Source organism: Clostridiales bacterium (assembly GCA_015243575.1).
Lineage (GTDB): Bacteria > Bacillota > Clostridia > Peptostreptococcales > Anaerovoracaceae > Anoxybacterium > Anoxybacterium hadale.
In genome coordinates, this window is the sequence record CP042469.1 from 2710147 (window position 1) to 2767817 (window position 57671).

The 57671-nt window shown below is 46.5% G+C and carries 57 protein-coding genes (1 of these 57 running past the window's edge); 6 read left to right on the forward strand and 51 right to left on the reverse strand.

Features of this window, described 5'->3' with window-relative positions:
* Positions 1–150 precede the first annotated feature (150 nt).
* Positions 151–1653 (forward strand): 4-alpha-glucanotransferase, encoded by a 1503-nt coding sequence (gene malQ, locus FRZ06_12030; GenBank protein ID QOX64009.1) that lies wholly within the window; start codon positions 151–153, stop codon positions 1651–1653.
* 7 nt (positions 1654–1660) lie between these two features.
* Here malQ and FRZ06_12035 read toward each other — a convergent pair whose 3' ends face one another.
* From FRZ06_12035 to FRZ06_12045, 3 genes are all read right to left on the reverse strand, one after another.
* Positions 1661–2122: a hypothetical protein gene (locus tag FRZ06_12035; GenBank protein ID QOX64010.1), complete on the reverse strand. Its 462-nt coding sequence runs from the start codon at positions 2120–2122 to the stop codon at positions 1661–1663.
* 168 nt (positions 2123–2290) lie between these two features.
* Complete coding sequence (locus FRZ06_12040) at positions 2291–2563, reverse strand: DUF1653 domain-containing protein (GenBank protein ID QOX65920.1); 273 nt, start codon at positions 2561–2563, stop codon at positions 2291–2293.
* A 103-nt stretch (positions 2564–2666) separates the two neighbouring features.
* Positions 2667–3533, reverse strand: coding sequence for a LysR family transcriptional regulator (locus tag FRZ06_12045; protein ID QOX64011.1), 867 nt, complete (start codon positions 3531–3533; stop codon positions 2667–2669).
* A 134-nt stretch (positions 3534–3667) separates the two neighbouring features.
* On the opposite strand from FRZ06_12045, the gene FRZ06_12050 reads away from it, so the two are divergent.
* Entirely contained in the window at positions 3668–4612 is a 945-nt protein-coding gene (locus tag FRZ06_12050; GenBank protein ID QOX64012.1) for a DMT family transporter, read from the forward strand.
* On the opposite strand, the gene FRZ06_12055 is transcribed toward FRZ06_12050, so the two are convergent.
* The 4 genes from FRZ06_12055 to serC all read right to left on the reverse strand — a co-directional run bounded on the left by FRZ06_12055 (position 4609) and on the right by serC (position 8898).
* Positions 4609–4884, reverse strand: a complete 276-nt coding sequence (locus FRZ06_12055; protein QOX64013.1) for a DUF2384 domain-containing protein — start codon at positions 4882–4884, stop codon at positions 4609–4611. The two genes, FRZ06_12050 and FRZ06_12055, sit on opposite strands and share 4 nt — an antisense overlap.
* Before the next feature lie 199 nt (positions 4885–5083).
* Positions 5084–6433, reverse strand: coding sequence for a D-alanyl-D-alanine carboxypeptidase (locus tag FRZ06_12060; protein ID QOX64014.1), 1350 nt, complete (start codon positions 6431–6433; stop codon positions 5084–5086).
* 55 nt (positions 6434–6488) lie between these two features.
* Positions 6489–7697 (reverse strand): cofactor-independent phosphoglycerate mutase, encoded by a 1209-nt coding sequence (locus FRZ06_12065; protein QOX64015.1) that lies wholly within the window; start codon positions 7695–7697, stop codon positions 6489–6491.
* Between the two features lie 106 nt (positions 7698–7803).
* Positions 7804–8898 carry a 3-phosphoserine/phosphohydroxythreonine transaminase gene (gene serC / locus FRZ06_12070; protein ID QOX64016.1) on the reverse strand — a complete coding sequence of 365 codons (1095 nt, stop codon included), beginning with the start codon at positions 8896–8898 and terminating at the stop codon, positions 7804–7806.
* A 216-nt stretch (positions 8899–9114) separates the two neighbouring features.
* On the opposite strand from serC, the gene FRZ06_12075 reads away from it, so the two are divergent.
* Positions 9115–10269, forward strand: a complete 1155-nt coding sequence (locus tag FRZ06_12075) for a 3-phosphoglycerate dehydrogenase (protein ID QOX64017.1) — start codon at positions 9115–9117, stop codon at positions 10267–10269.
* A 244-nt stretch (positions 10270–10513) separates the two neighbouring features.
* Here FRZ06_12075 and FRZ06_12080 read toward each other — a convergent pair whose 3' ends face one another.
* The 16 genes from FRZ06_12080 to FRZ06_12155 form a co-directional block, all read right to left on the reverse strand.
* Complete coding sequence (locus FRZ06_12080; GenBank protein ID QOX64018.1) at positions 10514–11173, reverse strand: V-type ATP synthase subunit D; 660 nt, start codon at positions 11171–11173, stop codon at positions 10514–10516.
* Positions 11174–11190: 17 nt separating this feature from the next.
* The gene (locus FRZ06_12085; GenBank protein QOX64019.1) at positions 11191–12570 is read right to left on the reverse strand and encodes a V-type ATP synthase subunit B; all 1380 of its coding nucleotides are present in this window, start codon (positions 12568–12570) and stop codon (positions 11191–11193) included.
* Positions 12563–14341 (reverse strand): V-type ATP synthase subunit A, encoded by a 1779-nt coding sequence (locus FRZ06_12090; protein ID QOX64020.1) that lies wholly within the window; start codon positions 14339–14341, stop codon positions 12563–12565. Before FRZ06_12090 ends, FRZ06_12085 begins: the two co-directional genes overlap by 8 nt.
* Before the next feature lie 122 nt (positions 14342–14463).
* On the reverse strand, positions 14464–14778 hold the full coding sequence (locus FRZ06_12095) for a V-type ATP synthase subunit F (GenBank protein ID QOX64021.1): 315 nt from the start codon (positions 14776–14778) through the stop codon (positions 14464–14466).
* Entirely contained in the window at positions 14771–15772 is a 1002-nt protein-coding gene (locus FRZ06_12100) for a V-type ATPase subunit (protein ID QOX64022.1), read from the reverse strand. The genes FRZ06_12095 and FRZ06_12100 overlap by 8 nt, the downstream gene beginning before the upstream one ends.
* A 25-nt stretch (positions 15773–15797) precedes the next feature.
* A complete protein-coding gene (locus tag FRZ06_12105) occupies positions 15798–16388 on the reverse strand; it encodes a hypothetical protein (GenBank protein ID QOX64023.1) in 591 nt (196 codons plus the stop codon).
* A gap of 63 nt (positions 16389–16451) precedes the next feature.
* Positions 16452–16931, reverse strand: coding sequence for a V-type ATP synthase subunit K (locus tag FRZ06_12110; protein QOX64024.1), 480 nt, complete (start codon positions 16929–16931; stop codon positions 16452–16454).
* Positions 16932–16965: 34 nt separating this feature from the next.
* Complete coding sequence (locus tag FRZ06_12115; protein QOX64025.1) at positions 16966–17445, reverse strand: V-type ATP synthase subunit K; 480 nt, start codon at positions 17443–17445, stop codon at positions 16966–16968.
* Positions 17442–19391: a V-type ATP synthase subunit I gene (locus FRZ06_12120; GenBank protein QOX64026.1), complete on the reverse strand. Its 1950-nt coding sequence runs from the start codon at positions 19389–19391 to the stop codon at positions 17442–17444. The genes FRZ06_12115 and FRZ06_12120 overlap by 4 nt, the downstream gene beginning before the upstream one ends.
* Complete coding sequence (locus FRZ06_12125) at positions 19391–19705, reverse strand: hypothetical protein (protein ID QOX64027.1); 315 nt, start codon at positions 19703–19705, stop codon at positions 19391–19393. Before FRZ06_12125 ends, FRZ06_12120 begins: the two co-directional genes overlap by 1 nt.
* Positions 19706–20564: 859 nt before the next feature.
* Positions 20565–21404 carry a YihY/virulence factor BrkB family protein gene (locus FRZ06_12130; GenBank protein QOX64028.1) on the reverse strand — a complete coding sequence of 280 codons (840 nt, stop codon included), beginning with the start codon at positions 21402–21404 and terminating at the stop codon, positions 20565–20567.
* A 92-nt stretch (positions 21405–21496) separates the two neighbouring features.
* Entirely contained in the window at positions 21497–22123 is a 627-nt protein-coding gene (locus tag FRZ06_12135) for an XTP/dITP diphosphatase (protein ID QOX64029.1), read from the reverse strand.
* Between the two features lie 9 nt (positions 22124–22132).
* Positions 22133–22858: a ribonuclease PH gene (locus FRZ06_12140; protein QOX64030.1), complete on the reverse strand. Its 726-nt coding sequence runs from the start codon at positions 22856–22858 to the stop codon at positions 22133–22135.
* A 68-nt stretch (positions 22859–22926) separates the two neighbouring features.
* On the reverse strand, positions 22927–23550 hold the full coding sequence (locus tag FRZ06_12145; GenBank protein ID QOX64031.1) for a DUF47 family protein: 624 nt from the start codon (positions 23548–23550) through the stop codon (positions 22927–22929).
* A gap of 45 nt (positions 23551–23595) precedes the next feature.
* Positions 23596–24648, reverse strand: coding sequence for an inorganic phosphate transporter (locus tag FRZ06_12150; protein QOX64032.1), 1053 nt, complete (start codon positions 24646–24648; stop codon positions 23596–23598).
* Positions 24649–24928: 280 nt separating this feature from the next.
* Positions 24929–25930: a sugar kinase gene (locus tag FRZ06_12155; protein QOX64033.1), complete on the reverse strand. Its 1002-nt coding sequence runs from the start codon at positions 25928–25930 to the stop codon at positions 24929–24931.
* Between the two features lie 289 nt (positions 25931–26219).
* On the opposite strand from FRZ06_12155, the gene rocF reads away from it, so the two are divergent.
* Together rocF and FRZ06_12165 are read left to right on the forward strand one after the other, a co-directional pair.
* The gene (gene rocF / locus FRZ06_12160) at positions 26220–27119 is read left to right on the forward strand and encodes an arginase (GenBank protein ID QOX64034.1); all 900 of its coding nucleotides are present in this window, start codon (positions 26220–26222) and stop codon (positions 27117–27119) included.
* Positions 27120–27251: 132 nt separating this feature from the next.
* On the forward strand, positions 27252–27701 hold the full coding sequence (locus FRZ06_12165) for an acyl-CoA thioesterase (GenBank protein QOX64035.1): 450 nt from the start codon (positions 27252–27254) through the stop codon (positions 27699–27701).
* A 25-nt stretch (positions 27702–27726) separates the two neighbouring features.
* On the opposite strand, the gene FRZ06_12170 is transcribed toward FRZ06_12165, so the two are convergent.
* The 10 genes from FRZ06_12170 to FRZ06_12215 all read right to left on the reverse strand — a co-directional run bounded on the left by FRZ06_12170 (position 27727) and on the right by FRZ06_12215 (position 40557).
* Entirely contained in the window at positions 27727–28560 is an 834-nt protein-coding gene (locus FRZ06_12170) for a prephenate dehydrogenase (GenBank protein QOX64036.1), read from the reverse strand.
* A 15-nt stretch (positions 28561–28575) separates the two neighbouring features.
* The gene (aroF, locus tag FRZ06_12175) at positions 28576–29589 is read right to left on the reverse strand and encodes a 3-deoxy-7-phosphoheptulonate synthase (GenBank protein QOX64037.1); all 1014 of its coding nucleotides are present in this window, start codon (positions 29587–29589) and stop codon (positions 28576–28578) included.
* A gap of 309 nt (positions 29590–29898) precedes the next feature.
* The gene (locus FRZ06_12180; GenBank protein QOX64038.1) at positions 29899–30828 is read right to left on the reverse strand and encodes a pyruvate ferredoxin oxidoreductase; all 930 of its coding nucleotides are present in this window, start codon (positions 30826–30828) and stop codon (positions 29899–29901) included.
* Positions 30829–30830: 2 nt separating this feature from the next.
* Entirely contained in the window at positions 30831–32021 is a 1191-nt protein-coding gene (porA, locus tag FRZ06_12185; GenBank protein ID QOX64039.1) for a pyruvate ferredoxin oxidoreductase, read from the reverse strand.
* Positions 32021–32326 (reverse strand): ferredoxin, encoded by a 306-nt coding sequence (locus FRZ06_12190; GenBank protein QOX64040.1) that lies wholly within the window; start codon positions 32324–32326, stop codon positions 32021–32023. Before FRZ06_12190 ends, porA begins: the two co-directional genes overlap by 1 nt.
* Entirely contained in the window at positions 32323–32901 is a 579-nt protein-coding gene (locus tag FRZ06_12195) for a pyruvate synthase (GenBank protein ID QOX64041.1), read from the reverse strand. The genes FRZ06_12190 and FRZ06_12195 overlap by 4 nt, the downstream gene beginning before the upstream one ends.
* Before the next feature lie 505 nt (positions 32902–33406).
* Positions 33407–35893: an EAL domain-containing protein gene (locus FRZ06_12200; GenBank protein QOX64042.1), complete on the reverse strand. Its 2487-nt coding sequence runs from the start codon at positions 35891–35893 to the stop codon at positions 33407–33409.
* Between the two features lie 121 nt (positions 35894–36014).
* Positions 36015–36314: a hypothetical protein gene (locus FRZ06_12205; GenBank protein QOX64043.1), complete on the reverse strand. Its 300-nt coding sequence runs from the start codon at positions 36312–36314 to the stop codon at positions 36015–36017.
* A 467-nt stretch (positions 36315–36781) separates the two neighbouring features.
* Positions 36782–39820 carry a HAMP domain-containing protein gene (locus tag FRZ06_12210; GenBank protein ID QOX64044.1) on the reverse strand — a complete coding sequence of 1013 codons (3039 nt, stop codon included), beginning with the start codon at positions 39818–39820 and terminating at the stop codon, positions 36782–36784.
* A gap of 134 nt (positions 39821–39954) precedes the next feature.
* A complete protein-coding gene (locus FRZ06_12215) occupies positions 39955–40557 on the reverse strand; it encodes a chemotaxis protein CheR (GenBank protein QOX64045.1) in 603 nt (200 codons plus the stop codon).
* 246 nt (positions 40558–40803) lie between these two features.
* On the opposite strand from FRZ06_12215, the gene FRZ06_12220 reads away from it, so the two are divergent.
* Positions 40804–42480 carry an amine oxidase gene (locus FRZ06_12220; protein ID QOX64046.1) on the forward strand — a complete coding sequence of 559 codons (1677 nt, stop codon included), beginning with the start codon at positions 40804–40806 and terminating at the stop codon, positions 42478–42480.
* Positions 42481–42565: 85 nt separating this feature from the next.
* Here the strand turns inward: FRZ06_12220 and FRZ06_12225 are convergent, their stop codons facing one another.
* From FRZ06_12225 to eat, 18 genes are all read right to left on the reverse strand, one after another.
* Positions 42566–43516 carry a cation transporter gene (locus tag FRZ06_12225; GenBank protein ID QOX64047.1) on the reverse strand — a complete coding sequence of 317 codons (951 nt, stop codon included), beginning with the start codon at positions 43514–43516 and terminating at the stop codon, positions 42566–42568.
* A gap of 74 nt (positions 43517–43590) precedes the next feature.
* On the reverse strand, positions 43591–44049 hold the full coding sequence (locus FRZ06_12230; GenBank protein ID QOX64048.1) for an ethanolamine utilization protein EutP: 459 nt from the start codon (positions 44047–44049) through the stop codon (positions 43591–43593).
* Positions 44028–44366, reverse strand: coding sequence for a BMC domain-containing protein (locus tag FRZ06_12235; GenBank protein QOX64049.1), 339 nt, complete (start codon positions 44364–44366; stop codon positions 44028–44030). Before FRZ06_12235 ends, FRZ06_12230 begins: the two co-directional genes overlap by 22 nt.
* Positions 44367–44393: 27 nt before the next feature.
* Positions 44394–44663, reverse strand: a complete 270-nt coding sequence (locus FRZ06_12240; GenBank protein QOX65921.1) for a BMC domain-containing protein — start codon at positions 44661–44663, stop codon at positions 44394–44396.
* A 110-nt stretch (positions 44664–44773) separates the two neighbouring features.
* Positions 44774–45463: a DUF861 domain-containing protein gene (locus FRZ06_12245; protein ID QOX64050.1), complete on the reverse strand. Its 690-nt coding sequence runs from the start codon at positions 45461–45463 to the stop codon at positions 44774–44776.
* Positions 45464–45497: 34 nt separating this feature from the next.
* Positions 45498–46049: a BMC domain-containing protein gene (locus tag FRZ06_12250; GenBank protein ID QOX64051.1), complete on the reverse strand. Its 552-nt coding sequence runs from the start codon at positions 46047–46049 to the stop codon at positions 45498–45500.
* Positions 46049–47383: an electron transport complex protein RnfC gene (locus FRZ06_12255; GenBank protein QOX64052.1), complete on the reverse strand. Its 1335-nt coding sequence runs from the start codon at positions 47381–47383 to the stop codon at positions 46049–46051. Before FRZ06_12255 ends, FRZ06_12250 begins: the two co-directional genes overlap by 1 nt.
* A complete protein-coding gene (locus FRZ06_12260) occupies positions 47380–47676 on the reverse strand; it encodes an ethanolamine utilization protein EutN (protein QOX64053.1) in 297 nt (98 codons plus the stop codon). The genes FRZ06_12255 and FRZ06_12260 overlap by 4 nt, the downstream gene beginning before the upstream one ends.
* Entirely contained in the window at positions 47673–48506 is an 834-nt protein-coding gene (locus FRZ06_12265) for a hypothetical protein (GenBank protein QOX64054.1), read from the reverse strand. The genes FRZ06_12260 and FRZ06_12265 overlap by 4 nt, the downstream gene beginning before the upstream one ends.
* Positions 48499–50055 carry a phosphate propanoyltransferase gene (gene pduL, locus FRZ06_12270; protein ID QOX64055.1) on the reverse strand — a complete coding sequence of 519 codons (1557 nt, stop codon included), beginning with the start codon at positions 50053–50055 and terminating at the stop codon, positions 48499–48501. The genes FRZ06_12265 and pduL overlap by 8 nt, the downstream gene beginning before the upstream one ends.
* Positions 50056–50181: 126 nt before the next feature.
* A complete protein-coding gene (locus FRZ06_12275; protein QOX64056.1) occupies positions 50182–50472 on the reverse strand; it encodes a BMC domain-containing protein in 291 nt (96 codons plus the stop codon).
* Positions 50473–50652: 180 nt separating this feature from the next.
* A complete protein-coding gene (locus FRZ06_12280) occupies positions 50653–52209 on the reverse strand; it encodes an acetaldehyde dehydrogenase (acetylating) (GenBank protein ID QOX64057.1) in 1557 nt (518 codons plus the stop codon).
* Between the two features lie 16 nt (positions 52210–52225).
* The gene (gene eutL, locus FRZ06_12285; protein ID QOX65922.1) at positions 52226–52882 is read right to left on the reverse strand and encodes an ethanolamine utilization microcompartment protein EutL; all 657 of its coding nucleotides are present in this window, start codon (positions 52880–52882) and stop codon (positions 52226–52228) included.
* Positions 52883–52982: 100 nt separating this feature from the next.
* Positions 52983–53924: an ethanolamine ammonia-lyase subunit EutC gene (gene eutC, locus FRZ06_12290; protein ID QOX64058.1), complete on the reverse strand. Its 942-nt coding sequence runs from the start codon at positions 53922–53924 to the stop codon at positions 52983–52985.
* Between the two features lie 16 nt (positions 53925–53940).
* The gene (locus FRZ06_12295; GenBank protein QOX64059.1) at positions 53941–55305 is read right to left on the reverse strand and encodes an ethanolamine ammonia-lyase subunit EutB; all 1365 of its coding nucleotides are present in this window, start codon (positions 55303–55305) and stop codon (positions 53941–53943) included.
* 15 nt (positions 55306–55320) lie between these two features.
* Complete coding sequence (locus FRZ06_12300) at positions 55321–56733, reverse strand: ethanolamine utilization protein (GenBank protein QOX64060.1); 1413 nt, start codon at positions 56731–56733, stop codon at positions 55321–55323.
* A gap of 30 nt (positions 56734–56763) precedes the next feature.
* Positions 56764–57081 carry a BMC domain-containing protein gene (locus tag FRZ06_12305; GenBank protein QOX65923.1) on the reverse strand — a complete coding sequence of 106 codons (318 nt, stop codon included), beginning with the start codon at positions 57079–57081 and terminating at the stop codon, positions 56764–56766.
* 336 nt (positions 57082–57417) lie between these two features.
* Positions 57418–57671, reverse strand: partial view of an ethanolamine permease gene (gene eat, locus FRZ06_12310; GenBank protein ID QOX64061.1) — the final stretch only. Its footprint extends 1186 nt past the window's final position; only the last 254 of its 1440 coding nucleotides appear in the window; its start codon lies off the right edge, out of view; it ends in the stop codon at positions 57418–57420.

Below are 57671 nucleotides of genomic sequence, written 5' to 3' on the forward strand. Positions count from 1 at the left end.
ACCGGAGCAACGGTTTGCACGTATGATATAATAAATACAAAACACGAAGCAAAATTTGTGATTTTGCCTGCTGAGGTATTTATTGTAGATATAGCGGCAGGTCCCTTCGGGCCTGCCGCTTTTATCAACTTCATGGAAAGGAAAAAATAAATGAAACGTGGTTCCGGAATTTTACTGCACATCAGTTCCCTGCCAGGTTCTTACGGAATCGGCACCTTCGGTAAGGAAGCCTACTCCTTCGTGGATTTTCTTAAAGAGGCAAAACAGCAGTACTGGCAAATCCTCCCGCTCTGTCCAACCAGCTTTGGGGATTCTCCATACCAGTCACCTTCGGCCTTTGCGCTGAATCCTTATTTCATCGATCCAGAACTACTCGAGGAATCCGGCCTGCTAGTAAAAGAGGATTATCAGGAATTGGATTTCGGGGAAAATCCCCATTTGGTTGACTATAATAAAATTTATGTGAATAAAGAAACACTTCTTAGAAAGGCATTTGCAAGGAGAGAGTTGATTACATCAGAAAAATTCAATTTATTCCTTCAAGCGCAGCAGTTCTGGCTTTATGATTATGCGCTCTACATGGCACTGAAGGGTCATTTTGGAGGCCAGTCCTGGGAATACTGGGATGAGGATATCAAACATAGAGATTCACAAGCATTGCTGCATTATCAAGAACTCTACAACAAGGAGATCGAGTATTTCCAATTTGTACAGTATATCGTCTATATGCAATGGAATTCGTTGAAAAGCTACGCAAACCGACAGGGAATTCAGATCATTGGCGACATCCCCATCTATGCTTCGGCAGACAGCGCAGACACCTGGAGCCATTCCTCCAGTGGAATCTTCCAATTCAACAGAGACCTGACACCAATCTGTGTCGCCGGCTGCCCTCCGGATTATTTTTCTGAGGACGGACAGTACTGGGGAAATACTCTCTATGACTGGCAAAAGAATCGTGATACAGGTTATAACTGGTGGCTCCGAAGAATTAAGAGCGCTCTCACCACTTATGATTGGGTGCGAATTGATCATTTCCGCGGCTTTGAAAGCTACTGGGAGGTTCCCTACGGTTCACCCACTGCGGCTTATGGCAGCTGGAAATCCGGACCCGGCATGGATTTTATTGATGCCATGAAGAAGACCTTTGAAACGGAATCTTCCAAAGGCTTAAACATCATTGCCGAAGATCTCGGCTATATGACGGAGCAAGTGAGAGATTTCTTAAAGCAGAGCGGCTTTCCCGGTATGAAGGTTCTTGGTTTTGCCTTTGACTCAGTGTCAGATAACGATCATCTTCCCCATAATTATTATACGAATACCATCGCATACACCGGCGCCCATGATAATGAAACTGTCTTAGGCTGGTTCGCTCAGGCCACTGCTGATCAGCGCGATTTTGCACAGAAATATCTAAAGCTGGATGAGGCTGAAGGCTATCACTGGGGCTTTATTCGGGGAGCCATGTCCTCAGTTTCCATCCTTGCAATTGCACCAATGCAAGATTATCTGGGACTGGGCTCTGAAGCAAGAATGAATACCCCCTCAACTCTAGGCGGTACCAATTGGTGCTGGCGTATGCAAACAGGAGCGAACTCAGGTGAGTTGGCTAAGAAAATTGCCGAATTGACCCATCGGTATGCCAGAGATTAAAAGTGTACTATTGATCTTCTTGATAGACCGTGATGGAAAGCCCTTGCTCCCCCATGATTTCATAGTCTAGTTCAACTACGATGTTTCTGCCGGGAAATAGCTCCCTCATACGGATCTTCCAAAAGTATTGCAGTGTTTTTCCAAACGCCTCGATGATTTCATCGACCTGGACGGAATCATCGCAGGCCAGGAGAAAAAAATCCTCCAAAGACCAGCTGTTCACATACATTTCAATCTGCTTACGATCATAATCATAAACCCGCTCCAAGTCAATGATGTTTCCGTTATAGAATTCCGCAATAAAAATGCATCCATTGACCTCAAGAATTTCGGGACAAAAGATGCTGGCCGCAGAGAGCACCTGCTCAATGCTGCATGAATTGGCTGCGTTGTTCATGAGGGATGTGCCGCGAACATTGCTGAAATACTTCATGATATCTGCATTAACAATACTATGAAATACTCTCACCAGAAACCTCCATACTAAACTGATGTGTTGAATTTCATTTCAATCTTATATAGAGTATCAATCCAACAAGTATAATAAGGCTGAAAAAAAGGATCATCACGCAGTTTCGCATTAGATCCTGTTACAGTAAATATATTAAGCAGAAATATTTTCATTCTTATAGAGCCACTATTTTTCCGATTTTTTCACTTCTCCCATCGGAGCGGTGATACGCTCTCCTGCAGTTTCTTTTAAGATCGATTCAAACCGCGGAATGCGCCTTCCTTCATGCTCTACAACTTCATTCCACATATAGGCCGGCCGTACCCAAACCCCATAATCACCGTAAAGAGCTTGATAGACGACCATTGGTTCCAGCGTTTCCGAATGCCTGCCCAAGCTTAATACCCTATATTGATTTCCCTTGAAATGACGATACAGACCCGGTTTGATATCTGGAATCTCTGCCAACTCTTGTTCCATATCTTGTTCCATATCTTGTTCCATATCTTGTTCCATATCTTGTTTCATATCTTTCATTTCCGATTTCATTGCTGATTTCACCTCACTTAATTCGGTATGAGAAATATTCCAAAAACCGCTTCGCCGCCATAGCAAGGGAATTTCGATCCCTCATAGCAATACCGATGTCACGGTAGGCTGGAATCTCCAGCTCCTTTCTCACGATCCGGTATGGACTTCTCTTTAAGATTAATTCTGGCAGGATGCTGATTCCCAGACCATTCTCCACCATGGACATAATAGCATAGTCATCCCAAGTTGTAAAATGGATCCGCGGGGATAAGTTGTGCTTTTCAAAGATTCCTGCGATTTCTGCCTTCCCTCCCTTTTGGAGCAGCATGAAAGGGTTTTTTTCCAGTTCGCCCATGGGAAGTCGATTGCAGTCGGCCATGGGATGCCCCTCAGGAAGAACCGCCAGTAACCGATCCTTTTCCAGAAAAATGGTTTCAAGTTCTGCTGCCGCAGGCAGACATAAGAACCCAAAGTCTACTCGTCCATCGAAAATCCATGTTTCGATTTCTGTATAGTCGCCCAAGAGCAATTCAAAGTCGATCATCGGATAGTCTTTCTGAAAAGCCTTGATCATGTTAGGCAGCCAATGAGTTGCTACGCTGGAAAAGGTACCGACACGAATCATTCCTGACTGTATTCCATGCAAATCCTCAATCTGCTTCTGTAAGACCCGATTTTCGTAACAGACCCTTTTCAATTGAGGAAACAGTTTAAGCCCATCAGAGGTTAGGCTTACTCCAGATCGCCCTCGCTCTAGCAGGGATACCCCCCATTCCATTTCCAGGTCTTTGATCATCCTGCTAATCCCCGATTGGGTATAGTTCAAGGCTTCAGCAGCCTTAGTCAGGCTCCCGTGCTCCAGAGTTTTTATCAACGCTTCATATTTATGCAGATTCATCTTCTTTCCTTATTTACCGATTCCCGTTTGCATTACATTTCATCATGTTTTATATGACAAACATTCTGTATTGTCATGATTTTATTTATGATACACTACTCTCGTTAATCTATCAAGGTCGAAAGGAAAAGAATATGAAGAAATCTTATATTCAATATATCGCATCACTGCTGCTGTTCGGCTCCAATGGAGTTATAGCGAGTTGCATCTTTTTGAGCAGCACGGAAATCGTGCTTACAAGAACCTTGATTGGAGGTTTGACGTTGCTGCTCTTCTTTGTCCTTTCCCGACAAAAAATAAAGCTGCCAGAGCAGAAACGAGGCATTGTATTTGTTCTGCTTTCAGGTGCAGCAATGGGTGGAAGCTGGATCTTTCTTTATAAAGCCTATACCCTGGTCGGCGTTGGGGTTGCTACGATTGTCTACTATTGCGGTCCTGTTTTTGTAATGGTTTTGTCAACCATGGTCTTCCGGGAAAAGATGACTCTTGGAAAGTTCTCCGGTTTTTTGGCTGTAGTGGCAGGAATCTATCTGTCAAACGGTCAATCACTTTTTTCTGGTGATTCTCCGTTGGGCCTCCTCTGCAGCATGATGGCTGCTGTGATGTATACCTTAATGATTCTATTCAGTAAAAAAAGTAGCTTCGCCACTTCTGCTGAGGGACACACGGGCTCCTCAGAAACCAAATGGGAATGCTCTCAACTTGGAAATACAGTCTGTCAATTGGGGGCTGCATTTCTTACCACCGCACTTTTTCTAACCCTTCATCGAGGTATTTCAGTTTCTATTGAATCAAAGAATCTTCTCCCGATTCTGATCCTGGGTGTCGTAAATACCGGTATCGGCTGCCTCCTTTACTTTTCATCCATCAGTAAGCTTCCTGTACAATCTGTAGCAATCTGCGGATATTTAGAACCACTCTCTGCACTGGTTTTCTCCGCGCTCTTCCTCGGTGAGTCCCTAAATTCCGTACAGATGATAGGGGTTTTCCTCGTTTTGGGCGGCGCTCTATTTGGAGAAATCACAGGTATATTTCAAAAGAAACAGATCGATTCTCATCACTGTCGAGCATCGAATTAATCTGGGATTCTCAGGAGCAATCCCTTCAGTGACTCCAATCCTTCCTCGGTCTTAAGCAGATCGATAGGTTTTCGATCACCCAAGGCAGGCAAGTTTGAATTGAGCCACTCTTTTGCATGATCACGAAATAAACTCACAACTACAATTTTGATATCCTCGGGGACATCTTCATCAAGTAAGTCATTCCTTCCCACATCAGCCAGTGAATGATAAACTTTTGTATAATAGCTTAAGTAACTCATCCAGTACTCCTCTTTTGATTTCTTGACCATCACATGCACCCCCAAATTATAAATAGTATACCAGATTATACCATATTGTTATTTGAATTAAAAGCAAGAATATTTGGGGTTTATATATAACTTCAGGGGATGATCCCACTGTACTTTCCTATTGATATCGCAGGAAATGATATTAATAGGAAGAAATAGGAAAAACCTTGATGATTTTCATCAAGGTTTTTATAATCAATCAATTTCTCCAGTATTCATCATAACGCCGTCTGCTATCTTGGCTCTGATACCGCATAGCTCTTTCCTGCCGCCTCATCTTACGTCTTTTGATCTGCTTTCTCTTTAGAAATACATAAGAGGCAAAGAGCAGGATTACCAGTAATATGATAGAAGAAAAAATCTTCTCTATTTTTTGAGCCGTCTCATCTGTAACACCTACAACGGAAAGGAGCCCACCCTCTGGAATATCACTTGCTGCAATCGCATCAACAGTATCCACAAGGCTGTCACCCTCATAGATTTCCACCTCTCCTACCTTCTGACCTAAGGTAACAGGAGCACGGACGGTTTCATCAAGCTTAATCTTGGTGTTAATCAACGATTCTGAGGCTTCCACCGGAAGTGTGGCATAAGCGGTTTTCGATGCCACAACCTCTACCTTTTTCACAGAACCTCTGTTGACTGGTATTTCTCCCAGTACGGTATCTGCCTGCATGGCCATTACACTCTTGTAGTTGTCAAACGCATAGTCCAGTAAAGCAATCGAATCACCAAAACGACCAGGGTCTGTCGATTTCATAACAACAGAAATCAACTCCGTATCTCCCCTAATAGCACCTGCTACGAGGCAGCCACCAGCATGGCTGGTATAGCCGGTTTTAATTCCAGTCGAACCTTCATACTTTGCTGCACGCAGGACTCCGTTTGCGCTTACCTTAGTTTTTTCATCGTAGATCAAACGGTTTGTATTATAAAGATATCTTGTATCCTGTTTGTTGGTTGCAGGTATAATGTAACGATAAGTGGTGACCAATTCTCTAAATTTCTCATTCTTCATGGCCTCCCTTGCAATCATGGCCAGATCATAAGCGGTTGAAACGTGAGCCGGGTCATGAAGACCGTTTGGATTTACGAAGTTCGTATTCTTTGCGCCCAATTCCTTGGCCTTTTGATTCATCATTTCTGCAAATGCCGGAATGGTACCCGCCATTTCTTTGCCAAGGGCAACGGCAGCATCATTTGCTGATTCCAGCAGCAATGCATAGAGTAGTTGTTCTACCGTTACCTGTTCCCCTTCAAGAAGATAGATACGGCTTCCCTCCGTATACGGTGTTTCCGCATCGATGGTTACCACTTTATTCAAATCTAGATTTTCAAGCGCCAGAAGCGCGGTGATAACTTTGGTTGTGCTGGCAGGATACCTCTGTTCGTTCATATTCTTATCATATAGCACCTGGCCTGTTTTTACGTCGATTACGATCCCCGTCTCAGCTGTGATAGCAGGCGGCTCTGAAGCTGCATAGACAGTGCTGGGCACAGCATGGATGATAACGAACGCAGTTAAAATGATTGTAATTAATTTCTTCATATTATCCCCGTGTTATAACGCATCGCAGTAATTTTTCATATTCGGACGGTTAATCTCATAAAAAGAAGAAGTCTGCCAGTTCATAACCGTTTTCAAAAAATCTTCCTCTTTCTCCTGCCGCTTCATTAAAAGCTTTGTCTGAATCCGGCTTTTCTTCCCTGTCGCTTTGATAAATCACATAGGGAACCGGCGTTGAAGAGTGAGTTCGAATAGCCAGCGGTGTCCGGTGATCCGGAACAATCAGCACTTTAAAGGTTTCCCCGGAGGAAAAAAGATATTCCAAAATTGGTTTCAGAACAAACTCGTCAATCATTTCCAGTGATTTCACTTTACCCTCTAGATCCCCTTGATGAGAACACTCATCGGGAGCTTCTACATGTAAATAGATAAAATCCTGCCCTTTTTTGAATGCATCAATCGCCGCCTCTGCCTTGCCTTTAAAATTCGTATGGATCGTTCCGGTTGCACCTTCAACATCCACACTGCTCAGTCCAGCGCAAATCGCAATGCCCTTGATCAGGTCTACCGCTGAAATTGCCGTTCCGGTAATTTGATACTTCTCCGAAAAGGATGGCAGGCTTGGTTTCCTGCCCTGACCCCATATCCAAATGGAATTGGCAGGATTGAGCCCCCGTCTTGCACGATCCAAATTGACCGGATGTTCTTTCAGCAGCTCATAACTTTTTCGCATCATCTCTGTGAGAAACTCTGAACCTTCACCCTTTGGCAAATGATTCTGAACTTTTTGCGTCAGCACATCGTGTGGCGGCGTCAAATCATAGGAAGTCGAACCATTTTTCATAATCAGTGCATGGCGGTAGCTGACTCCGGGATAAAACTGCAGAACCTCCGTCCCAAGTGCTTCATTAATATATTCAATCAGAATTTTCGCCTCTTCACTCGTAATATCTCCAGAGCTATGATCCTCAATGGTAAGTTCTTCATAGCTCCCATTTCCTGACAGGGTTACAAGATTGGTCCGGAATGCAACATCGGTTTCCGTAAGCTCAATTCCCATACTCGCTGCTTCCAGCGGTGATCTTCCTGTGTGATAGACCGCCGGGTCATATCCCATAACGGATAGGTTTGCCGCATCACTGCCTGGAGCAATTCCAGGCGGTATGGTCCTGACAAGACCGACCATGCCTTTCTGCGCCAATTGCGTTATATTTTGCATTTTTGCTGCCTGCAAGGGTGTCCGGTTGCCCAGCATGGCAATTTCCTCATCCCCCGCTCCGTCTGGCACCAAAACCAGGTATTTCATAACCGATCTCCTTATAAAATAGAAATGCTTTCTTAATCCCTGTCTCCATGATACCATAAGAAAGCATCTCATTTGTGATAAAATTGTAATTTTCGACAATTAATTCTTACTTGCTGTTCTCAGCCTCGAACTTTTTCATAAAAGCAATCAAAGTGTCTACCCCAGACATGGGCATAGCATTATAGATGCTTGCTCTCATGCCGCCGATGGAACGGTGGCCTCCCAGATTATGGAGTCCCGCTGCTTTAGCTTCCTTTGTAAATTTCTTATCCAGTGTCTCATCACCTGTAATAAAGACAACATTCATAAGAGATCTGTCTTGCACCTCAACAGGGCAGCTGTATAGTTTGCTGTTATCAATATAGTCATAAAGTTTCTTCGCTTTCTGTCTATTGATCCTTTCCAGCGCAGGAACTCCGCCCAGATTTTTGATATGCTTAAAGATCTCTCCCGCCATATAAATCCCGAAAGTTGGTGGGGTATTGTACATGGATTCATTGTTTACGTGAATTTTATAATCCAGATAAATTGGTGCATTTTTCGGAGCAAAACCGATGAGATCATCACGGATGATTACAATAACTACTCCTGCCGGCCCGATATTCTTTTGTGCTCCCGCATAGATCAGTCCGAATTTTGATACGTCAACTTCGTCAGAAAGAATGCAAGACGAAAGATCAGCAACAAGTGGAATATCTCCTGTATCGGGAATGTACGGATATCTCGTGCCATAAATTGTATTATTTAATGTTATATGCACATAGTCCGCATCCGGTGTAAATTCTTCTTTTTTCACTTCAGGGATATAGGTGAAATTGCTTTCTTCCGAGGAAGCGACGGCTTTGATTTCCCCAAATTTTTGTGCTTCTTCATATGCCTTTTTTGCCCAGGCTCCCGTTATAATATAATCGGCTTTCTTGGATTTACGAAGCAGATTGATGGGAATCATGGAAAACTGTAAGGTTGCACCGCCTTGAAGGAACATCACCTTATAATTATCAGGGATATTCATAATATCTCTGAGGTTTTTCTCAGCGGAATGAAGAATTTCTTCAAACTCTGCGGAACGATGGCTCATTTCCATAACGGACATACCGCATCCATTGTAATTTGTTAGTTGTTCTGCTGCTTGCTCCATGACCTCTAAGGGAAGCATGGAGGGTCCAGCCGAAAAGTTGTAAACTCTTTCTTTCTGACTCATTTTCATCCTCCTATACGCTCGCCTAATTTACGAAGAAAATTGTCGGCGAATCCTATGCTCAAAAAAATCAAATAATTGATTTTTAGATTTACATTGCGATAAATAATGTATAATTATATCACTTTACGTACCGTCAGTAAAGTGATATAATTCTACCTAATACTTATAGAAAAAAGCAATACTAATAAAATTTTTGAATCAGGAGAGTTGGAGAAAATGTACAAAATAGCAACCTTGAATAAGATCTCAAGTAAAGGGCTGGAACGGTTCAGTGATCGATATACCGTAAGCGACAATACGTCTGACGCACAAGGAATTCTTCTCAGAAGTCAGGATATGCATTCCATGGCACTGCCGGAGTCACTGCTTGCAATTGCAAGAGCCGGAGCAGGAGTGAATAATATTCCAGTTGACGCATGCTCAAAAAAAGGGATTGTTGTTTTTAACACCCCCGGAGCCAACGCCAACGCGGTAAAGGAACTCGTATTGACCGGAATTCTCATGTCTGCAAGAAATGTCTCCAGCGCCATTGCCTGGACAAAAACTTTGACCGAAGATATTTCCAAGACTGTTGAAAAGAACAAATCCCAGTTTGCAGGCCATGAAATCAAAGGAAAAGTCCTTGGCGTTGTCGGCCTTGGAGCCATTGGGGTTATGGTTGCCAATGCTGCCGAAAGTCTCGGAATGCATGTAATCGGCTACGATCCATATATGTCGATCCAGTCTGCACACGAATTATCCCGCACGGTAGAGGTATCCGAGTCTCTTGATCTCCTTCTTCCTAAATGTGATTATATCACAATCCATGTGCCATTCATGGAAAATACAAAGGAGCTGATCAACGAAAAGCGCTTCAGCCTCATGAAAGACGGTGTATGCCTTCTGAACTTCTCAAGAGACCAGATTGTCAGTGAAGCGGACATCCTGAACGCACTGGAAACAGGTAAAGTACGTAAATATGTTACTGACTTCCCGTCGGAGAAGTTCCTCTGTAATGACAAAGCGATCTGCATCCCTCATCTGGGCGCTTCCACAAAGGAATCCGAAGAGAACTGCGCAAGAATGGCGGTTGATCAGATGATGGACTATCTGGAAAACGGAAACATCACCAATTCCGTCAACTTTCCCAATTGCTCGCTGGGAATCAGCACTTCCATGAACCGAATTGCTGTACTCAATAAGAATGTACCTGCAATGCTCGGAAAAATTACAGGAATTCTTGCTGATATGAATATCAATATCAGCGATCTAAACAACAGAAGCAAGGGTGAGTTAGCTTATACACTCATTGATATTGACTCCGAGGTAGATGAAGTGGCTCTGAAGCAGGCGCTGAATGTCAACGGAATCATCTCCGTAAGAGTCATCTGATACGATTTTAATTAGATATCGTTTTCAAATAGATCTATGTTTTTATGTGAAAGCAGTATCAGAGACGAAATAAGAGAACTTATAACGGAGCCGCCTGTCAGCATTACAATACGCTGGCAGGCGGCTTTTTCGCCATATCTGGTGTTTCAGGCTAAATACCCAATCGGCATTTCCATTTTGCTTCAGATAACTGTTTACTCTAGATACCTGCTTGCTCCAGATACCTGTTTGCTGCTGATATCGTTTACTCCTGATACCCGTGGGCTTCTTTTAGAATCATATCCTTCACCTTCATAAGCCGGGTAATATTGCCCCGTTCATTCTCTTCCAGCTTCATGGAGATATAGCGAATCTTCTCCGTCATATTGGGAATCATCACATATTCCAGAGCACTGACACGTCGGCGGGTCTTTTCAATTTCCTCTGCCAGCAGCTGCGTAGTCTTTTCTACCTCAGCCAGCTTCAGCATATCCTGAAACACATGGGAAAGTGCTGCTACTGCAGTATCCAATTCCCCGGAGGTCATGGCAAAGCCATAGGGATAGATTTCCCCAGGATCATCACTTCGTGTTTTGAACTCATAGATCGGAACGTTAACGCTCATAATGTTGCAGTACGAAACGTCCAGTGTAACCGACTGCTTCGGGTACAGCAGCGCCTGCTCCATCATATTGGGTGACATGAGGGCCGAAGCCACTGTGAATGAAGCGTGGGCTGTCATCAGAGATTCTTCCACTCTCGTTCTCAGTTCCTTATTCAAACGGACGATATCAAGGAATTGCTTCATCAGCTCATCCCGCTTATCTTTTAGAAGTTTGTGCCCTCTGCGAGCCGTTTTCAGCCGGTTTTTTAAGCGGGTAAGCTCCATTCGCGTCATATTGGTCGTTGTTGATGAGGTAGCCATTTGTTATCGCCCCCCTGTCAATCTTTCTTCTTCGGCAAATACTTTTCAATAAGATCCGTATTGATACGTTTCAGTTCTGAGGTAGGCAGCATGGATAGAAGCTCCCATCCCAGATCCAGTGTTTCTTCTATGGATCGATTCTCATCACTGCCTTGGGCAACATAACGCCTTTCAAATTCATCCGCAAATTTGGCAAAGAGCAGGTCGGTTTCACACAGGGCTGCCTCTCCCAAAATCGTCATCAGCTCCTTCATTTCTTTTCCCGTGGCGTAGGCGGCGAAAAGCTGATTCATGGTGCCGGAATGGTCCTCTCTAGTCTTCCCTTTCCCGATCCCTTTGTCCTTCAGTCGAGAGAGAGATGGGAGCACATCCACCGGCGGACGAATCCCTTTTCGGAACAGTTCACGTGAGAGAATAATCTGCCCCTCAGTAATATATCCGGTAAGATCAGGAATCGGATGGGTCTTGTCATCCTCGGGCATGGTCAGAATCGGGATCATTGTAATGGAACCTTCATAGCCCAGCCTTCTTCCTGCTCGCTCATACATGGTCGCAAGGTCCGTATACAGGTACCCCGGATATCCTCGACGACCCGGGACCTCCTTACGAGCGGCGGAAACCTCACGAAGAGCTTCCGCATAATTGGTAATGTCAGTGAGGATGACGAGAACGTGCATCCCCTTATCAAACGCCAGATATTCTGCGGCGGTAAGCGCCATACGTGGTGTTGAAATACGCTCTACCGCAGGGTCGTTTGCCAGGTTTGTAAACAGTACAGTCCTGTCAAGAGCACCTGTGCGGCGGAATTCCTGAACGAAGAAATTTGCCTCTTCAAAGGTAATCCCTATGGCGGCGAAAACAACAGCAAAATTTGATGATGTCCCAAGAACCTTCGCCTGTCTTGCAATTTGTGCTGCCAGATCTGCATGGGGCAGCCCCGAACCGGAAAAGATCGGAAGCTTCTGTCCACGTACCAGAGTATTCAGGCCATCAATGGTGGAAATACCCGTCTGAATAAACTCAGAGGGATAATCCCTCGCTGCCGGATTCATCGGAAGCCCGTTGATGTCACGGTACTCATCCGCAAGAATCTCCGGGCCGCCATCGATGGGCACCCCCATTCCGCTGAATACCCTTCCCAGCATATCGCCTGATACACCAAGCTCTAAGCTGTGTCCGAGAAAGCGAACCTTGGACTGAGCAAGGTTGATTCCTGCCGAGCTTTCAAACAGCTGAACAACAGCCTTATCTTCATGAACCTCCAGCACCTTGCAGCGGCGAAGCTGTCCGTCTGGCAGTTCGATTTCCCCCAGCTCGTCATAGGTAACATCCTGCACCTTGCGCACCACCATCAGAGGACCGGAAATCTCATGGATTGTACGATATTCTTTAATCATTTTCCTTTCCTCCTTTTGCTGCGATCCTATCGATCTCTTGCTGCATCAATTCTTCGATTTCCCGGTATACGCGTACATAATCCCCCTCCGGAACACCCTTTGCCCTGCCGATTTTTTCACGGGCCGAAATAGCAAACAATTCCTGAAGATCAACGCATTGATCTAGTACAGCCCTTGCCAGGCTATCATACTGCAGAATCAAATGCATCAGCTTTGCCTGACGATCATAGGAGGAATAGCTATCTATGTCAACAAATGCATTCTGCTGGAGAAAGTCCTCTCGGATCATTTTTGCAGTTTCCAGTGTCAGCTGATCCTCATAGGAGAGAGAATCCTTGCCCACTAGTTGAACGATTTCATTGAGGGTCGCTTCTTCCTGCAGAATACGCAGCGCCTTTTCCCTGTTTAAGAAGTAGTCTTTCCCCAAATTTTCATCATACCATGGTTTCAGGGTATCCAAGTACAGAGAATAGGATGTCAGCCAATTTACTGCTGGGAAATGCCTTCTGTAGGCAAGACTGGCATCCAGTCCCCAGAAAACCTTGACGATTCGCATGGTACCCTGGGAAACAGGCTCTGAAATATCCCCACCAGGCGGAGATACAGCACCGATGGCGGTGAGGGAACCCTTTCGTCCCTCTCTGCCCATACAGGCAACGGTACCTGCTCTCTCATAAAATTGTGCGAGGCGTGAACTCAGGTAAGCGGGATATCCCTCTTCCCCGGGCATTTCTTCCAGTCGCCCGGACATCTCACGAAGGGCTTCCGCCCAGCGTGAGGTTGAATCTGCAATAACTGCTACCGCATATCCCATATCACGGAAATATTCCGCAATGGTGATTCCCGTATAGATGGAAGCCTCACGGGCAGCAACCGGCATATCGGAAGTATTTGCAATCATTACCGTTCGCTTCATCAATGACTCACCCGTTCTGGGATCCGTGAGTTCCGGAAATTCACGGAGTACGTCGGTCATCTCATTGCCGCGCTCTCCGCATCCGATATAGATTACTACGTCCACATCAGACCATTTCGCCAGCTGATGCTGTACCACGGTTTTTCCGGAACCGAAAGGCCCGGGAACCGCTGCTGTGCCCCCCTTGGCAATGGGAAAGAGGGTGTCGATGATCCGCTGTCCACTGGACAAAGGCTGCGTAGGCGGGAATTTTTCTTGATAAGGTCTGCCGATCCGAACCGGCCACTTTTGCATCATGGTCAACTCTTTTTCCGAACCATCAGCGGTTTTCAGCACCGCAACTGTATCGTTGACAGTAAAGAGCCCGCTTTTGATGGATATAAGCGTGCCGGAGATTCCTGGCGGGATCATAATCTTATGTAAAACGACAGGCCCTTCCTGTACGGTACCGATGACGTCTCCGCCGATCAATTGATCTCCCTCTTTGGCTGTGGCTGAAAATTCCCATTTGCTTTCCCTGCTCAGAGAGGGTACTTCAACACCTCGCGTGATCGTTGGTCCGGTGAGCTTCATAATTTCTTCTAAAGGACGTTGGATTCCGTCATATATGGTTCCGATCATTCCCGGCCCAAGTTCGACGGCAAGAGGCGCACCGGTGGTCTCCACCACGGCCCCCGGTCCCAACCCTGAGGTTTCTTCATATACCTGAATAAAAGCGCTGTCGCCGGTCATGTTCAGGATCTCACCGATGAGCCTCTGTTCTCCGACACGGACCACGTCCGCCATACTCGCATCGGCCAGTCCGGTTGCTACCACCAGAGGACCGGATACTTTAACAATTCTACCTTTGCTCATATTCCTGTTCCCTTCTTATATAACTGATTTGTCAATGCAAACAAAAGGGTTTGCGATATGTGCTGGAAGCCTATACTAAGTACTCAGGATATTCATCACTGAAACCATTTATGGCAACCAGACTAGTCTTTGAAAATGTCAACGCCCACCGCTCGTTCCACCGAACGCTTCAGGTTTTCCATACTGATGCCCAAACTCCCCTGTTTTCCAGGGATAAGAATGATTGCGGGCATGACCTCGTCCTTATATTGAGCAATATCCTGAGGAATTTGAGCAGCCAGCGTTTCAGTAATGTAAATCACTGCATACTTTTTCTTTGCCAAAGCGTGTATCTGCACTGCCGCCTGATCCTTCGTGTCTGCAAAAAATACCTCCAGACCCAATGCTTTAAAGCCAAGTACACTGTCACGATCGCCTAAAACTGCTACATTATACATAGATCTCACGCAACCTTTCACGAATGATATCCCGATTAAGTCCAGCCATGAGCCCAGTCATGATGATGCGCACTGCCGTATATTCCGTTTCTTTCGCCGCCAGATAAGAAATGACCGGCTGTTCCCCGAAAGGCACAAAACGAGCAGTGGACAGATATTGGCTGACCGCATCGTCACAGAGCTTCTCAAAGAGTGTCAGGGGACCGCCCTGAAGAGCGCGAACGCCGGAAGCAGCCGCCTCCTTTAAAAGAGACGTACTGTAAAAGTCTTCTATAGAAGCACCGGACACAACCGTTTCCACGATCCGGTTTCCATCCATATTCCCTCCTGCAAAAAGCTTGGTCCGCAGAAACTCAGCGCCCTTTCCCATTCTGACCGTTCGAACAACCGATCTCAGATTTGCTGCATCGATTAAGATTCTAACATAGCCGAAAAGGAAGATACTTTTTGCTTTTTCTGCCGCATCAAACAGATCTGCATAATAATATCGATCCAGGAGGGTATCTGCCATCTGGGGGTCTTTTGTGGCTGACAGCACTTCTCTTGCTTCTGTGATGGCATCCCGAAGGATAGAAGGCAAGCCAAAAAGTTCATTTTGCTGGACTCCTTTTTGAATCACACCAAGAGGCACCCGTCCGGAGCCGGAAAGCAGATCGGTTCCGTCAATACCTTGCACGATAGATTTCAGAAGTACTTTCACGTTATGATAATCATCTTTTATTCGAAATACGTCCAATATCTGAGGCTGATCGGGTATAAAAAAAGCAATTTCTCCAAAGGTCTTCTGACGCTCTGCCGCAAGGCTCTGTTCGAGACTTTCCATGGAGTTTGCAGAGAACTCGCCGTAACCGCATTCTTGAAGAATTCTTACAATTTCCTCGGTTCTTCCGGATTCCAGCATCATTTCCATACGCTCGCGATTCACCATGTTATTTTCGAGAGAACGTACCCGGGTTGTTAGAAACAGATATTCTGTCTCATCAAATTTCGTCATATAGCTTCCTCCTCCCTAAGCCTGGTTAGTCAAAGAGAATACCAGCAAGTTCACCTGCCATTTCGCTTCGCAGCTGGCGAATCAGACTCTCCAAGGTACAGTTGATCTCGATATCCTCATCTCTGAGTAAAAGTCCGCCTTTGATAGCTCTGAAATCCTCTGCCAAAGTAAGGTGTCCGCCGCCGGGAATCAATCCGTTGGCTTCCCGCACGACAGTCTCCCCTACTTTTAATCGGTCCTCATTTGATAATAGAACCTCCTCGTATCCGCTGCGGGATGCTTTCGCCGCAAGCCTTGCAAGCAGGAGTACATAATCCTTTTCCGGCAGTCCTTTGATACGGTCTAGAGCAGTATCAAAAGCCCGTTCAAGTAATTCCTGCTTGACGGAAAGTTCAAGTTTTCTCGTATCCAACATAGCGACTCCTTCGAGTCTTTCAATCCGTTCGGTCGCAGCTCCCTGCCCTCTGCTGAGGATTTCTCTGCTTTCCTTACGGGCAGCATCCGCATACCGGGCGGCAATCTCCTCCGCTTTTTCTCTCGCTTCACGGGTGATCTCCGCAAGCTCCTGTTCCGCATTTTGTATGATTCGTTCCGTGATCTTTTCAATTCCATTCATGGGTAATTTGCCATCCTTTCGATGGGATATTGACGCGGTATCTGCGCAAAACTGAAGTGGCGACTACAGGCTGTTGAGCATCAGGAATGATGCCAGCAAACAGAGAATGGCGTAAAACTCGACCATGATCGCCATTATAATCCCCTTCGACAGCTCCTCTGGGCGCTTGGAACATAACGCGGCACCTGCAGCAGCACATTTTCCTTGTGCGATCGCTGATAAAAGTCCTCCGATGGCCATAGGCATACAAGCTGCGAAGAACATGATTCCCCCTTGAATTTCAAGGGCGCGAAGACCTCCGCTGAAAAAGTCCAGCTTCATCAATGCAAAGAACCACGTTACCAAACCATAAAGACCTTGTGTTCCCGGCAGGATCTGAAGAATCAGTACCTGAGAAAACTTACCGGGATCTTCTGTCAACACTCCCGCACCCACTTCTCCTACACTTCCTACACCCTTTGCTGAACCTGCACAGCATAGGCCTACTGCCAGAGCTGCACCAAGCATTGCGATTGCTGTACCACCAAATCCGATTAATTCCATTGTTAAAAGCCTCCTCTTTCATCTCGTAAATATTTTAAAAATTATTCAGCATCAGGAACGTGGAAAGCAATGCCAGTATGGCATAAAACTCTACCATGATCGCCAGTATGATGCTTTTGGAAAGTTCATTGGGGCGCTTCGTCATAAGAGAAAGCCCTCCGGCTCCCAGCCTGCCCTGGACGATTCCGAAAATAAACCCTCCGATTGCTACAGGCATGCACGCTCCAAAGAACGCAACTCCTTCTCTTAGAGTAAACGAAACGAGATTTCCATCAAAAAAACCCAGCTTCATCAAAGCCAGAAACCAAACGACAAGCCCGTAAAGACCCTGCGTGCCCGGAAGGATCTGCAGGATGAGTACTCTGGAAAATTTGGACGGATCTACAGAAAGGACTCCGGCGCCGGCTCTTCCGACAGTGCCAACTCCTTTTGCAGAGCCTGAACAAGGCAATCCTACTGCAAGGGCAGCTCCGATAAAAGCTACAGCCGTTCCCATAAGCGCAAGTAAGTTCATCCCTTCACCTCCCCGTCTTCTGATACAATATCAACGTATTTCGTATGATACTTAAGTGGCTTAAACGGTCTGCCCCCGGATACGTAAAATTTGCTGAAGTACTCCAGATACTGCAGTCTGGCAGTATGTACATACGTTCCGATTACGTTAATTCCCATGTTAAAGGTATGACCGAATACAAAGATGACTAAAAAAGCAAAGATGTTGCCGGGCAGCGATCCCAGAATGTTAACCACGCTGGCAATAACCGTTGTTGCAAGCATAAGAGCCATCAAGCGGGTATAGGATAAGATATCTCCCAGCCAACTGGTGATGTTGTAGAGGCTTGCGATCCCGCCCAGCAGTTTTGCCGGAATTCCTTTCTTTGCTCTGCCCTGTGTAAGGATCAGTGCCGCAATACCTGTAAACAATACAAAAGGCGTACCTTTGATCACAAAAACGGCAATCCCCGCAAACAGAAGCCACCAGCTTCCCACGTCAAACAACGCATCCAAAGGATGGCCATCGCGGAAACACATATAGATATGGATACACATTCCGACAAATAACTGAACTGCACCCATTATGACTGATAGATAAAGAATCTTAAGAGGATCTGTAAGCGGGTCTAAAACTGGCACGTAAAGAACAAAGTCCTCAAAGCCAAGAAATTGCTCCGCTACTACGCTGACCGCATCTCCAAAGATCGATCCGCTTAAAAAACCCCAGACAGCGGCACTGGCGCCGCAGATGGTTGCAAGCTGTAAAATATTCCCCAAAACTCCTTTGGGTTTAAATTTACGGATTACAATTTGTGACAGGATGATAAGGATAATACCATATGCCACATCACCGAACATCATTCCGTAAAAAATAGTGAAAAACGGGAAGATCAGCGGATTGGGATCAATGCCTCCATAACCAGGCAAGCTGTACATTTCCGTGACCATATCCATCGATTGAATTAATTTCTTATTGCGCAGCTCCGTGGGAGGAATGTCCTCCTCTCCAGGCTCAAGAATTTCCATAGCGCATTCAAAATTATGTAATTCTGCTTCAAGCATATGTACATCCGGAGCTGGAACCCAGCCCTTGAGATATACCAATGTGCCGGTCGTTACCAGTCTGCTTCTTGCCTCTTCTATCGCAAGCTCTTGCACCATTTGATCTGAGCAAACCTGAAGATCACTTCGAAAACAGGAATAAGAAGTGATTTTCGCCTCTAGCTCTTCCTTTTTCCGGTCCAGCTCTGCGATTTCCGTATCAATCATTTTTATGTTTGATGCTGCACTTCCCTCAATGTCCTTCAACGCTGTGGGATTAAAAGAGAAGGTTCGAAGCGTTTCTGTTACGGCAGCCTCTTCTTCTTTGTGATATACAAGCAGCAAGTAGTGCTGCTCCTTGTCTGAGGATGCGTGGAAGCACGCAGCAGAAAGCCCGTTCTTTCCAATCGTCGCTTGTATTTCCTCCAGCGAAACCGCTGCTGGGCATACACCAAAAACAATCCGTGTCGACTCTGTCTCGCGAAGGCTTAGATCGACATCCAAACTGCTCCATGGCAGCAGCCCTATGCGCTGACTACCCAAACGATTTTTCTGAGAGCTGACTTGGCTGATCTGCCTGCTGCAGTCATTAATAACGGCAGCGCTTTCAAGGGTCGAAGTACGATAATCCGCATCACAAAAGGTATCCTCCCGAATTTCTTTTCTCAGGATAAAGAGACCTGATTTTTCCGGGGCATATTTCTTCAGTGTATCCAATGCAGTATTAACACCGGCAGCCTTGGATTTCGCATTGCTTACCGCTGCCCGTTCCCGCTTGACCAGAGATGACCACTCCGGATCTGCCAGTTCTGCATCCAGCTCAGTGATTTCAACACAGCCTGCTCGCTGCAGAAGCTTCATCATCTGCTCTTTGTCGCTGGCAAGGGACAACAAATGAAGTCGTTTCATTTTTACGATAGCCATTAGACACTTACGATCCTTTCTACGATCCTGGAAACGGCTTGATCCAGCCGCTGTTCCGCAGCTTGCCGAAGGCTTTCACATCTGATTTGTGCGTTGTTCATCAGTTCTGCAGCCTGTATTGCAGCCTTCTTCTCTGCATCGTTTAGCAAAGAGCGGACTTCCGTTTCCGCATCCATTTTCGCCTTCTCCAGATAAGCTTTTCCTCCTCGTTCCGCATCAATGATCAGCTTCTGGGCATTCGCCGCAGCTTCTTTCTTTCGCTGCTGATATTGCTGCTCTGTGTCTGTAATTTGTTTGATTGCTTCTAACGACATGTTCTCATCCTTTCAACACATTTGAGGAAACAAAATCCCCATCCTGAATATTCATTTTTCTGCAGATAGAGAGATTTTTATTGATAGAACATACGGTACAACAAAAATGATCCGGAAAACTGGAGGCATTATTGTATACTGTATATTTATCAATGATTATATGAATCCCTTGATGAAACAAAGTTGTTCAAAAAAGGAAACCTATCTTGAGGTTAGAATTTTAATACAGGCAGGCTTTTCTTAAACGTGCCCGATAAAGAATGTTAAGAGTTTGATTTATTTTAAGATTTCATTATAAGAGCGGGATTTTCCCGGAACACTTTCACGCGTTCGATCGGCAACTTCTTTATTTTTTCGAGTTGTTACCGAACAATCGATATGGCGAAATTATATCCTAGTTTAAAATTTCAAGCAAGCATATTTTCGAAATTTTTAGTAATCTTTAGCAAATCTTTAACGAAAATTTCGTCAATTTAACCTCTGCTTAGCCGCAACATTTTCGAAATTCCAACAATTCCCCGCAGATTTTTGCTGGTTCTATGCTCGGCCGGTGGGCAGCATAAATAAAAAGAGATAACACCGAATGCCATCTCTTTTTTTATCAATACAAAATAAAAAAGGCGACAGCAACAAATGCTATCCACCCTCTATAGCTCAATTCTCAAATAAGCAATTCTTATCCGTCCGATATTGGAACTGTATCTATCTAACAGACTTAGAACAACTCACCTCGCAGCAAAAGCTTTCGCAATTGCAACTTTGACCGAAAATCTATATTCCATTAGAGCTATTATAAACCATACTAAAGAAAATGAAAATAGGGAATTCAAAAAACAAATGAATTATTCGTTTGGTACCGTTAATTCTTCCCTGGTTTCGTTTGATCCCATACCGCATTGACCAATATCCCTATCACGAGAATATATCCAAGGATATAAAACCAGAACAGCAATGCCACAATAGCAGCTAAGCTTCCGTACAGCAAATCGTAGTTGGCAAACACGGAAGCATAATAGGAATAAATCCACGATGCAAGCAGCATTCCGCTGGATGCTACGATGCTTCCAGGCAATATCTTTCTAAACTTTATCCGCTCTGATGGCAGAACATAGTAGTTGTAGCTGATCATCAGGAAGTAAAGGGCAAGGGCAACAGGCCATCTCAGAACAAACCAAATGTTATCAAAGACAAATTGTAAATGCAGGAACTGATTCACATATGCAGTGAATACATGAATAATAATTTCACCGTAAACGAGGATCAGTAAGCCAAAGGCTAACGTGAATATTGTAATCAGAATCGTCTTTACAGCTCTCAGCCGCTCCCGGATGAAGCCTCTTCCTCCGGATGGATGGCCTGTGAAGGAATAATTTGAAATTCGCATCAGAGAATATGATGCTTTTGAAGCCGCCCACAATGCGAATACAATAAAAGCTGCACTGATTGCCCCCGACGGGTTATAAGTCAGATAATCCGACAAACTGGCTGAGATTTCCGGTGATACATATTGTGCTAATAGATCTTTAATCGCGTTCATAGATATGGAAAACACACCCAGCATTTCACCAAGGATGATGGCTGCCGGCACCAGCGACAGCAGAAAAAAGAAGGCCAATTCCGCCGCAACCCCCTGATAATACGGATCTGTGATTCTCTTTATGATCATCAATGTCATATTCAGCAGTCTTCTGCCACTCATCGCTCTATGAATCCCCTTCCCAATGTTTCATCCCCCTAGTGTTCTGTCTCGTTGATATCTGGAGCTACTGCGCCGCACAAATTTCCAGCCTGCTAGGCGGAAGTCTCTGCAGTAGCCGCAGTCAACATTCCTTTCAATTTCTGCAGGGCTTTCGCTCTATGGCTGATTTGATTTTTCTCCTCTGCGGTTAGTTCCGCAAAGGTTCTGTCATATCCGTTTGGAACAAACAATGGGTCATATCCAAAGCCATTGCTGCCCCTCGCTTTGTATATAATATGCCCTTCGCACTCTCCTCTTGCCACGATTTTCCTCCCATCGGGATAGATCATAGTGATTACAGACACAAACCTGGCAGTACGCTGATCCTCATCCACTGTTTCAAGCAGAGCGAGAAGCTTTTCATTGTTTTGTGCATCACTTGCATCTTCTCCCGCAAATCGTGCAGAGATTACACCCGGTGCTCCATCCAGTGCATCCACCATCAGCCCGGAATCGTCTGCGATTGTAATTTCACCGCAAAGCACCTGTATCTCTCTTGCTTTCTTTTCTGAATTTTCCTCAAAAGTGTCGCCGTCCTCTTCCACCTCTATATCAGGGACGCCTGCAGCATCTCTGGGAACCACATCCATTCCAAACTCTTTCGTTATCGCTTGAATCTCGTCTATTTTATGCTGATTCTTTGTTGCTGCAACAATACGCATGCAATCTACCCCTTTCATTTTTAATCTTTATCCAAGGTCGCCTAAAACCTCTTTTTGAACTGCAATTAGTTCTCTGCAGCCCTTGGCGGCAAGTTCAAGCATCTGCTGGAGCTGCTGAGGCTGAAAGGGAGAATCCTCCCCGGTACCCTGGACCTCAATATACTCGCCCTGGTCTGTCATTACCACATTCATATCCACCTTGGCATTGGAGTCTTCAGCATAAGGCAGATCCAGAACCGTTTCATCACCGACGATTCCAACGCTTACTGCGGATACAAAAGTCTTGACCGGAATTGCATCGATCAGTTTTTTCTCCTTCATCCACTTCATTGCTTCCACCATGGCGACGAAAGCACCTGTAATGGATGCGGTGCGGGTCCCGCCATCTGCCTGAATCACATCGCAGTCGATCCAAATCGTTCGCTCACCCAACCGATCCATATCAACCACCGAACGAAGGGCTCTTCCAATGAGCCGCTGAATTTCCATGGTTCTTCCATCAACTTTGCCTCTGGAGGAATCTCTGGTCTTTCTGTTTCCTGTGGAACGGGGAAGCATCCCGTATTCTGCAGTAATCCATCCTTTTCCGGTTCCTTTCAGATGCTGCGCCGTCTTCTCTTCTACGGATGCAGTGCAGATTACTTTCGTATTGCCCATCTCTATCAGTACGGATCCCTCAGCATGCATCAGATAATGGTTGGTAATTTTCACAGCCCGGAGCTGGTCAAAGTCTCTGTCGTCAAATCGTTTCATAGTAACTCCTCGTTCCATACCCGCCTTTGGCAAGGTACACTGTCAAAGGTATGATAAAAGAAGAACTCTTACGAGTTCTTCATCATTACGCTTTCAATTACATCGGCAACGTCTTCGCAGGCATCGCAGCAAATTTCCATATAGTGCAGTGTTCTGCCCCAGCCATAAACTTCCAGCGGATCTTTGCCCTGCACATAGAGGTTGCGGGTAGCCTTTGTAAACAGTTGATCGCCCTCTTCTTCCATACGGTTAATTTCTACAATCAAGCCGTGCAACGTGTGGGATTTTCTGAAATTATGGAATTCAACAAGAGCTTCCCGGAGTGCCTCACAGCACTTTACAATGATTTCAGCCATTTTTAAGGAATCCTCTCGCATGGTTTTGATATTGAACATGTACATACGCATCAGTACGTCTTCGATGGCATCGGTTACGTTGTCTATGGCATCAGCCATGGCAACGATGTCTTCTCTTTCGATGGGGGTGATGAATTCCTTAGCCAGCTTTTTCATCATGATATGCCGTTCTACATCGCCGGCATGCTCGATATTATGCATCTCCTTCATCTTTTCTTCCAGCTCATCCGGATTGAAGTTGTGCATTATCTCACTGAGCAAATTCGCTGCCTGGCAGGAATAATTCACTAGCTCCACAAACGTGCCGAAGTAATTATCATCTTTCTTTATCGCCATTCTATTTTATTCTCCTTTAAATCTCTTCTAATATGGTAATTCTAGTTAAAATATCTTCATAAACAGCCAGGTCATCAGAAAACCAATGAGGCCGCAGCCCGGAAAGGTCAGGATCCATGCGGATACCATTTCTCTGACGACACCCCAGTTTACGGAAGAAAGCCTCTTCGCGGCTCCAACTCCCATAATAGAAGTGGTTTTTGTATGGGTTGTGCTCACCGGCAGGCCGAAAATCGAAGCTGTGAACAAGCAAAGCACCGCAGCCAAATCCGCGGAAAATCCCTGATGCTTCTCAAGCTTTACCATATCCATTCCGACAGACTTGATAATGCGGTATCCTCCGATAGAAGTACCCAGTGCCATAATCACAGAGCAAAGAACCATCAGCCAGATCGGAATTTGAAATTCCGTTACATTGCTATTTCCCTGAGACAAGAAGATACCAAGCAGGAATACACCCATAAACTTTTGGCCATCCTGCGCACCGTGCATGAACGCCATACCGGCGGCTCCCGCAACCTGTGCATTTTTGAAAACAAAATAGGTCTTCCTTCTGTCTGCTCTGGCAAAGATTTTCTCGATGGCCTTCACAACGATCCATCCCGCGCCGAAGCCCATGCAAGTCGAAAGAACCAGCCCATAAATAACCTTAACCCATTCACCAGGGTTGATGCCGGACATACCGCCCTGCAATGCAATGGCCGCTCCCGAAATTCCTGCAATCAGCGCATGGCTTTCGCTGGTCGGAATTCCGAACCACCAGGCTGCCGTTGCCCAAAGCACGATAGCAAACATCGCTGCACAAAGAGCAACCAGCGCATCCCCGGAATTTCCTCCGAAGTCTACCATGTTATAAATGGTCTGCGCTACTGTAGCATTGAATATTGTCATAATAAATACGCCAAAGAAGTTGAATACCGCCGCCATCAGAATTGCGGCCTTGGGTCCCATGGAACGTGTGGAAACACACGTAGCGATGGCATTTGGTGCATCGGTCCATCCATTGACCAGAATAACGCCCAATGTCAGTATGGTAGTAACCACAAGAGCCGGATTCGTAAATAATTGGTCGATAAAATCAACAAGTAAAACTGTCATTCAATTCCTCCTTTTCAAACGATACTATCATATCATTTTTAATGGCGCTTTACAATAATAATTGTCGAACGCAACGGTTCTGGCAGAAAGGCCCCGCAGTATGCGAGGCCTCCCGTTTACCATCTTCTGTTTTACCTGTCTGTGTTAGGTCCCAGTCCCGTTTTTTTAGCGTTATGCCCCAAATTTTGACCTAAGACAGTCTTCGGCACACTGCCCTCTTTTATTTCATTGCTCTTCTTATTTCCCAAAGAGCGGTTCTTCTTTTTCATCTATTATCACCTCATGAATAGATTTCCCTATTCTCGGCCTGATATGCTTCGATCTGCTGCTTATTTTTTACGGCCTCCACAGCACCTGCAGCTTCTGTAGAGATTGCAGCCGCAGCCGCAGCGAAACTGCCGCAATCACGAAGGCTTTTCCCATCCAAAGCTGACGCGATGAAGGCTGCAGCAAAGTTATCTCCCGCCCCCGTGGTATCAATCACTTGCGCTGGATAAGCAAGGAGGCGATATCGTTCTTTTTCGCTTTTGATCAAACATCCATCTTTTCCCAGCTTAATCATCACATTCCCCACACCATTTTGAAGAAGGCAATCTGCCATTTCATCCGGGGTGTTTTTACCCGTCAGCAACCTTGCTTCCTCCAGATTTGGCAGAAAGTAATCGATATAAGGAAGGATCTTTTCAATATCCTTCAAACCTTCCCCACCTGTCATAGGAACCATATCAGCAAACGTTACGGTTTGATGTTCTCTCGCAGTCTGTACAATTTGTAATATTGTATCCATATTTCTCAGCTTGCTGGAAAAGATGCTTGCCAGCGACACTGCTCTTGAACTTTTAATCAGCGAAAAATCGATCTCCTCCGGAAGAAAGCTTCCGGAAACCTTTGTCTGAGTTTTCAGGAACCTTCTCTGACCATCCTGATCAATCATCGCGATATTAATTCTTGTTTCCGCCTCTGGATCGATGAGCATGCCTTCATAGTGAATTCCTTCTTCGGCGCAGCGCTTAACAATCATTTCGCCGGCCATATCCTTGCCGATGTGACCTATGAGTGCTGTCTTTTTTCCGAGCCGGGATAAGATCACAGCTTCGTTGAACGCATCGCCGCCTGTGGTCAGCCGAATCCTGTCAACCATCGTGGTTTCATGGTAAAAAAAATGCTCATCAACAGGACCGACTGGAAGGTCAAGCAACACAACTCCGATACAAACTACATCAAAGCTTTTCATAATTTCTGACTCCTTATTGAGTAGTCTGCAACACTCAAAACTTGGCATGTGTTACAGCGTACTAGTTCGAATTCTTTTTCATTATTCTACCATAAAAGTGTGTTTCCTCTAACAGCTTTTTACGGAACCTTCAAATATATTTTGTGAAACAAGACAGAATATATAACAATGGAAATTGCTCTGTTGTCAAATTATAGAATCCTTCTATAATTCACCTGGCAAAAGCTGCAAAAAAATCGGCAGATTGACTTTGAAATTTAGATTGTATAAGATGGTATAAGATTGTCTAAAAATGGTATAATTTGTTGAAATCGGAGCGAAGATTAAGGAGTATCGAATGAACAATACGATAGAAAAAATTCATGTAATTGGCATGCAGATGGATCTTGGGGCATCCAAGCGGGGTGTAAATATGGGACCTTTGGCCATCCGATATTCGGGGCTGATGGAAAAGCTGGAAGAACTGAGTTTTTCCGCTTCAGACAAAGGCGATATTCTGGCAGGCGATCCTGATCCTTCAAATCCTAAATTAAAAAACTTCAAACCCATTTTCGAAGCCAACAGAAGCCTGTTTGAAAAAGTCACTACTTCGCTGAAGGAAGGCGCCTTTCCAGTTATATTAGGCGGAGATCATTCTGTCGCAGCGGGAAGTATTTCTGCGACGAATCAGTTCTACAAGAAAGTCGGAATCATCTGGATTGACGCGCATGGAGACTTTAACAACGAAGAAAGTTCTCCCAGTGGAAATATGCACGGAATGCCCCTTTCCGCTGTTACAGGTTTTGGCCCCGCTTCAATGGTTGCATTCAGCGGATCTGATCAATATGTGGATCCTCAAAATGTGGCGGTCGTGGGAGGAAGAGACATTGACCCAGGTGAGAGAAAACGCATGGCCGAATCCGGAATTCACGTATTCTCCATTCATGATGTGGACCGCCTTGGAATGGCTGAAGTGATGAAAAGAGCCATCGAGGTTGCTGGAAACGGAACCGCCGGAATTCACGTCAGCTTTGATGTCGATGCAATCACGCCGCAGGAAGCACCTGGTGTCGGAACTCCTGTCCACAGCGGACTTACCGTACGAGAAGCCTTTTTAGCCGCAGAGTTAATCGCCGAATCAGGAAAGCTGATCGCACTGGATATGGTTGAAATAAATCCTATCCTTGACGAAAAGAACCGTACTGGAATCCTCGCATGTGAGCTAATCCTATCCTTGCTAGGCAAATCCGTATATTAAAACAAATCCAGATACAAATCAGGGTATCCTTCAGGGCTTCGTTCTATTTACGAAGTCCTGATTTTTTGAATGAAGTGCAACTGGTTTGCATCGATAAATTGGGGTATTATTATTGAAAAGAGAGGTGGCAGAATGGATAAACGAACGAAAATTGTGATGAGTCAGGTCATGCTTCCCAGCCAGGCCAACGTAGCCGGAAACGTCCATGGCGGTGAAATCATGAAGTTGATGGATACTGCGGCCGGCGCTGTCGCAAAAAAATATGCCAGGGGCAACGTGGTGACCGCCCGAGTGGACGAGCTGCAATTTCACCTTCCGGTATTTGTAGGCGCAATGGTTACAATGACAGCAATCATTGCCTATGTGGGCAGAACCTCAATGGAGGTTGTCGTTACCGTTGATGTTGAGGATCTGGAATCCGATACTGAACCCATCCGCGCCCTGTCCTCCTACTTTACCATGGTGGCTTTGGACAAGGCGGGCAAACCACGTCCCCTTCCTCCGCTGCTGCTTGAGACAGAAGAGGAAAAGGAACTTTATGAAGAAGCGAAACGCAAGCGGGAAGGCTTACGCTGCAAATGAGTACGAAGTGACATCAATTCTATCATCATCCATCGATCAGGATCTTGCGTTCTGTTCCTTCATGGAGCAGATCCCAAAGATCCTTTTCATTTCCCGCCTGAATTGCATCCCGATATTCCTGCAGGCGTTCGATCATTCCATTGATCTCCTCAGCAAGATTTTCACGATTTAAAAGGAATAGCTCTGTCCACATGTTCTCGTTAAGCTTGGCTACCCGGCTCAGATCTTTATAACTTCCTGCAGAAAAACCCTTATGACGAATCGATGTGGGACTCTTTACATAAGCACTGGAAACAACATGAGCCAGCTGCGAAGTAAACGCAATGATTTGATCATGCTCTTCCGGCGTTGATATCTCTACATGGTTGAATCCAAGCGACATCCAAAACCTCTTCAGCTGATCCATATCCTGTATACTCATATCCCTCTGTGGTGTAAGAATCATTGAGGCATGCTTGAACAGGTTCTTCTGAGAATGCTCAAATCCTGAATATTCAATTCCGGCCATAGGATGCCCCCCTACATAGACAAATCCCTTTTCATCCGCGATGGGCTGGATTTCTCTGCAAACAGCAGACTTCACACCGCAGCAATCAATGACTACGGCGCCTCTTTTTAGTTCACTTTGATGTTCCTGCACAAAGCCTATTGCTGCAGCAGGATAGAGTGCAAGGATTATAATATCACATTGCGGCATTACTTCTTCTGTGAGCTTTTCATCGATGGCTTCCAGAAGAATTGCCTTGTAGATGACGGATTCCTGCAGGTCAGTACCAAAGACTTTATGCTCTGTGTTCTGTTTGATCGCTTTGGCGATGGAGCCTCCAATGAGCCCTAAGCCAACAATACCTATCTTCATCGTTTTCCCCCGTTCTTAGTGCGCGCCATGAAATGCAAAAGGCAGGATATTCTGTACACTCTTAACCAGATCCGTAAAAGCCTCCGGCGTCAGAGACTGCTGTCCGTCGCAAAGCGCGTGGATCGGATCATTATGAACCTCTATGAGCAAGCCATCCGCTCCGCAGGCAACTGCTGCCATCGCCATGGGCTTCACAAGCTTTGAAAGTCCTGTAGCATGGCTGGGATCGACAACAATCGGCAGATGGGTCATGGTTTTCAAAAGCGGTACAGCGGAAAGATCCAGCGTGTTTCTCGTCGTGGTTTCGAAGGTTCGGATCCCTCGCTCGCAGAGGATTACTCGTCCATTGCCTCCGGCCATGATATATTCTGCACTCATGAGAAGTTCCTGAAGGGTACTGGAAAGTCCCCTCTTCAGAAGAATTGGCTTGGTTGTTTTCCCCAGCTCCTTCAAAAGCTCAAAATTCTGCATATTTCTGGCTCCCACCTGAATTACATCCACCTCTTCAAACAATGGCATCTGTGATAGATCCATGATTTCCGAAACGATAGGAAGACCAGTGGCCTTCTTTGCTTCCAGCAAAAGGTCGATCCCTTTATCTCTCATCCCCTGGAACGCGTATGGGGAGGTTCTTGGCTTAAATGCGCCTCCTCGCAGCATTCCAGCTCCCGAGGCTTTCACACTTTCTGCAACGCTGCAAATCTGATCGAGAGATTCAACGGAGCATGGCCCTGCGATAATTTGGAAATTTCCTCCTCCAACTTTCACGCCGTTTACATCAACCACGGTATCCTGGGGATGGAATTTCCGATTTGCATTCTTGTAAGGTTCAGTGATACGCTTAACAGATTCTACAATATCAAGCGCGGAAATCAGGTCAATATCCACGATAGAGGTATCTCCGATGAGACCCAATATAGTCGTATTTTTTCCCTGTGAAAAATGAATATCAATATTCATACTTTTCAGCCACTGAACCAGATTGTCCAGTTGCTTTTGATTCGGATTATCTTTTAACACTACAATCATTTTTGTACCCTCCTGATTTGATAAAGAAAAAAACTCCGCAGTGAATTCCACTGCGGAGCCTATTTGTTTCCTTGATTCTTCTATTTCTATCAAGAATAACCTCAGCACCCTTTTGCGGTGAAACCCAAACTAGCCTTGCATCCGTAATAATAATAGGAAGCAAAGCTTACGTAAGTGTATTCAGCTGCAAAATTCTGCTTAATCATGTTACTCTCCAAAACTAACATCATCTGATGCTTTTGATTGTTCTTATCATAGCATAGGAAAAAAGTGTTGTAAATATGCAAAATTAATTATTTCCCTCACAGGCTACTTGCATCTTGCCAGCAAACTTTCCCATTTTTCATCGACAAACTGCTGAGCTTCCTCAATCATCCACTCATTACCGGCCTTGAACATATGCTTGAAACGACCCTGCTTTTTCAGATAGTCCTCCACAGGAAGCTTCTTCTTCGGCTCGTAATTCAGCTTCCATACACCGGATTCCACTTCAAAGAGCGGCCAAACACAGGTATCCACCGCCAGCTTGCAGATCTCTGCCAAATCCTCGGCCTCGTATCTCCACCCCCGCGGACAAGGAGACATTACATTTAGGAATGCGGGTCCTTCCGTATAGAGGGCTTTCTCCGCCTTTTCATGGAAATCCTTGAAGTTTCCGATGAATGTGGTCTGTGCAACATAGGGGATATTATGGGCTGCCAGAATTGCCGTCAGGTCTTTCTTATTTTGAGGCTTGCCCGGAATTACTTTTCCAACAGGCGTAGTCGTGGCATCCGTAAACCTTGGTGTAGAGGAAGATCTCTGGATACCGGTATTCATATATGCTTCATTGTCATAGCACACGTATACCATATCGTGTCCCCGCTCCATTGCGCCCGAAAGGGATTGAAGCCCGATGTCATAGGTACCGCCGTCACCGCCAAAGGCAATGAATTTAAAGGTGTCATTGATCTTTCCCTTCTTTTTAAGAACCCGGTACGCAGCTTCCACGCCGCCGGCTGTCGCACCTGCATTTTCGAAGGCGCTGTGGATATAGCTGTCCTGCCATGCCGTATAGGGATACAGGTAGGAAGACACCTCCAGGCAGCTGGTTGCATTGGTAATGACCGCTTTGTCCTCCGGCTTTAAGGCTCTCAGCACACCGCGAACGGCAAGACCAGCGCCGCAGCCTGCGCAAAGACGATGTCCTCCGGCAAAGCGTTCCGGTTTGCTCACCTGTTGTTTTAAGCTGTATGCCATGATTACACCTCCTGCTCTCTCTGACCGAAATGACGATAAATTTCTCCCGCAACACCGGTCCTGCCGATTTCAAACAGCTGGTCATAGATCATTGCAAAATCTTCCACGCAGATGTCGCGGCCTCCCAGTCCATATACATAATTGATGGCCTTGGGTCTGTTTTCCAGATCATACAGAGCGGAGCGAACCTCTGCGAAAAGAGGTCCGCCGCAAGCGGAAAAGCTCTCCGCTTTGTCCATGACAGCAACAGCCTTTACCACTTTAAGAGCTTCTGCCAACTCTTCCATCGGGAAGGGACGGAAGACTCTGACCTTAACAAGACCCACCTTTTTTCCTTCTCTTCGAAGCTGCTTTACCGTTTCTTTTGCAGTCCCGGCACTGGATCCTATGAGCACCAGCGCAACCTCCGCGTCCTCCATTTCAAAGGCTTCGAAAAAGCCATAACTCCTGCCCGAAATTTCTTCAAACCTTCTGGCAACCTCCAGAATAACCGGCTTGGCATGTTTCATTGCCTCTGCCTGCTGCTTTTTATGTTCCATATAGTAATTGGAGATGTCATAGGGGCCTACCGCAAGAGGGTTTTCCTTCTTCAACAGATAGTGCTCCGGTTCATATTCTCCAACAAATTTCTTAACCGTTTCGTCTTCCAGCAGCTCAATATTCTCCACCGCATGACTTGTGATAAAACCGTCCTGACATACCATCACCGGCAGGCGAACTTCCTTGTTTTCCCCGATGGGCATTGCCTGTACAAAGTTGTCGTAGGCCTCCTGATTGGTTTCAGCGTACAGCTGAATCCACCCGCTGTCTCTAGCACCCATGGAGTCCGAATGATCATTGTTGATATTGATGGGTCCAGTCAGCGCTCTGTTTACTAGTGCCATGGTGACAGGCAGCCTCGCTGAGGATGTTACATACAGCATCTCCCACATCAGCGCCATTCCCGCTGATGAGGTTGCAGTTATGGCTCTTCCGCCCGCGGCTTGAGCCGCCATACAGGTGGACATGGCGCTGTGCTCCGATTCAACAGCTACAAACTCCGTATCGACTTCTCCGTTTGCAACGTATGTAGAGAAATACTGAGGGATTTCCGTGGATGGTGTGATAGGAAACGCTCCCATCACATCGGGATTGATCTGTTTCATTGCAAATGCTACAGCTTCATTACCAGACATTCTATCTTTTCTTGCCATCACGCACCTACCTTTTCTAAGGAGATTGCCTTGAAGGGACAGACCTTAGCACAAATACCACAGCCCTTACAATGCATAAAATCAAAATCTTCCCGCTTGCCCTCCACAACCGGTATGGAGCTATCGGGACAGTAGGGTACGCAAAGCATGCAATGCTTGCAATTTTCCGGATGGTAGACCGGAATCATCGTTCTCCAGTCACCGGTGTTAAACAAAGCGGAGGTTCCGCCTTCATAGATTTCTCCTCCCAGAGTCATCTCCTGCCATGGGGTGGTTTCATTAATTTCTGAAGCTTTCTTGATCATCCGCAGCATACCTCCTCCAGTGATTTTTTTAATGCCTTCATATTCCCTTCAATGACGCTGGTTCTTGCTCCAAATTTGTGACGGAAAGATTCTTCCATGTCCTTGATAAAGTGATCTGCATCCACGACATTGCTCACCTTGACGGCAGCTGCAAGCATGGGCGTGTTTGGAAAATATCTGCCGAGGGTTTCCTCGGAGATCTTTCTTGCATCAATGGTATAGACCTGTCCTTGATATCCTCTGAGTAAAGGTCTTAGCTCACTTGGGCTCTTTTCACTGTTGATGATGATGGCGCCGTTTTCCTTCAGGCCTTTTGTCACATCTACAGCGGTCAAAAGCGTTTCATCCACCACGATGACATAGTCGGGCTGATAGATGTTGGAATGAACCGTACAGCGTTCTTTGCTGATCCTGTTATATGCTGTAATGGGTGCTCCCATTCTCTCCGGACCATATTCCGGAAAACCCTGAACATACTTTCCGGAACTGAAGGCTACATCAGCAAGAAGCAGGCAAGCGGTTTTAGCCCCTTGGCCTCCCCTGCCGTGCCAACGAATTTCTACAATATCTTTCACATTAACCTCCTTATCCACCATTCTTTCTTTGCAATAAAAATGACAGAATGGTGCCATACGTAAATAGTGCGATCTGCATATGCCGGAGGATCACAATAAAAAAACCTTCATCCTGCAAAGGACGAAGGCAAAAGCTATCGTTATACCACCTATTACTGCATACCAACATACGCGTTCCCTATAACGGGGGAAAACCGTCAAAACCTACATAACATACACTGTTCACTGTCGTGTCATTTTCGGCCTGCGACTCAGGAGTGATTTTCAGCTATTCTTCTACCGGTATCGGGCTTCCACCTTTCCCGAATCGCTGTAACTTTTAAAGAATACTTACTCTCTCCATCACTGTCTTTCTCAATGTTGAATTCAGTATAGTTGATTGTTATCTGTTTGTCAAGCATAAGTTTTAACTGTTTTTTTTGTTTGTTGACAATAAGTTATCTGCCGATAAGGCCGTAACCAATGCCTTCACCCCCGGCTGTGAATCGTAATGATAATAACTTTGTCAACTATACATCTCCTTGCAGAGTGTATACAGTGCCATGGTAAGGTCAACCTTCTCCGTAGGCCTGTGTTCAAATTCTACACCATATTCATAACAGTTTTCTTCCAGCTCCTGTACCCATATGGGAAATCCAGTAATGCTGACATTGGTGCCATCCTTCATGGGAATCGCAAACTGCAGTGTTAATTCACGATTGACCGGCAGCCTGACTCCGGCAGTAAAGCAAAGTCCCTCAGAGCCGATATTCTTGATTTCCACCCTGATCTTTCCGACCTTAAATTTCTGCCCGGGTATTTCGACGATGGACATATCCGCCTCCAAAATCGTTGGCAGCTTAATTCTCAAATATTTTCGTTTATCACGGTTCTCTTCCTTTTCCCGCAGAAGTTCTGTGGGCAGGCACTTTTCGCATACGAGAAGCTGCTCAAAATCACCGAGGGGCATGGGCTTATTATAGAGGAATCCTTGTCCTGAGTAACAATTCAGATCTCTGAGATAAGCAAGCTGATCCCAGTTCTCGATGCCCTCCGCCACCAGTTTGATCCGGAGTTCCTGCGCCAGATCGATTACCGAACGGGTAATAATGGTACTGGCTTCATCCAGCATTACATTTTTAATAAAGGAACGATCAATTTTCAAAATATCAATATTAAAGGAGTTCAGGTACGAAAGAGAGGAAAACCCAGTTCCGAAATCATCTAGTGCTACTTGAATTCCTACGGACTGAAGGCGCTTGATATCGAGAATCGCTTTCTCCGGGTTCTTCATAAATACGCTTTCGGTAATCTCCATAATAAGAAAATGTGGATTTAAGCCATATTCAGCAATAATATTCAGGATATTCTCAACGAAATTCCGCTCAAAGAATTGAATGCTGGAATAATTCACCGAAACCTTAATGGGAGCCATTCCGCCCTCCATCCATTTCCTATAGTTCCTGCAAACCTCTCTGAGCATCCAATTTCCAAGGTTGATAATAAATCCAGACTCCTCCGCCAGCGAGATAAACTCATTGGGAGATACCATACCCCATTCGGGATGTTCCCAGCGAATCAGTGCCTCAGCAGCAAGAATATCATTAGACTCAAGTCTGACCTGAGCCTGGTAATAAACACGAAATTGATTTCTTTCAATGGCTTTCAGCAGATCGTTTCTGAGGACAACCTGCTTATAAATTTGGATTCCAATATCTGAGGAGTAGAACTTATAACGGTTCTTCCCTTCATGTTTGGAACGCAGAAGTGAGATATTCGCATAGTTGATCAGAAGATCTGGATCCTTTTCATCATTGGGATACATACTGATTCCCAGACTGACGGTCATGTCCAGCTCATAAAGATCCACCTTGTAAGCTTCTGTAAACAAGGATGCGATTTTCTTCACGATTTGTTCATATTCCCATGATTTATGTAAGTTCTGTACAATGATTGCAAATTGATCTCCCGAGTAACGGCAGATAAACCGTTCCTCTCCCAGGATTTCTTTAAGACGCTCTGCTACCTGTAAAATAAGCTGATCTCCCAGTTGATAACCCAAAGCGTCGTTCACATAACGAAAACCATCAATATCAAGCATAATCAGCGCGAAGTCCTGATCCGGGCCGCACTCCTCACACAATTGTGTCATTTTTCGCTTTAGATAAACTCGGTTTGGCAGCTTTGTCAGCTCATCATGGGTCGCAATAAATTCAATTTCCTTCTGGTTATCAATCCGATCAGTTATATCCCGCCAATTGATCACAATCCCCTGGATAGATTGTTCTGAAAGCTGATTGCTCATGGTATAGGTGAGATAATGATCCTCGCCGTCGAGATTTTTTAGAATCAGATCGCCTTCGCTTCTCTCCTCGGGAAAGTCCAGCACGTGCTCCACTTTACGAATGAAGCTCTGTTTCTGCTCTCCTTCCAGAAATTCGAGTGCATTTTTACCGATTCTCTGCTCAGGAGTCGCACCTGTTATTTTCTCGATGGCAGGACTGATATATAAAATACTATAATCTGGAGAGATGATTTCAAAAACATCGCTGGACTGCTGCACGAGCACCTGAAAGCGCTTTTGAATTCTATCGATGGTCTCCTCTGTCTTTCCAAGAAAAGTCTGAAACTCCAGCATACCGGTAATATCCTGTATGTTTCCATATAAATAAATCAGTTTACCTTCCTGATTGTAGATCGGAATGATAAGCTGTCGTATATTTCGAATCGTTCCATCCGGTCTGATGATGCGATATTCAATATCAAAGGTCAGTTCACTGACAGCGCCCGTGATCTTGTTGTCGACCATAGCCCTGTCTTCCGGATGTATCATATTAATGAAGCCCTCATAGGTGCCATCATATTGTTTGGAGGAAATTCCGTAGATCCGATAAGCCTCTTCTGACCAACGGCTTATGTTTTTCAACACGTCCATTTCCCAGCTGCCGATATGCGCAAAATCATGCGCTTCAACGAGTTCTTTATAGTTTTTCTTCATGTCCTCATGCAGCAAGTCGTTATCCTCCCGAAGTATGCTTTTTCCTTATCAGAACATTGAAAACCTCCAAATGAATGCAATCCATGCATCAATTTGGAGGTTATCTTTTGCAACAATCGATGCGGGCGTTCTGACATTATTTCATTCGATGCTTAAGTTCGTCTGCTTTGTCTTCTATTGCGTCCTTTAATCCCTCTGCCCTGTCTTCGAGTCTGTCCTTCAGATGTTCGGCCTTCTTCATTAGATGTTCCGTTTTATCCCCTGCCTTGTCCATCCAGTCCTCAGCCATATCCTTCATTTCTTCCATACCGGATTCTGCTTTGTCCATCCACACTTCAGCCTTATCTCCCGCTGCATCCATCATAGACTCAGCTCGTCCTCTGGCTTCGCCGGCGGCATTCTTAGCAGACCCCATTACGTTGTGAATCATACCCATATGATACCTCCCCTGAATCGCATCGGCACCCCTTTCGCTCATTCTGCCCGAGCTGCCTTTGCAAAAGTATTTTACGGCTTTATTTTACCATATTTCAGCGATTTAATGCAAACATTATGTTTGTCCTTGTCAGCTTCTGCCGATTTCTAAGAGCGTATCATCTCACAATTTTGAATGATGTTATCTTACCATGAAAAAAAGCAGAAAACAAGCTGATCCTTGTCGATTTAGCGAATTTTTTCCGTTTGTGTCACCTTAGTTATGCATCCTTCAGTCGAATTTAATTTCCATAATCTTCATATTACTTTCATGCGATTACCAAATATTTCATTTTTATGTGGAATAAAAATCAAGGAACCACCTTCAACCGGGGCGCCTTCACAGACACTCTTGTCTTCTGCAGTTCCTTGCTGTCGTTTTGCAGATCACCCAATCCTTATAAATTGAGTGATCTGCTTATCTCGTTCTTAGTACTTATCGTGTTCATCATCTCCAAGGAGGATTCTTGGCTTAGCACCCATCGGCTTCTCCTGCGCTGCAGGAGCAGCTCCGGCCAAAAGTGCTGCATCAGCACCGGGTAAAGCCTTGGTGCCCTTATTCACCTTGAACCTTCCCACCATTTCTTTCAACAGTTCTGCCTGTCCGGAAAGTTCTTCACTGGCTGCGGCGCTTTGCTCTGCAGTTGCTGAGTTATTCTGAGTTACCTGGGACACCTGCTCGATTCCCTTGTTGATCTGAGCGATTCCCGTCGCTTGCTCGTTGGATGCTTCTGCAATATTCCCTACCAGGCTGGCGGACTTTTCGATTCCTTCTACGATTTCCACCAGTGCTGCGGCTGTTTCGTTGGCAATCTTCGTTCCTGTCTGGACCTTGCCGATGGAGCCTTCGATGAGTTCTGTCGTCTCTCTGGCTGCGGCTGCGCTTCTTGCCGCAAGATTTCGTACCTCTTCTGCTACTACAGCAAAGCCTTTTCCGTGCTGGCCTGCTCTGGCTGCCTCTACCGCCGCATTCAGCGCCAGAATGTTGGTCTGGAACGCGATGTCGTCTATAACCTTGATGATCTTTGAGATATTGGCTGAGGAATCATTGATCTCTACCATGGAGTTCAGCATCTCCTTCATCTGGTCATTGCCTTTTTCTGCGTTATCTCTGGCATCTGCCGCAAGTTCACTGGCCTGGTTTGCATTCAGCGCGTTCTGCTTCGTCTGGTTTGCGATTTCCGCGATAGACGCTGTCAGTTCCTGAATGGAGCTTGCCTGCTCTGTGGAGCCCTGGGAAAGCGCCTGGCTTCCGTCGGACACCTGCCTTGATCCTGCAGCCACCTGTTCCGCCGCTTCGCTGATATCTCCCATCACCTGTCCGAGGGACATGAGGATATTGTTTAAGGAATCCTTGATGGCGATAAAATCGCCTCTGTAGTCTGCAGTAATGGCCTGGTTCAGATTTCCGCCGCTGATCTCCGAAAGAACGTGAGCGATCTCGCTGACGTAGCTTCTCATATTGTCAATGGTTTCATTCAGTGCATTCTTTAGCGCCGCATGATCGCCTTGGTAGTCGCCCTCCACTCTGAGCTGCAGATTGCCTTTGGCCATTTCCTGAAGAACCTCGGAGGCTTCACTGACCGGAGCCATGACGGCATCCAATGTTTCATTAATGCCTCGGATAACATTTGCATATTCTCCGTCAAACCGCCCGGCATCACCTCTCTTGGAGACCTTCCCTTCAACAGCAGCTTCTGAAAGCATTCTTGTCTCATCCACCAGACTCTTGATATTCTCGATCATCGCAATGATCGACGGGATCAGCCTGTCGTTATCGCTTAAGCTTCCCAAATTCTTGAGCATTCCCAAATCGCTCAGTTTTCCCTTTGAGACGTTATTTACGATGATGATGGTTGAATTAATGCTTTCGCAAACCTTGTTGACGGAGTCAGCAAGCTGACTGAAGATTCCCTGATACTGACCTTCCACCATACTGTTGAAATCATTGACAGACATCTTCTCCAAAACAGCACTGCCTTCTACAAGCCCGCCAAGACCGTCAATACAGGAATTGATACTGTTCTTGATTTCGTTAAAGTCACCCTTGTATTCTTCTGTAATCCGCTCTGGGATTTCACCCATTCCGATCTGCTCTATGTATCCTGCCGCTACGCCAAGTGGTGTAATGAGTGCATCCAACGAATCGTTGAATCCTCCCACAATCTTTGCAAATCCACCCTTGAGCTTACTCAGATCGGCTCTGTAGGTCAGATCCCCTTCATTTGCCGCCTCTGCCAGACTCAGGGATTCATGCTGCAGCGTATAAAGAGATTCTCTTACCAGCAGCAAATTGCCGATGAGCACACCATAGGTTCCGGGATAATGATTTTCCAGCTCCTCCATATCTTCTCCATTGGCCATCAGATCGATATATTCCAGCGCAATGCTGAGAGGTTCCATAATAGCATCGAGGGTACTGTTAAAGCCCGCGATAATTTCCCTGTATCCTCCGCTGAACCGATCGGTGTCGCCCCTGTATTCCAGATTGCCTTCTACCGCCGCTGCAGTCAGTTTTTCCGCTTCATCTACCAACTCTTTCAAAGTATTTGTAACTTCAACAAGACTGATGCCCAAAACGTCCTTTTCCGATCGAGGTTTGATTTCTGCGGAAAGATTGCCCTTTGCAATCTCCTTTGCAATATTTGCCTGTTCCCTGAGGTGCTCAGCGATTTCTACAAAGCCCCTGCCTATCAAACCAATTTCATCATTACGATGAAGGGATCTTTCATCAATCTGAATATCCGTATCACCCAGCATCAATAACTTGGATTTTTCAGCGATCCGCCTGAGAGGTCTTGCAATGGCCTTGTTAATAATCATATAAAACAAGATGATAAACAGAACACTAGTAATCAGAATCATCCCAGCCATAATCGGGATTTGAGCATGTATCTTAGCATTCTGTTCGTTCATCGGAAGGTCTGTACCTACCAATCCAACGATTTTACCGGAAGAATTGTAGATGGGAGCAAAGCCTGTAATGGAAATTCCAAAAGGAGGACCATAGTCCTGCGGCTCCGTATATCTACCTTTTCCATCCTGCAGCACAAGGCCCGGGTCTTCCGTATAGATATTCTTCGGGTCCGTATAACCGAGATAGCCCCATTCCTTCTGATCCTCCCCGTCCAGATAACCGGAAACAATCAATTTATAATTGTCCCCATCATCAACGAAAGAGTATACATAGCTTGCGCCATTTCTCTTTTTGGCTTCGCTCATCATGGTCTTAATCTGTTCGAAGTAATCATCGGTCTGTCCTGTCGTGCTGTACGCGACAAGCTTATCACCATCGATTCCCCCTGCCAGTGACTCAGCTACAGCCAGGGCTTTTTCTCCCGTGAGCGTCAAGGCATTTTCTCGATAACTGATAAAACTGAAAATGCCAATCGCTAAAGTACTAATCACGATTGCTATGATCAAAATAAGTGACAGTTTTCTTCCTATGGACCCTGTTATCATACTCATTTGTAATCCTCCTTTATATGTCTTATTATGAATATCGTCTTTACCTCTGAAAACTTAATCTTTATAGGCTGGTAATTGTTTCATTATCGTTAGAATTTACATCATCTTTACATGGATTTAACATGGAAATAATCCTACTTTTTTCTGTATAACTGCGCATTGGAAAGAAGCGGTTCAAATTTGCCTTTCAGCTCCTGTGGCAGCTTCTGCGTCTGTTCCATCACTAGAAATCCTCCTTCCGCAAGGGCTTCATAAAACATCTCCAGCACTAAAATACGCTGCTCCTCTGTAAAATGAAGAAGAACGTTCTTGCACACCACAAGTCCGAAGTCTTTCCCTGGAGGCGAAAGAGAGAGCAGATCATGTTTGTGAAAGCTGACGGATCGCTTGATTTCATCCTTCAATTGATATCTTCCTGAAGTTTGGTCCGCTACGAAATATCGTTCAAAGATTTCTTTTGGAATTCGCTGGACTTGATCTTTCAGATACGAGCCCTCTTTAATAATCCCTGAGAAGAGATTGCTTTCATCAATATCTGTAGCCAGAATTCTTACATTTCGAAAAAGCATGTGTCCCATGCTCTCATTCAGAATCATGGATAAAGAGTATGGTTCTTGTCCGGAAGCGCAGCCTGCATCCCAAATATCGATGTATCGTTTTGTTTTTAGATAAGGCAGCGCATAATCTCTAACCACATTCAGAGTCTGAAGATCTCGAAAAAAATATGTAAAAGCCATGGGAACGGTTCCTCCCTTTTTCAGTATTTCAATTATACAATATATCCTCGAATAAAAGGGATATTTATCGGAAAAATACATTTTCAGGCAGAAATTTATCGATTCCTCAGAGTTGAAAGCAGGCCGCGCGCAGAAGATACTTCTCATAAGACAGCTCGTCTTTAATATATTTGTTAGTAGGCATCGGTTATAAGCAGCAGTGCAGCTGAAGGAAAGAGACCGGCGCGCCATAGGAGGAATAATACAATGGACAATCAATATCCTTACCGAAATCCTACCAACGAACAGAGAAAACAGCTGCTTTTGGATTCCCTGACCATTGCAGGAAGGCAGGATGACTACGAAAACATACGAAAGCTTCTGAGTCCGCCGCCTGAAATCACAAATTTCGTGGCTCCAAAAGCCCTGAGCAACGTGCGGATTGGAATTATCGGCGCAGGACTTTCCGGCCTTGCGGCAGCATATGAGCTGAGGAAGCTGGGGGCATCAATAACTGTTTTTGATGCACAGAAAGAACGGGTTGGAGGAAGAGTATATACTCACTATTTTGATCGTTCCGGCGATTATTATGGAGAACTTGGAGCAGCCAGAATACCCGTATCCCACGAAACAGCATGGCACTATATCAATTTATTTGGGTTGAATACAGAAGCGTTAACCTCGCCGGACGCCAATAACTTTCTCTACGCACACAACATTCGTATCCGCAGAGAGGCTGATGGGAAAAATGTCACAAGATATCTCTATCCCTTTTACGATCTTTCCGAGAATGAAAGAAACACACCTTGGAATCAGCTCAGAAACTTTGCTCTAAGCACCATGCTCTACAGCCTCTCACCAGATGAGCGCACAGATATTCTGAAAATACAGCCAGAGTATTCTCAGCGCTATGCAGCCATCTCGCGCCTGAGCACCCGTCAAATATTCGAAATGCTGGAGCTCAGTCAAGGGGCTATCGAACTGATTACTGCAGTGGAGCCTTTCACCGAACCGTTTTTGAACATGAGCCATGACGAGATCATGAACACCGAATATTCACTGGACTTTCTAAACACGTATCGCATTGCCGGCGGAGCAATGCACCTTCCCATGTGCTTTTTCGACTCTCTCATGAGCAGCGATCCTAAGGAAATTAAATTCCCCACCTATTTTCTGGGAAAAGTGGAACTGAAGTCCCGCAGTAAAATCACCGGGATCTATATGGCTCCTGAAAACGAAGGGGTCTTCCTGCGCTGCAGCAGCGAGAAAAAACCAGATTATCTGGAGCAGTTTGATTATGTCATCTGCGCGATTCCATTCTCAACACTCCGGGAAGTTGATATCAAACCGTTTTTCCAAAATCAGAAAATGCAGGCGATCAAAGAGTATCATTACATGGATGGACAGAAATCGCTGTTTCTATGCAAGAAGCGTTTCTGGGAAGAAAACAGGGACTACGGAAGAATGAACGGTGGGATTTCTGTTACGGATCTTCCGATTCAAACCATACTCTATCCGCCTGATCATATCAATTGTAATAATCCGCAGGATTGTTCACCCGACTTACCTGGTGTTCTTACACCAAGCTATAATCTGGGGCAGGATTCGATTCGTCAGACCAATCAACCGGAAGCACTTCGGCTGCAGATGATCAAGCGAAACGTGGAGGAAGTCCACGGCTTACCAGATGGATATCTGGATTCTTTGGTTGAAAACCAATTCACTGTTATTTGGAGTGGGGATGATTGGGCAAGAGGAGCTTTTGCCGCAGGCTATCCCGGGCAAAAACTGAGATTTCTGTATCCCATGGCACAGCCCGAATTTGAGCAGCGAGTCTTCTTTGCCGGGGAGCATGTATCCACCAAGCAGGGCTGGATTCAGGGTGCCCTCTATTCCGGTAAGGACGCTGCAAATCATCTGGCAGAAGCGGCCGTTACACGATAAGAATCCCTTTGTCTCGGGATTCAAAGGGATTCGGATTCGAAGATCAAGATTCCGGATCCATAATCTGGGTTTCCTGATTCGAGGTTCACGATTTGGAATTCACAATCTGGGATTCCTGGTCCAGAACCTGCGGTTCAAATTCAGGTATTAATTCTACATAGAGATCCTTATATTCTTTCTTGAGCACCGTTTCAAGTTCTTTGTGTGCTTTGATGATCTGTGAGATCGAAATGGTGTCAGAGGGACTTTTGAAATAAATGCTGATCCAGAGTTTCCTGCCGGTTTTGATCACATCATAGACAGTCTGTTCAAAGCGATACGGTGCCAGTACGGTCTGGCCGATTTCTTTGATACGATCCAGGGAAGCTTCATCGGGTGCAAGAAGAAAAACATCCCGAAGTCCTGCGAGCATCGTCTTGATGGGTACGGGCAGAATTAATGCAGACAGAGTTATTGCAACGGCTTGATCCAGATATGGAGCAAACTCGTGCATCCATTCCGTTTGAATAAGCGCAGGTAACACGAAGGCCAAAGCCAATCCCATGCTGGCTACGGTATCGATAATCCATGCGTTAATTTCTGTGTGAACCATTAGCGAGTCCAGCTTCCGGTTCTTTTGAATCAAAGCGTATAAAATACCACCGCTGATTACAGCTGCGGCCAGCTCAAAGGCGGCAACCCAAGTGAACTCCACATGGTTTCCTCCTCTAAGAATAATTTGGATATTGTTCAGCACCAGACCAACGGTTACCGCTGTCAGCATAGCGCCCTTAATCGTTATGAAAATAGCCTCCACTTGAGAAAAACCGAAAGGATGCTTCTCTGTCATTGGCCGGTACAAAAGAGGGACAATTCTGATTGACACGATGACCATGATCAGATCTGCGCCGCCATAAACAGCATCCATAAGAATCGACTGGGATCCAGTAAAGATTGCCATAATCCCTTCGGCAAAAACAAAGAAAACAGAGCCATACAGGGATATTCCAAGGGCTTTTTTTTCAATTTGTATTCTTTTTTGATCCTTTTGATTCATGAAATCACCTAATCCTATTTTTCATCTGCATGGAAAGGGATAGGATTCCCTTTTTCCATTCATTCTATAAACTATTATAATGAAGACAAATATTTTTTCAATTCTTCAATTCCACTTTTTGTATGGGAAGAAGTAATAAAATAAGGTTCCGCTACACCCATTTGCTTAAAGTTATCCGACAGAAGCCTCAGCTCATGTCTTTTTTCTTTCAGATCTGCTTTGGTAATCACACCGATTTTAGGGCAGTTGAATACCTGGGCAAAGTTTGGAGGAAAGCTGAAGATAGGCTGATCAAAGGATTGGACAAACAAGACGGCATCTGCGTCCTGAGAAGCTGATATGATATATTTGTGCATCATAGGGCTTTCAAGATATTCGCCCGGGGTATCAATGGTGTTCTTACCATAAGAAATAGCCTGGCTTTTCATCACTTCCAAATTTTCGGAATTAATGCAGTTTGCCAGGCTGGACTTCCCCACCCGGGAATTTCCGATGAGCATGATTCTTCTCTTCATGTCTTGGTGATAGCGCATGGGGTGAATCCCAGCATATGTTCCAGAATATTGTTGATTTCGCTCAACGCTGCAAGCACACCGGAGACATCCCCCGTTATGATTAGTGCTCCGGTAAAGCGATCCAAAAATCCGATATTCACAGGTGCTACCTTGGTGGCAATATCCGCTGCAATGATGGAGGTTTCGCTGGGTGTCAATGTCACGATTCCGATGGCTCCACATTTGGTAAGCCCCAGTCTCTGATAGATATCCTCATCCGGCGCTGCAATCATATGGGCAAGAGTCACCTGTTTTCCCGGTACAAATTCCTGTATAATTCTCTGTTTTTCAGCCAAAGCATAACTCCTTTTTATGTATTATTATCAATTAAAATTAAGCTGCTTCCCATCTATTTTTTCACTGATGACAGCCAGCGCAACCGCCACTGCAGAGGTATCTCCAAAAAGGGCAATCATGGTGAAATGCTGGGGGCAGATTCCCTGAATCTCCTCCACCAAAACACCGGAGGTCTTTTCGGCCACATCTCCTGCTGCGATGATGTCCGCAAGAGGGCCTTGCACCAGGCCCACCGCTTCATAATCCGCCGAAGCTGGACTTTGGGTGCGAAGTGTCCCTGAACGTCGGAATAGCATCTTAAGGGTGCTCTCTGTGGGACGTTTGATAAATTGAATCTTAAGCAAAATACCACCTCACATCATGGTTCTTCCCCTTCTTCCTATGGTTCTGGGAGTTTCCATTGAGTCTATTTGTTCTGAGACAGCCAGTTAGCTGGATATACCACATAAAAAACCTTGCAGAAGCTGGGTGATCCAAAGACCACACTGGTTCCCTTGGGAATGTGAAATACATCGCCGGGTTTCATCGTATAGAGCCTGCCTCCGGTCTTAATGGTAAACTCACCCTCTACCACATAATCCACTTCGTCGTAGCTCAGGGTCCAGGGAAGTTCGGAGTGATCAAAGGTCATAAAGCCCGCTCCAAGGTTTCCTTCCCGTTCTGTAATCACATCCGTCATACCGATTTTTTGTCCCGCGGGAGCTTCTGAGAAAGGCTCCATTACCACCTTATCTCCTTCGATTTTCATTGCTTTGGGATTTTCACAGATTGGCTTTTTCTGATCTAGGATCACTTTCTTTATAATCTCCTTCAGCAGATCTGCATTGATGGTGCCTGCGGGATCAGTCTGTTTTGCAGTCTGAGCTGCGGTCTGAGTTACAGTCTGAGCTGCTGTCTGTTCTGCTGCCTGGGGCGCTCCCGTTCCGGTGCTGACGCCCACCACAGGATCATTTTTTCCTTCTATGTAGATTATCAGACCTTTTTCTCTGGCAAAGTCCTTGGCTGACGGGCTCAGTACGCTGTTTTCCGGCAAGCATACGGTTTTCCCGCTTGCCGAAAGTTCTCTAAGCATATTCAAAGATATGCAAGTTTTCATCCTTTCACCTCAATTCATTTCATATCATATCAGATCAGATCAGGTTTTCCACAACCATAGGATGGGGCCTTGGAATGACAATGCTCCGCACCAGCTGCCCCCGGTTTGCAGCAAGGCTGCTTCCTACGGCAACTGCTTCCTTTACCGCTGCAACATCACCGGACAATGCCACAAAGGCCTTGCCCCCAATTCCAAACGCCATATGCAGCCTCAGCGGCTCTACCTCTCCGGTCTTCAGCGCAAGATCCGCCGCTTCCATCAGTGCTGCTACGCTGAAGGTCTCGATGAGGCCCACTGCTTTGACGTGTTCGACGGAAGTGGTTCCTGCGATGGCAGGGATCAGTGACGAATGAATATTGGGAATGATAAAGCTGTCTACTACACATTCCGGTGCCTTATCCTCCCCTGCTGCAACGGACTGCTGAACGGCGGACGTATCCCCCGCAACAATGCTGATATATTTGCCGGGACAGATCGTTTTGCTGACCAGCAAGGTAACATCCGCCACCTTGCACATGGCATCGGTGCTGTCGATCCCCTGAACGATACTATTGAATTCCACCATACCCACTGCGTTGATCTCCATTAGCTGGCACCGCCTTTCTCAAGAATAATTCCGCTTTCCGTCACCGCCGTTATCGTTCCGGCCATACTGGCATGAACATTGGCCCCTAGCTGACCTTCTCTGATCCTGCCGATGAGCTGGCCTGGCATTACCACATCTCCTACTTTGACTACCGGCTCGCAAGGAGCTCCAACATGCTGTTTCAACGGAATGTTCACCCTGTTAAAGTCCAGAATACCGGACTGCAGCGGGGCTTCCTGATGGTAATACGATTTTAGTCCTATGCGCCTTGCCATCTGCTGGGATGGAATCAGTCTGGCCTCCCACATGGGATCGTCTTTGCTCAGGTTCCCGTCGTATTTGATTCCCTGCTTTTGAAGCTCCTGCTTGATGGCTTGATTAACCCGCCGGGGTGAAATATTTACCGGACAGCTGTAAAGCTCACAAACGCCGCAGTCAGAGCAGAGGATTGCCCCCTTGATTACCTGACTTTCCGTCATTTTACCGTAGTTGACCGCGCGGATAGTCATATGGGGCTTTAGATCCCTATGGCCGATGATATTTCTCGGGCAGAGGTCTGTACAGAGCTGACATTGCTCGCAGACGGTTTTTGCAACTCTCATGATCTGTGAGATAGGCTGGGTCTTAATCCGGATCAGTACATGATCTTTCGGCAGAACCACAAGTCCGCCGCTGGTCTTTGTCACACTGTTTTCCAAACTTCCCAGCAGCTTACCCATAATAGGTCCACCATCAATGTAAGCGTCTCCCTCTCTGATCTCGTTGCCGGTCTTTTCAAGAAGCTGCCGGAAGCTGATGCCTACCGGCACAGTCACCGTTACGGGATTTTTCACATCACCAGTGACGGTTATGGTTCTGTGAATTACCGGCTGATCCTCCATAGCTCTGGCCACGTTAATCAGCGTCTGAACATTGTTCACCACTACGCCGATGGAAATGGGAATGGCTCCCGGGGGAACCGACTTTCCGGTTGTCAGTTTAATGGTTAAAAACTCATCCCCTGCCGGATAGATATCTCTCAGATATTCCAGCCGCATTCCGCTCGTTAAAAGCGGTTTCAACCGTTCTACAGCCTTACGGTATTTTTCTTTTACAGCGACAATACCTTCCTTTGCAGAAACTGCCTGCATGGCACAATTAAGTCCCTTGATCAGATCCTCTGCATCCCGCTCAGCAAGCTGCTGATCTACCCGCAGCAAAGGCTCACATTCTGCCAGATTGACGATTACGGTTTCCGCTTTTGACTGGTATTTTACATGGGTGGGAAATCCAGCCCCGCCGGAGCCCACCACGCCGCAGGCTTTCACCTTATTGACGATTTCTTCGCTCATCATAATCGAAACATCTCCGAATCTACGATGCCAACGATGTTGGCGTCGATGGGCAGGTGAGTATCCCCTTCCGACTGTCTGGCAGAGGAGCCAGATACCACCATGACAACATCACCTTCACCAGCACCGATCCTGTCTCCTGCGATGAGATTATTTCCCCAGTCGGTTACTTCCTTGACGCTTCCGTTTTCATCATAGGTCAGGTTGATGGGCTGAACTACTAAAAACTTAATGCCCCGAAGCGCTTCTTCCTTTCTCGTGGACCAGATCTGGCCCACTACCTTTGCTAAAATCATTGTCCTTCTCCTTCCCGGCAGATCCTGATCGACTTCCTTCTGGCCATATCCGCAGCCAGGGAGGTTACGATGCATTTTCTTCCTATGGTAAGAACTGTGCCCTTCTCCATATCCAGCAGATCCCGCTCTGTCAATGCTTTATAAGTCCAACGTCCCGGAGCGGAAGCTCCTGTCATCCCAGTGAGGATATTGGCTGCCGATGTTGGTGTTGCCGGCCCCATTGCAGTCATGGTCGACGATGCCGCCATCATCAGCTGTGAGATCCCTGATTCCACCGATATGCCCAAGCTTCTGAGTGTCGCAAGATGCCCTTCAAACAGCTTTCGGTAGGGTGCTGATCCGATGGACGCTACGCTGGAAAGTTCCGACAGCTCGATCCGGCAGCTTCCCGCTGCAAGCTTTTTTTGAATCAGCTTGAGAAGCGGCTCATCTGCAACTCCCGTTGCAAGCTTGGCGATGAAGTTCAAAGACGGCTGATAAACACGAATCAAATCCCAGCTTCCCTCAGCTGCTTTTTCTGAGCTCAGCGCATCGTGACAGCCGGGACAGCCGTCAAAAAGTTCCTGACAATATCTGCTCCCTTTCCACAGAGACGGCATCTGATCCATGGCAGCTCTCGTCTCTGCCGCATTCAGAACAGATGGCTCTGGTTCCGGATTGCGAATTCCAACACGTCCTTCATCTACGCTGCTATTTCGAAGCAGCTCCAGAATTCTAGGATCCATGAGAATTTTTTGGATCAATGCTGCAAGTTTTTCCTGTTCCATGCTATCCCTCCAGTCCACGCTGTCCCTCCAGTCCACGCTGCCCCTCCAGTCCATGCTAACCATCCAGCACTCCTTGCCGCACCTCCAATACGCCGGGCACCCCCGGTATACCAGACGCCGCCAGTATGAGTACTGCTTTGTCTCCGTTCTTTGCAAGAGCTGCGTTGGCCTCATCCACATCGATATGCAAATCGGTGGCATATTGATCACTGACCCTAACGCCAATCCCTTCCAGCAAGATTGGCCGCTCTGTTCTGAGTTCGGCTGTAATCACATCACGATCCTTAAGTCCAATTTCCTTTGCAGTGGCCGGATCAAGATGGAGGTGCCTCTTTGCAATGATAACGCCTTTTTTCAGTTCCAGAGTTCCTTTTGGGCCCGCCAGAGTAATTCCTGGTGTCGCATCAATATCGCCCGAATCTCTCACCGGAGGTTCGAGGCCCAGCTTGATGCTGTCAGAAACGCTGATTTCTACCTGTGATTCCTTTCTTACCGGCCCTAATATCCGCACATGGTCAATCTTTCCCTTGGGACCGGTGAGACCCAGTGTCTCCTTGGCGGCATATTGGCCCGGTTGAGAGAGTTCCTTCTTCTTCGTCAGCTGATATCCAGCTCCGAAGAGGACTTCCAGGTCATTCTGACTCAAATGGATATGCCTGTTGGAAACGCCAATATTCACATCAAACCTGCGTGTCCTTGCAGCTTCTCCGGAGAGTACTCCCCCATCCTTCAGTCTTGCCTTTTCAAGGCAAACCAGAATGTACATTATGCTCGAGAGTCTGTTTAAAGCGGACACGATGTCTTCCCTGCTGCATTTCCCGTTTGATGTTACAAAAGCATCTACGGCTGCAAGCTCTACTTCTCTTGATTTTGTCCGTAGAATGTGAAGCCTCGCCACACTCATGCCGTGCCTTTTCGATACGAAGGAATGCTTCACTCCAAAGTATTTCATTGGATCATGGCTGATTTCCCTAAGCTGCTCCTTATTAAATCCGAAGATTATTGGAAAATCAAATTCCTTTTCCAGAACTTCCGCCTGCATAAGACCTCTGCAGAAGACCACCACCTCACCCAGCTTTTCCGCCATTCCGATGCAGCCTTTTTCCAGGAACCAAAGCTCCGTTTCCACCAGCTGTGAGAGAAAGGAGTCCAGCTGTCCTCTCAGCCTGATGACGGGATGAGATTTCGCCACGAGCTTTTTTCCGTTTAGATGGGTCATATATTCAGGCTTTTCAGACGTTACCTCTGGATTAGGTTTTCTCTTTGAATCTGACTTTACGGCGTTATCAGTCTTTATATGCCCCGCAGATATTCCTGCCCGATCACTTTGGTACACCACCGGGTGGCCGGTCTTATCAAACATGGTATCGCCAAATGCAGCAGAAGGCGTTTTCCGTTCATGTGCCTTTTCGTCCTGCTTGCTGTGGACTGCCGTGCTATAGGTCAGAGAGGTAAAGTCGATGGCACCCTCCCCCTCAATTTCAACGTGGATTCCTTTGTTCCTGATAAATTCGCGGGCGGGAGGGGTGATGACACTACCCGGCGGTATTCTCAAAATCGTTATTTTTTCCTTAGACCAATTTGCTCTTAAATCGCTCTCTGTTATGATCATATCTTCACCGCTTTCTATCCTGTATGGTCAGCATCGGCTGAAGGCCGATTGCCGTGCAGGTTCCGTTCAGGTTCCGGTATGGGCTTCCTTTCCGGTCTGCCTGCACCCATTTAACTCTGCGATGGACTACTTATTGTCCCCTACCGGCAGGACGCATTCTACTTCCGCATGGGGTCTTGGAATGACATGAACGCTGATGAGCTCTCCCACCCTCTGGGCAGCAGCAGCACCTGCATCTACAGCCGCTTTCACAGCGCCTACGTCGCCTCTTACCATGACAGCAACATATCCGCCCGTCACATGTTCTTTGCCTGCGATTTTAACATTGGCTGCCTTGAGCATCTGGTCCATGGCTTCGATGGAAGCGATGAGTCCTTTTGTTTCGATCATCCCCAGAGCACTAGTATTTCTTTCCATTTGATGTTCCTCCTTCACTGATTCAAGGTTTATATTCTGACGGTCGGTTTATCTTGATGAACCGACGGCTGATTGATTCATTTGATTTCACGATGATTCTGTTCGACTATTTTGAACAGAAAGTCGTGCTTCCTTTATGCTTGATGTTTTTTTCACATATTTCCTGATGCTTATGTTCACCTATTGCTTGATGCTTTTCAGCACCTGGGCTATGATTTCCGCAAGCATTTTTTCGTTTAGTACCACACCGCCTCCGGGATAACTTCCACCGCTGGAGGGGCTCCCCACTGGGGCACTTTCCCTGTCGGCACCTTCGCCAGATCCCGAACCAGACCCAAATCCATTTCCGCTGTCCAAGGACTTAATAAAGCCCGGTGGCAGCTGGGGAACGCCGGTGTGCCACGCGGCACGTTTTATATTCAACAGATGCTTGGGTCCTACATTCTCCGATACGCTGGAGCCGCCCCAGGTACCGCAGCCTAAGGTGAAGGACGGGGCAAGGTTTGTGGTTGCTCCCACACCTCCGAGTGCAGCAGGGGTGTTGATCAGGATTCGGAAAATAGGTTTTTTCAATACAAACTCTGTGATCACATCCATGTCGCTGCAGTGGATCGCCAGACTGTGTCCGATTCCACCCAGTTCCAGGAGCTGAATACAGCGTTCGCAGCCGTCATGCCAGTCCTTTACAGTGTAATATCCCAGCACGGTGGAAAGCTTTTCGTAAGACAAAGGCCACTGGGGTCCAACGCCGTCCAGATGGGCGATGAGCACGCTGGCCGATGGCGGCACGCTGATTCCTGCAAGCTCGGCAATGAACTGAGGAGTCTTTCCCACTACCTTTGGATTGACACCATGGGACGGAAGGATCACCACTCTGGAAACCTTCTCCGTCTCCTCCCTGGTTAGAAAATGTCCTCCCCTTTTCTTCAGTTCCTCCATGAGCGGGTCCGAGATGCAGCTTTCGGCTACAATGGCCTGCTCTGAAGCGCAGATCGTTCCATTGTCGAATGTCTTACCCATGATGATATGTTCCGCAGCCTGCGCAAGATTGGCACTTCTGTGGACGAAGGCCGGTACGTTTCCGGGACCTACGCCAAGAGCTGGTTTTCCGCTGGAGTAAGCTGCTTTTACCAGAGCGCTTCCGCCTGTTGCCAGAATCATGGAAACGTGTCTGTGCTTCATCAGTTCACTGGTACCTTCCAGGGAAGGCATGGTAATACAGCTGATGCAGCCCTCCGGGGCTCCTGCCCGCACCGCTGCATCATGGACTATCCTTGCCGCTTCCTTGGTGCAGGCTGCTGCAGAAGGATGGGGTGAAAAAACGATGGTATTTCTTGTCTTCAGCGAGATCATGGATTTGAAGATCACCGTCGAAGTGGGATTGGTGGTGGGAACGATTCCGGCAATCACGCCAACAGGCTCCGCTACCTCCCAGATTCTCTCCACATCGTCCTTTCGGATAATGCCCACGGTCTTCATATCCTTGATATGGTCATACAATATTTTAGATGCAAAGTAATTCTTGAAGCACTTGTCTTCATACTTTCCCATTCCTGATTCGGAGACCGCCATTTCAGCAAGCATGCAGGCGTTTTTCTCTCCGGCTTCCGCGATGGCCAGGCAGATCCGATCCACCTGTTCCTGGGAAAAAGTCTTGAGAATATCCTGCGCTTTTTTGGCTGCATTCACAAGATTTCTTACCTCCTGCAGCGTAGCCAGATCTCTGTCAAGTTCCAATCAGATCACCTCGTTCTCAACCGCCAAGATACTTCAGCGGATTCTGTGCGACGTCGATAACAGCAAACTGGAAGGCCTCACATGCGGCCTTGCAGGCGCTTTGTGAACCGGTAAGCAATGCTCCGCCAAAGTTGGTTTCTGACGGCGGTCCATAGAATACCTTCATGTCAACTTCTGCTGCCTTCAAGGCTGCGTCAATTCCAAACATGGCTTCCAGCGGACAGGCGATGAGGTAAGCAATAGGCTCTCCTTCCTGGATTCCGCAGGCTTTGGACAGATAGCTTCCCGTCCTTGATATGGTATGAGCATACCAGGCGGTGTCTCCACCGTCATGGGTGTAGAAAAATGCTTCGTTTTCCAGGGTATCGATACAGGCGTCTATTCCTGCCCGGACTTCCGCAGGGTTTGGTCCTGCCAGAATCCCAATAATCTCACCGCTTCTCGGTCCCGATGCGTGGCCGGATCCGCCATAGAAGCTCTTAGCATACACCACTTCAACCTCTGCTCTTTTCGTTGCTTCGTCCAGTGCCGTGTAAGTGGCGTCGTCGATGGTAGCCGTCAGCATACCGATGGATCTTTGATCCGGCGCCAGGCCCAGCTGCTGTGCCAGGTCGTATGAGACGTTGGGGATCAATCTAACTGCCAAAACCTGTGGCTTTATGGGTTCTATCAACATTGATTCAGCACCTCCTCTAAAGTTTCAAATTTACTTGTTCGATTTGAATCGCTATGTGCGATTCGCCGTTCGGCGTTTTTTTCCAACTTTCAGACGCCTATCGCTCAAGATTTACGCCAGATGCCTTTGCATCTAAAATCTTTTTAATCAGCGCGGCGATGTGAGCGCCGGCTTCAACCGCCGGTGTTCCGCCCTTATGAATATTGCTCAGAACCGTCCGCTCGCTTTCGATGACGCCGGCTCTTGGGTTATAAACGATATAAGCGCTCATGCTTTCTGCCGTACCAAGACCGGGACGCTCTCCTATGAGGTTGACACAAACATCGGGCTTGATCACTTCGCCGATGCTGTCCATCAGTCCAACTCTGGCATACTTAGCCATAATGGGGGTTCCCACCCGGATACCCATGGATTGCAGCCCCTGCAGCATGGCAGGATACAGGTCGGGTATGTTGGCTTCCATAGCTTTGCTGGACAGTCCGTCCGCTACGAGGATCTGAACCTGAGGCTTACGTTCACATTCCTTTTCCAGCTTTTTGATGCTGTCACCATCCAGCACTCTTCCAAGCTCCGGCCGGGTCAGATATTCATCCTTATCCCTGCACTCTGACTTAACATAAATCATGTTATATTTTGCCGCATCTTCCTCTGCTATTTCTCCCATGACAGAGTCCTGAGCTACGGCGTGGTCCGCTCTGAACCTTAGCAGGGTTTGTGTCAACGGCCTTGGACCGGCTCTCCACACACCGATTCTTGCAGAGGTGGATTGTTTCATATCCAGATACAAATCTTTGTTTTTCGGATCCGGAACCAGCAGCTGTGTCTGCAGATCCACGGTGGACAGATCTTCTGCGTCTGCGTCATCGTAAACCGACGTGCCTGCCAATACGGTTGCTCCCGGTGTTGAGACACTTGCAGCGGAAGTCCAGGATGATGCAATCGCGCCCCCCGGTGAAGTTCCATTTCCTGCCGCCTCGGTAACGGCGATTTCCTTTAGTACCTGTTCGACGATCAGTTTAATATTATCTTCCATACTCATTTCAGCCGCCCCCTTCCTATTTCGTAAACATGCTGGCATCTCCAGCCATAGGAGTCAGTTTGCCATCTCTCAGAATGCCCATCTTTTCGCACCAGGCATTGAATTCCGGCAGAGGCTTTACCCTCAAAACTTCTCTTAAAGCAGCAACGTCATGATAGCTGGTACACTGATAATTCAGCATGATATCGTCTCCCATGGGGATTCCCATGAAATAATTGCAGCCTGCAGCTGTGAGCAGTACCGCAAGATTCTCGATATCGTTCTGATCCGCCTTCATGTGATTGGTGTAACAAGCGTCGCAACCCATGGAGATTCCGGTAAGCTTGCCCATGAAGTGATCTTCCAGACCTGCGCGGATAACCTGACGTGCGTCGTACAGGTATTCGGGGCCGATAAAACCCACGACTGTATTGACCAGGAAAGGGTTGTAATGTCTGGCAAGGCCGTAGCATCTGGCTTCCATGGTAACCTGATCGGAGCCGTGATGACCGCCTGAAGACAGCTCTGAACCCTGCCCCGTTTCAAAGTACATGATATTTGGCCCGGTTCCTCTTCCGTATTTCAGACCAAGAGAATATGCTTCATCCAGGAGCTCCTTATTGATGCCGAAGGCCTCATTTGCAACCTGTGATCCGGCGATGGACTGGAAGAGACAGTGGGTAGGTGCACCTTTTCTGCAGGCTTCCATCTGGGTCGTGATATGAGCCAGCACACAAATTTGCGTTGGAATATCCCATTGCTCTACAAATTCATAGATCGTGTTTAACGACCGCATGGTGGCTTCCACAGAATCATCCACCGGATTCAGCCCGATGATGGCATCTCCCGTTCCATAGGACAGGCCTTCTCTCATGCTGGCAAGAATCCCCTCGGGAGAGTCTGTGGTATGATTTGGCTGCAGTCTGGATGCCAAAGTTCCGGGAAGGCCGATGGTGGTATTGCAGTGGGCTGTGATTTTAATCTTGGAAGCACCCAGAATCAGATCCAGGTTGCCCATGAGCTTCGCCGCAGCTGCTACCATCTCAGAGGTCATTCCTCTGCTGATCCGCTTGATCTGATCTCCTGTGGTCTCTGTATTCAAGATAAATTCTCTTAATTCTGCTACCGACCAATTCTTGATATCGCTATAGATCGTTTCGTTCACGTCAGAGTCGATGATCCTTGTTACTTCATCGATTTCGCCTGGCACTACAGGATTTTTCCGCAAATCATCCAGCGAAAGCTCCGACAGCACAATTTTAGCTGCGATTCTTTCTGCTGAGTCCTCTGCTGCAATATTGGCGGAAATGTCTCCTGATTTCAGTTCGTTGGCCTTGGCCAGAACCTGTTTGATATCTTTAAATTGGTATGTATGCCCGAACAATTTCGTAATTAATTTCAATTGTCTGACACCCCCTTACTCATGATTGAAAATTAGTGTTTTAACGACAACCGGAAGGGCTTCTGCATAGGCTAACGCTTTTCCGATGTCGATATAATCCCCGGTAAAGGCTCTGATTCCGTCAATGCAGACAAGATCAATATTTCCCAGTCTTTTGACGATTCCCTGACCGATGACCTTGGCCACATCCTGTTCCATGACAATGACCTTGGGACTGCTGGGGATTTGGGGCAGTTGCTTGGCTATGATTTCCGTCAGCTCATCGATGCTTTGGAAATCCAGCTGATCCTGTACGGGAATACCGAAAGCGACGCAGGTATGAAGAGAATCAAGGAACCTTTGGGACGGGCTGACCCAGTCGTAATGACCGTTTCTGATCTCCGGAATCACCACAGGAATATTTCTGACCGGCAGGCAATCCTTTTTCACCGTGACCGTTGAGCCCGATACGTTTACCGTGTGAATTCCCGCTCCCATGACAGTGGCGTGAATGGTCTCTGCTCCCGGTATGACTTCAAAGGTATTGTACGCCCTTCCCTTTTTGTAGGCTTCCCCCAGCAGGGGTCCTACATCACCGTGAACCCACCAATCTCTCACATTTTTCTGATAGATATATCTGGATACTCCACCAGAAAAGACAATCTTCTGAGGCAGCACTCTGGGAAGGTCGTTGTTGACCGTCAGTACTCTGGTAATTTCGGAGGGTTCCTCTGAGAAGAGTACTTCATCCACCGACCTCACCATCTGAGCCAATATGGTTTCGATTCCTTTTTGTTGCGTCTCCTGGCTTTCACTGTTGATACTGTTGCTGGGCAGCGCTTCTGCAATGGAGCGGGAAGCTTTTGCCATATACTTAATTTTATGCGAGAGCAGATCTGCTTCTATGAGTCTTCCTCCCACCTCAAGGCAGGCGTTTCCGATACAAGTACCGTTATCATAGTAGGCGATATTTGTGGTCCCGCCGCCGATGTCAACGTTGGCACAAATGCATCTGTCACGGCGTGAAAGCTCTTCCGCTCCCGATCCCTTTCCCGCAATGATGCTCTCAAGCTCAGGCCCGGCGGTAGCTACCACAAAGTCTCCCGAAAACTCTGCCAGCGCATGGACGAGCTTTTCCGCATTTTCCTTCTTGGCAGATTCTCCCGTGATAATGATGGCACCGGTGTCTATTTTTTCCGGGGAGATTCCGGCTTTCTGATATTCCTCGCTGATGATCTGCCGTACCCCTTCTTCGTCAATGGTTTCCCTATCAAGAAATGGGGTAAACCGGACCTCCGAGGCATAAAACAAGCTCTTGCTGCTGATCTCGATGCGAGGAATTCTGCTTCCCGGCATGACATTGGTCAGCGTCAGATAAGAGATCACCAGCTTTGTAGTGGTGGTTCCGATATCGATTCCTACACTTGTTAATATGCTTTCCCTGCTCACTTTTTTTCCTCTCAAAATACGGATTTACCTTTATGCGTTGGCCTTTTCCTTCACAGCTTTATCTGTAGGAAGTTTGGGCAGAATCTGTTCCAGATCCTGATGGGGTCTTGGAATGACATGGCAGCTTACCAGCTCTCCGACTCTTTCTGCAGCCGCGGCGCCAGCATCCACTGCGGCCTTCACAGCACCAACGTCACCTCTTACCATAACGGTTACCAGTGCGCCTCCAACTTTAACCTTTCCGATCAAGCTCACATTGGCAGCTTTCACCATGGCATCCGCTGCCTCTACAGCGCCTACAGCGCCTCTCGTTTCAACCATTCCCAATGCGATTAATTCATCCTTAATTGCCATTCTTTGTTTCCTCCTCTCAAGAGATCAATCAATTGAATCATTTTGTAATTTTGTGATACGAATCTGATACCTCGTACTAGTTCCCAATCAGGTGTCGATTCAGGGTTCAAGAGGCGTTTGCTGCGGGTGAAATCGGCTGTCGAAATGGTTTTGCAGCACTCTCCGAAAAATCGAGCAAGATGTTCAGCTGCATTCAAACACGGTTATGGAAAAAGCTTGCTTGACTGTCTGAACGTCGCGAGATGAAGTGTAGAGAGTGGCAAACCATTTCCTGCCGATGCGTCCGCGGCAAACGCCGTCACATGTTGAATCGTTGTTTCAATGTTTGAATTATGCGTCTAGATCATTCATTACATCAAACTCTTCATCAAACGGTCTGATGTTCTTTCTGCCGCCGATAAAGAACCAAACATACGCCAGCACATAGATCACAACCGTAGCAATTAAAGGATTGACTACAGCATTTCCAAAGATCATATACGCCAGACTGGATTCCGGAAGCGGAACGCCTACAGTGGTGATAAATAAGCTGACAAGGCAGAAGATGCACATGAGCATGCTGATTCCTCCAACAACATTTCCCG

Excerpts from the sequence above, each read along its gene's own strand:
- malQ (QOX64009.1), top strand. The coding sequence starts at position 151 with ATGAAACGTGGTTCCGGAATTTTACTGCACATCAGTTCCCTGCCAGGT.
- FRZ06_12045 (QOX64011.1), bottom strand. The coding sequence starts at position 3,533 with ATGAATCTGCATAAATATGAAGCGTTGATAAAAACTCTGGAGCACGGG.
- FRZ06_12050 (QOX64012.1), top strand. The coding sequence starts at position 3,668 with ATGAAGAAATCTTATATTCAATATATCGCATCACTGCTGCTGTTCGGC.
- FRZ06_12055 (QOX64013.1), bottom strand. The coding sequence starts at position 4,884 with ATGGTCAAGAAATCAAAAGAGGAGTACTGGATGAGTTACTTAAGCTAT.
- FRZ06_12060 (QOX64014.1), bottom strand. The coding sequence starts at position 6,433 with ATGAAGAAATTAATTACAATCATTTTAACTGCGTTCGTTATCATCCAT.
- FRZ06_12065 (QOX64015.1), bottom strand. The coding sequence starts at position 7,697 with ATGAAATACCTGGTTTTGGTGCCAGACGGAGCGGGGGATGAGGAAATT.
- serC (QOX64016.1), bottom strand. The coding sequence starts at position 8,898 with ATGAGTCAGAAAGAAAGAGTTTACAACTTTTCGGCTGGACCCTCCATG.
- FRZ06_12075 (QOX64017.1), top strand. The coding sequence starts at position 9,115 with ATGTACAAAATAGCAACCTTGAATAAGATCTCAAGTAAAGGGCTGGAA.
- FRZ06_12080 (QOX64018.1), bottom strand. The coding sequence starts at position 11,173 with ATGGCTACCTCATCAACAACGACCAATATGACGCGAATGGAGCTTACC.
- FRZ06_12085 (QOX64019.1), bottom strand. The coding sequence starts at position 12,570 with ATGATTAAAGAATATCGTACAATCCATGAGATTTCCGGTCCTCTGATG.
- FRZ06_12090 (QOX64020.1), bottom strand. The coding sequence starts at position 14,341 with ATGAGCAAAGGTAGAATTGTTAAAGTATCCGGTCCTCTGGTGGTAGCA.
- FRZ06_12095 (QOX64021.1), bottom strand. The coding sequence starts at position 14,778 with ATGTATAATGTAGCAGTTTTAGGCGATCGTGACAGTGTACTTGGCTTT.
- FRZ06_12100 (QOX64022.1), bottom strand. The coding sequence starts at position 15,772 with ATGACGAAATTTGATGAGACAGAATATCTGTTTCTAACAACCCGGGTA.
- FRZ06_12105 (QOX64023.1), bottom strand. The coding sequence starts at position 16,388 with ATGAATGGAATTGAAAAGATCACGGAACGAATCATACAAAATGCGGAA.
- FRZ06_12110 (QOX64024.1), bottom strand. The coding sequence starts at position 16,931 with ATGGAATTAATCGGATTTGGTGGTACAGCAATCGCAATGCTTGGTGCA.
- FRZ06_12115 (QOX64025.1), bottom strand. The coding sequence starts at position 17,445 with ATGAACTTACTTGCGCTTATGGGAACGGCTGTAGCTTTTATCGGAGCT.
- FRZ06_12120 (QOX64026.1), bottom strand. The coding sequence starts at position 19,391 with ATGGCTATCGTAAAAATGAAACGACTTCATTTGTTGTCCCTTGCCAGC.
- FRZ06_12125 (QOX64027.1), bottom strand. The coding sequence starts at position 19,705 with ATGTCGTTAGAAGCAATCAAACAAATTACAGACACAGAGCAGCAATAT.
- FRZ06_12130 (QOX64028.1), bottom strand. The coding sequence starts at position 21,404 with ATGAGTGGCAGAAGACTGCTGAATATGACATTGATGATCATAAAGAGA.
- FRZ06_12135 (QOX64029.1), bottom strand. The coding sequence starts at position 22,123 with ATGAAAGGGGTAGATTGCATGCGTATTGTTGCAGCAACAAAGAATCAG.
- FRZ06_12140 (QOX64030.1), bottom strand. The coding sequence starts at position 22,858 with ATGAAACGATTTGACGACAGAGACTTTGACCAGCTCCGGGCTGTGAAA.
- FRZ06_12145 (QOX64031.1), bottom strand. The coding sequence starts at position 23,550 with ATGGCGATAAAGAAAGATGATAATTACTTCGGCACGTTTGTGGAGCTA.
- FRZ06_12150 (QOX64032.1), bottom strand. The coding sequence starts at position 24,648 with ATGACAGTTTTACTTGTTGATTTTATCGACCAATTATTTACGAATCCG.
- FRZ06_12155 (QOX64033.1), bottom strand. The coding sequence starts at position 25,930 with ATGCCAAGTTTTGAGTGTTGCAGACTACTCAATAAGGAGTCAGAAATT.
- rocF (QOX64034.1), top strand. The coding sequence starts at position 26,220 with ATGAACAATACGATAGAAAAAATTCATGTAATTGGCATGCAGATGGAT.
- FRZ06_12165 (QOX64035.1), top strand. The coding sequence starts at position 27,252 with ATGGATAAACGAACGAAAATTGTGATGAGTCAGGTCATGCTTCCCAGC.
- FRZ06_12170 (QOX64036.1), bottom strand. The coding sequence starts at position 28,560 with ATGAAGATAGGTATTGTTGGCTTAGGGCTCATTGGAGGCTCCATCGCC.
- aroF (QOX64037.1), bottom strand. The coding sequence starts at position 29,589 with ATGATTGTAGTGTTAAAAGATAATCCGAATCAAAAGCAACTGGACAAT.
- FRZ06_12180 (QOX64038.1), bottom strand. The coding sequence starts at position 30,828 with ATGGCATACAGCTTAAAACAACAGGTGAGCAAACCGGAACGCTTTGCC.
- porA (QOX64039.1), bottom strand. The coding sequence starts at position 32,021 with ATGGCAAGAAAAGATAGAATGTCTGGTAATGAAGCTGTAGCATTTGCA.
- FRZ06_12190 (QOX64040.1), bottom strand. The coding sequence starts at position 32,326 with ATGATCAAGAAAGCTTCAGAAATTAATGAAACCACCCCATGGCAGGAG.
- FRZ06_12205 (QOX64043.1), bottom strand. The coding sequence starts at position 36,314 with ATGGGTATGATTCACAACGTAATGGGGTCTGCTAAGAATGCCGCCGGC.
- FRZ06_12210 (QOX64044.1), bottom strand. The coding sequence starts at position 39,820 with ATGAGTATGATAACAGGGTCCATAGGAAGAAAACTGTCACTTATTTTG.
- FRZ06_12215 (QOX64045.1), bottom strand. The coding sequence starts at position 40,557 with ATGGCTTTTACATATTTTTTTCGAGATCTTCAGACTCTGAATGTGGTT.
- FRZ06_12220 (QOX64046.1), top strand. The coding sequence starts at position 40,804 with ATGGACAATCAATATCCTTACCGAAATCCTACCAACGAACAGAGAAAA.
- FRZ06_12225 (QOX64047.1), bottom strand. The coding sequence starts at position 43,516 with ATGAATCAAAAGGATCAAAAAAGAATACAAATTGAAAAAAAAGCCCTT.
- FRZ06_12230 (QOX64048.1), bottom strand. The coding sequence starts at position 44,049 with ATGCGCTATCACCAAGACATGAAGAGAAGAATCATGCTCATCGGAAAT.
- FRZ06_12240 (QOX65921.1), bottom strand. The coding sequence starts at position 44,663 with ATGCTATTCCGACGTTCAGGGACACTTCGCACCCAAAGTCCAGCTTCG.
- FRZ06_12245 (QOX64050.1), bottom strand. The coding sequence starts at position 45,463 with ATGAAAACTTGCATATCTTTGAATATGCTTAGAGAACTTTCGGCAAGC.
- FRZ06_12250 (QOX64051.1), bottom strand. The coding sequence starts at position 46,049 with ATGGAGATCAACGCAGTGGGTATGGTGGAATTCAATAGTATCGTTCAG.
- FRZ06_12255 (QOX64052.1), bottom strand. The coding sequence starts at position 47,383 with ATGATGAGCGAAGAAATCGTCAATAAGGTGAAAGCCTGCGGCGTGGTG.
- FRZ06_12260 (QOX64053.1), bottom strand. The coding sequence starts at position 47,676 with ATGATTTTAGCAAAGGTAGTGGGCCAGATCTGGTCCACGAGAAAGGAA.
- FRZ06_12265 (QOX64054.1), bottom strand. The coding sequence starts at position 48,506 with ATGGTTAGCATGGACTGGAGGGGCAGCGTGGACTGGAGGGACAGCGTG.
- pduL (QOX64055.1), bottom strand. The coding sequence starts at position 50,055 with ATGATCATAACAGAGAGCGATTTAAGAGCAAATTGGTCTAAGGAAAAA.
- FRZ06_12275 (QOX64056.1), bottom strand. The coding sequence starts at position 50,472 with ATGGAAAGAAATACTAGTGCTCTGGGGATGATCGAAACAAAAGGACTC.
- eutC (QOX64058.1), bottom strand. The coding sequence starts at position 53,924 with ATGAGTATGGAAGATAATATTAAACTGATCGTCGAACAGGTACTAAAG.